Here is a 54,727-nt window from a genome sequence, read left to right as displayed (position 1 = left end):
TCGGCGTCATCGGGATAAGCGTCGCGGCGACCGGCGCAATCTTGGGCTTCTCGCATCTGTAGCGGCGGAGCCGCTCAGCAGCGTCTCCGCGCGGCCCACAGTCCGACCAGGATCTGCGATGCGCCGGCGACGAACAGGCTCCCCGCGATCAGCGCGGCGAGATCGTCGGAATGACCGGTCTGGCTCTTCAGGAACCCGGCGCTGAGGCTTGCGAACGGGATCGCGGCGAGCACCGCCAGCACGGTAATGACCAGCAGGATGCCCACCGCGACCTCGCCAAGGCCGCGGCAGAGGATCCAGCCCCTGCCCTTCGCGCCGACCAGCATGCCGACACCGCCGGCGCTCAGCGCCCGCATCGCGATCGCCGCGAGCAGCAGATGGTCGAGCCGGAACACGCGCGTCGTCGTCGCGAGCAGCAGGATGAAGCCGGCGATCGCGCCGCCGGCCGCCAGCAGCAGCGAGGCGCGCGCCTCGATCGTGCGGAGATTGGCCATTCCCACCGCGGCCTCGATCACCGCCGCCGCAAGATAGGCCCAGCCCGCCCATTTCAGAAAGGAGAACAGGTTGGACGGCGGCATCAGCACCAGCCCCGCGGCGAGCGCGACGGTCGCCAGTCCGGCCGGCAGGCTCCACCGCCAGGCGCGCGGCTCGCGGGCGGCCGCGCCCGCGCCGTCCTGACTCGTCGCGCCTACATCCTCGCTCGCTGACGGCTCCATCTCGCTCCTTTCGCGCTCGAGCATCCTCGCGCCCGTTCCACCGCTACGGTTGCGGCGAAGCCGCGCCCGCCACGGCCGGACCACCGCCGCCCTTTGCGCCGAACTGCGGCCCGGCGCCAGCCTCGTCTCCATGCCATTGCCTCGGCCGCCGGGAGGTGCATGATGCGGGGGACAACCTGGAGCTGCCGTTGTTGCGATGCTGACCGCGCTGCTTACCGCCGCCTTGCAGGCGGCATCGCCGTCCGCGCCGCCGCCCGCGAGCGACGAGAGCATCGTCGTCACCGGAGAGCGGCCGATGACTCGCGGGGACATCCGCCACCATCTCGTCGAGATCGGCCGGACCGAGCAGGGCCAGCTCGCGCGCTTCGCGACGCCGATCTGCCCGGCGGTCGTCGGCATGCCCGGACCTTATGTCGACGTCATCGTCGAGCGTCTGCGCGAAACCGCGTCGGGCGTCGGTCTCAAGGTCGCGGACCGACCGTGCGTCTCCAATGTCACCCTCATCGTCGTACCGGACGGGGCGCAGTTCGTCGACGCTGTCCGCTCCACCCTGATCTTCTCGGGCCTCGATCCCTGGGAGGTACGCCGCGTCAAGCGGGAGCGGCCGGCCAGCGCCTGGAACCGCATCCAGGCCGTCAACGAGCATTTCCAGGCTGCCGGCAGCGGCGGTTCGATCCGCGTCTACGGCACCTCGCTCTTCAAGCAGCCGATCCAGCAGGTGATCCTCGAGGCGTTTGTGCTGATCGACGAGAAGGCGGTGGTCGGTAAGAGCCTGGTCCAGCTGGCCGATTATTTGGCGATGCGGACGCTGGCCGAGACCAAGCCGCCGCGCGAGGGAGGCGACGCCACCATCCTCAGTCTGTTCGATCCGAACGCGGCTGCTCCCCCGTCGCAAGCGACGGCGCTCGATCATGCCTATCTCGGCGGACTCTATGCCTCCGAGGCGCTGCGCACCTCCGGGCAGCAGCGCAGCCGCATCACGACGTTGATCGGCCGAACGCTGAGCCCGAGTGCGGAGACGGACGACCGCGCCGAATGAGCGTCCGCGCGCGCCGCAAACCGACCGGAGCCGCGACCGTTCGTTAACCCTCTTCGGCTAGGCAAAGACATTTGCGCACCGGGCGAGGACGTTCGTGGGCTTTTCGGTCGATCTGCTGCGGGACGAGGGCGGGCGCGCGGAATTCGATCGCGCACTCGCCGCCGCGCTGGGTTGCGGTCGCAGCGACACGGCCGAGGCCCTGCTCGCCCCGCTTCTCGCCTCATTGCGCACCTACATGTCCGATCTGTGCCTGACGTTGCCGCCAGCCGCCGTGTCCATCGCCGGCTGGGAGACGTTCAACGCCCGGGTCGAGCGGCTCGCTTCGGACCGGGCGCTTGCCGCGATCGGGATCGACATCTCGCCCGAAGGAGAGGCGAGCGACGCCGCAGGACGCGCCGAGCAGCGGCTCGCCTGCGTCTATTTCGATGATCGTTGTGGCTACGATTTCGGCGGCGCAGCAGCCGCCGACATCGTCGGCTCGCTATCGGATGGCCGCGCTGCATCCTGGGCGGGCGGCTTCATCGACGCCGATCGCACTCTCTCCACCTGCGGCCTTGCTCCGCTGCTCGAGGCGCTTCGCCGTCACCCGCTCCGCGATTGGGCGCAGCTCGGCGACGAGGAGGATGTCCGCGCCAATCTCTCCACCTGGCTGGCCGATCGCCTCCGCCACCTTCGCGTCCATCAGGCGCTGGAGCGCGCCTTGTCCGGCGATGGTCTCGCGGCCGCCGTTCCGGTCATCGTCGCGACCGACGCCGTCGTGCCGTGCCTCGCCGCCGTCTATGCGCCCGGTCGTATCGTCGGCAGCCGAGAGGCCGAGGCCGAACATCGCGAAAGCGAGCGTTCCGCCCGTCGGACCGAGCAGGAGCGCGAAACCGAGGAACAGGTCGCCCGCTGGCGCGAGCAGCGCGCCGCGATCCGCGGCTGGCGCGGCGATCCCGACCAGCTGCGCACCTTCGTCGACTATGTCGAGCTCACCGAACTCGCCGCGCGTGCCGGCACTCCGCTTGCCGGCACCGAGCCCGGTCACACGCTCGGCGACCAGGCGTTCGAGCGAATGATCGAGGCCTATCGAGGGCACAGGAGCGGCGGCACCGTCGGCATCGCGCCTGGCGGTCCGCAGACCGGCCTGGCGACGGCGTTCGATGTCGCCCCGGCCGACGACGCGGCTTTCCAGGCCTCCGGCATACCGCGGGGCGGCCGCGAAATGCTTCGTCCTCCGCACCGGGTGGGTGCAGGCTTCGGCCGGAAGATCGTCTGACGTGCGCCGCGGCTCGTCGGCCGACCCGCAAATCCGTCAGGCGGGCGTCGCGCGCCACTCGGCTGTGCCGCTCCAGGTCAGCGTCCAGGCGGCGCCGGGCGAGACGTCCTGCACGACGTTCTCCTGAAAGGCGACGAGGCACACGCCGCCGGGATCGCGCACGGAGGGGTAGAGCAGCCCGCGCGAGCCGGCGGCGGCGAGCTCGGCGGCGAGCCTCTGACCCTCGGGGTAGCCGACGGCCGGGTCGGGATCGAGGCAGGCCGGCGCCGGCGTCATGCCCCGGATGTCGTGGAACCGGCCGATGAACGAGGCGTGGAGCGCGCGATACTGCACCTCGTCATGGAAATGGCCGATGAAGCCCAGCTCGCGCGTCTTGTGGAAGGCGACCTCGGCGAGCGAGGTCCGGTCGTGGAAACCCGCATACCAGGCGCCGCGCGCCTCGTCGTTGAAGCGATTTCCGCCTCGCCGCGTGTAGGTGAAGGCTGCCTGGATGTAGGAGCTTCCCCAGCGATCGTAATCGCGCGGCGCTGCCGGCGCGGTCAGCCTGCGGCTGGTCAGCCCCTCCAGGCTCTCGAGCAGCGCCAGCTCTTCCTCGTCGTCGACCAGCGGCCGCAGCACCGGCGGCTTCCAGTAAGCGGTCGGGATCAGGCGGACGGTGCGTTGCTGGGCGATCTCCGCGAGCGGCGGAATCACATACCGCCTCGCGCGGCATCGACGTAGCGCCGCGCCTCGAGGATCGCCGGCAGCCCGCCTTCGGCCATTACCTCTACCGGGGAACGCCCTCCGAACAACGGGCCATTGTTGGCCATCTTCGGCCATTTGTCCGCAAGCGCGTCGCCGAAATAGAGATGGAGCCCCTTGTAGAGGCCGATCAGCGCGCTCGCCCGCAGCCTCTGGTCGCGGCTGAGCGTGCCCGCCCAGGTCCCGTTCTTCATCCGGTGCCAGGTTCGCAGCGACACGCCGGCGAGCTCGGCGGCGCCGCTCCCGCCCAGTCGCCACGCGCTGAAGGCCCGCGCAAGCGCCTTCACCGCCACCGCGTCGGCACGGGCGTCATCCGCCGCGATTGGTGTTGCGGCACGATGATGAAATTCGTCGGCCAGGGATGCCATCCGCACGTCTCCTTGCCATCTGGCATATCATGGAACGCCAGGTGGCACAAACCGCTCCTTTTTGCAGGACCCGCTTGCATCGACTTTCCCGTGTCCTTCGTCTCCCCCCTCTCGGCGTGGCGGCACATGTCCGATTGCTCCGGTCGCGCTTTTCCGCCACCTAGGCCGCAGGCGTCTCCCTGCCACGGCCCGCGGCTTCGAACGTGACAGGGGCGCGCACCGCACGATGCGTCCAGGGGAAGCGAAGCTTGCACGATCTCAAGGCCCATGCGTCCTGGCGCGAGGCGATCTTCCACACCGTCGGTCTCTGGCTGTTCATCCTGCTGATCTTCCTGCCGATGATGCTCGAGCGGCACCGCACGCGCGATCTCGCCAGCGTTGCCCTCGACGGGTCCGCCGTCCTGCTGTCGATGCTCCTCGCGCTCGGCCTGTTCGCGCTCTATCGGCGGACGCTCGGCTGGCCGAACCTGCAGCGCGCCGCGATCCTGCTCGCCGGCGTGGTCGCCGCCGCACTGGCCCAGACCCTGTTCGACTATCTGGTCACCAGCCTCGTCGAACGCAATTTCATGGAGACCTGGCAGGACCTGCCGCAGAACATGCGCCGCCGGTTCGGCGCCGCGTTCAACTATTTCTGCGTCTTCGCGGTGAACGTCGCGCTGTTTCAGTTCGCGTTCGCGCGGCGGTGGAGCGCGGCGCGCGATCGCCAGCTCGCGGAGGCGCGCGAGCGCGCCCAGCAGGCCCAGCTCACCGCCCTGCGCTACCAGCTCAATCCGCATTTCCTGTTCAATACGCTGAATTCGATCTCGGCGCTGATCGTCACCCGGCGGAACGACGATGCCGAGGAGATGACCGAGAAGCTCTCGCGTTTCCTCCGCACGTCCCTCGCCTTCGATCCTTCCGAGCTGGTCCCGGTCGACGAGGAGCTGTCGCTGGTCGAGGAATATCTCGACATCGAGGCGGTTCGCTTCGGCCGCAAGCTGAGCATTGCGCTTTCGTGCGAGCCTGCGGCCGGCGGCCAGCTGATTCCCGGCTTTCTCGTCCAGCCGCTCGTGGAGAATGCGGTGAAGCACGGGGTTGCCCCCGCGCGCGGCCTGGTCACGATCCGCATCGCTGCGCGTCTTGAGGGCGGCATGGTGTGTATCCGCGTCGAGAACGACCGTGTCGACCTGCCCGAAGAGGAGTCGAGTGCAGGCGCGGGCGTCGGGCTCGCCAACGTTCGCCGACGCCTCGAGGCGGTCTACGGCGCCGCCGCCAGCCTGACGACAGATGCCGACGAACGCCTGTTCTCGGCCGAGATCCGCATTCCTGCCTCGAAACGGGACGGGCGCACCGCCGATCCCGCCGGCGACAGCCCGGCGCCGGCGGCGCCCGCGGCGGCGCGGCGGCGTGACAAGCCGAAAAGCGTTGCGGTATAGACTCTGGCAGCGGAGTCACCGTCTCGGTCGGGCTCCGCGGGTTACGTGGAGCGGGGATGCGCGTACTTCTGGTCGATGACGAGCCGTTGGCGCTCGACAGGCTCAAGACATTCTTCGGGGACATCGGCGGGGTCGAGGTCGTCGGCGAGGCCGAGGACGGCGATCAGGCGCTTGCCGCGATTGCCGCGCTGAAGCCGGATCTCGTCGTGCTCGACGTGCAGATGCCCGGCCGCAACGGTCTGCGCACCGCGGCGGCGCTCGACATCACCCCGCGCCCGGAGCTCGTCTTCGTCACCGCCCACGAACATTACGCGCCCGACGCGTTTGAGGTCGAGGCGGCCGATTATCTGCTGAAGCCGGTGCGCTTCGATCGCCTGCGCCAGGCGGTCGAGCGGGCGCGGCGCCGCCGCACCCTGCGCGAGCAGGCGGGTCGGGTCAGCGCGCTCGAGGCCGAGGTCGATTCCCTGCGTGCCGGCGGCGCCTCGTCCGAGCTTGCCTTCTGGATCCTCGAGACCAACGGCCAGCGCCGCGTGCCGATCGAGGATATCGACTGGATCGAGGCCGCGCGCGACTACGTCCTGCTCCATACGGCGGTGCGCAGCCACCTGCTCCGCATCACCATGGCTGCGCTCGAGGAGAAGCTCGCCGGCAGTGCGCTGATCCGCGTCCATCGCTCCGCCTTCGTCCGGCCGGACCGGGTGGCGGAGGTCCGCCGCGCCGGGCGGACGATGCACGTCGTCCTCACCGACAGCACCAACGTCCAGGTCGGCCCGAGCTATGTCGACACCGTCAAGGCGGCGCTCGAGCTCAAATAGGGTGCGGTCGCTGGAGGCGGCCGATGCTTTGCTGTGGTGCGTCCCGCGTCAGCGGGCGAGGACGTCCAGCGCGAGGAACGAGGAGCGGCGGGCCTGGGCGTGATCGCTGCCGCCATCGGCCGCGACGAAACCGATGTTGGCAACCGCGAGAACGACAAGACCGGCGAGGAAACCCTCCGCCAGCCGCGCCAGAGCGCTCGAGATCCTGCCCTTCCACTTCATCGCCGCGCATCCTTCGGCCGCTCGTGCGGCTCTGTCCCGATGGCGCAATGCGCCGGATGCGTAACGAATTCCACGTCCAGTCTCGGCAAATCTCCGGACCGGCGACTCCGCGCGTGCGGCCGTTGACGGAAAAATGCGGAAATGTGCGGGACGCAGCCGCCGCCCCGACTAGTCTTGAGCCCCGCTTGCCGAAGCCGCCTTACCCCCGGCAGGCACGAGCTCGACCAGCAATACGTCGTTGCTCTTCATCGGCAGGCGCAGGTCGAAGCGTCCGCTTGCCGGCACTCTCACCATCGACTGTCGCTCGGGTTTGTCGGCGGCGAGGGCCTGCAGCGTCTCCCGCTGCTGCGGGCTGAGATCGGCGGGCGCGCCCATCTCGATCCAGGCGGTGTGGGCATCGTTCGCGCGAAAGCCGGTGCGGCGGACCCGGAGCCGGTACGGGCCCGGCTGCAGGCCTTTGAACCGCACCTGCGCCGTTCCGGTCGGCTTCGCCGGCAGGACCTTGGTGAAGAACGGCCGGTTGCTGATCGTCTGCTCCGGCAACGTCCAGTCCCAGACCAGCGCCGCGGCGGCGCCGCTGTCCGTCGCCGCCCAGGTCTCGGTATCGGCGGTCGCGACCTCCCGCCCCTTCAGCGCGGCCAGATATTTGTAGGCGAACCAGGCCAGCTTGCGGATCCCCTCGCGGTTCATCAGGCCGAAGCCGCCGTGGAATGGCGTCGGCGGCGGCCCGGCTTCCTCGAACAGGTCGCTGTAAGTCCAGTAGCTCATCCCCTGCGCGAAGGGCTGGGTGCCCTTCAGCCGTGAGAGGATGTAGGCGGCGCTGATGTAGCTGTCGTGGACCGGGTCGCGCGGATTGTAGCTCGCGCTCCACTCGGTGAAGAACAGCGGAAGGTCCGGGAAGCGCGAGGCCGCGATCTGCTCGCGCACACGCCGCACGTCGCCGATCACCGCGTCCGGATTGGTCGAGGGCTTGTTGTCGTCCTGCCCCTTTTCGTCGAGGAAGCCGCCGTCGACGCCGTAGGTGTGCGTGGTGACGAAATCCACTTTGGCGCCGCTCTTCGCGACATGATCGAGGAACTCGGGGACCCACGCCGCGCCCGCCGTCGAGGGTCCTCCGACCCGCAGCGTCGGATCGATCGCCTTGATGGTCCTCGCAGTGACGTCGTACAGCTCGAAATAGGCCTTCTGGTCGCCGCCTTCCCAGAAGCCGGAGAGGTTGGGCTCGTTCCACACCTCGAAATACCAGCTGCGCACCTCGTCCTCGCCATAGCGTTCGCGAAGATGGGAGACGAAGGCGGCGACGAGATTGGCCCAGCCTTCGAGCCCCGGATGGGACGTGTTGCCGTTCCAGTAGAAGATCTTGTTGTCGGAGGTCTTCAGCGCCTCCGGCGTGAAGCCGAGCTCGACGAACGGCTTCACCTTCTTCGCGAGCAGGGCATCGTAGAGCTGGTCGATCTTCGTCCAGTCGTAGGCCGGCTTGCCGTCGACGATGCGCAGCGTGCCCAGCACGTCGTGGAAGATGGCGTGGAAGCGGATGTAGCGGAAGCCGAGCTCGTCGGCCGCGATCGCCAGCTGCGCCTGGCTGTCGGGGCGGATCAGCGTGCCCGGATAGTCGGCGCCGACCGAGAGATCGAAGAAGCGGTTGATCGGATCGCCGGCCTTGGCGACGTCGATCTCGATGATCCGCGGCGGCGCCGTGGGCGGAGCGGCCGCAGCGGGCGTCGTCACGAGCGCCGCGCTCCAGGTCGCGAGCAGAAGCGCCGGCGCGCGCGTACCGGACTGTCGAAAGCTGAACATCGAACCTCCCCTTGGGCGCGCGATTCTGCGGCCCGGCAAGGGTCTAACTGCGGCGTCGAGGTTCGGCTATGCCTTCCCGCGTCCCCGCCCTTCGTCTGGGTTCGCCGATCCGGCCGGAGACCTTGGCTGCCGAGCCTCCTCCTCCAACACGGCCCGGCCGCCGGGGTCGGTCCGCCGAAAGGTCGTACGCAGCCGCAGCCGTCGGCCGCCGTCTTCCGCAAGCGCCAGGGGCGCATCGCTGCGGCGGGCGAGGATGACGATCGCCGCCGCCTCGACGAGGCGCGCGAGCGCGATCAGGATCAGGGGCAGGCTCACTATCACGGCTTCGATCATCTTGGGGCTCACGTCAGGGGTTGTACGTCCCCCGGCGTCGCCGGTCCCGCCGCGCCCCTTCCCCGGGGGCGCGTCTTCTCATTCGATCGCGCAGGTCACTCGCTGAGGTCACCACCCGGCCGGTTGTCGGCCAGGTCGGGCGGACCTTCGCTGGGTCCGCCGGCGTGCGCCGCGAGCTCCAGCTTCCTCTGCTCGAGCGAATATTCCTGCGCGGTCTTGATCTCGGCGAGCTCCGCCTCGAACCGGGCGCGGGCCTGCTCCGCCTCGCGCCGTGCCGCGGCCGCCTCGGCATCGAGCCGATGGCGGGCGGCGGCTTCGTCTCGGGCGATCGACGCGCGCTCCGCCGCTTCGGCTCGCTTGAGCGCCAGCGCCGCCTGCGCTTCTTCCGCCCTCAGCTGCAGCTCCTGGCGGCGCAGCGCCATTTCCGCTTCCAGCCGGACCAGCGCCGGGTCCGGTTTCGGCGGCTTCTGCACCGGCTGGCCGGTCGACGGGTCGATCTGTGGCTGGGCAGGATCGCGGAAGAAGGCGCCGGCATCGCCGAGCCCCATGTCGCCGATCAGGCCGCGCGCGCTCTCGTAGAAGCCCTTGGCGTCGACGATGTCGAGGCCCGCGCGAAGCGCCTCGCTCTGGTAGCCGATCAGCTCGCGGCGATAGGCGAGCCTCTGCTCCTTGCGTCCCGAGCCGAGCCCGACCCGGGCCCGTGCCACCATGTCGTCGGGCCATTCGGCGGGGTTCACCTCGACATAACGTCCGTCGATCGGCACCGCGATCGGACGGCCGTAGCGCTTCAGCAGCCGCGCCTTGCGGGTGAACAGCCGCGCCAGGGCGTTGGCGAAGTTGCGGGCGAGATATTCCTCCATCTGCTGCCCCTGCGCCTGCATCAGCGCGGTGCCGGTCGCGGTCCGGTTCAGCGCTTCGGCGTCGAGGCCCTGGTTCAGGCGGGTGATGCCGGTGCGGCTCTCGCGCTCTCCGTTCATCATCTCGATCATGGTGAAGCCCGCACCGGGATCGAAATGGCCGCTGCGCTCGACCGGCGGCACCGCGCCCCGCCAGCGCACCAGCCGGCCGGGCCGGACGCTGAGCAGGTCCTCGATCGTGTTCTCGCCGATCGAATCCTCGTGGACGTAGGTCGAGGGATTGTTGGCGAGATAGATGCCGTCGAGCGACTGCCGGAGCAGCACGGTACGGATCCGCTCGATGTCCATCACCTTGTCGGCAAGGCTCTGGCCGATCCGGCGGTGCGGCATCGGGACTGGGCACCAATCCTCGAACGGATGGTCGTCCGGATCCTCCAGCGCCTCGATCGCGAAGACTTTGAAATCGGCGCTACGCTGCACGTAGAGCGTCTCGGCAACCCCGTCCCCGTCGGCGTCGAACTTGACGTAATCCTCGTGCCACCAGATCGTGCGCGAGGGGCCGGTGCGGGCATCCGCACCGTTCCACCTGTCCTCGTCGCGCGCGGCGCCGAGCGGCGTATCGAAGGCGTCGTCGCAGACCGCCTCGAGCGCCTCGGCGTCGAAGCCCGCCGCCACGAGATCGCCGACGCTGCGGCGGACGCGCCGCCCTTTCAGCACCGCTTCGTCGATCGTGCGGGCGTCCGGGGAGCAATAGAATTCCTCGTTCGGCACCGCGGCGTCGCGAAAGCGCGGCGGCTGCGGCGCCAGCATCACCACCCGCCAGAGCGGATGGCCGAGCGCGTCGCTCGTGCCCGTCTCCTCCGCCTCGATCGGTGCGATCTCGCCGAGCAGCGGCTCCGGCACGATGCGCTCGATCCGCCGCGGCGGCTGGGGCTCGCCCCAGGTCATCGCCACCGCATTCTTCTCGAGCAGCCCGGCTTTCAGCCAGTCGTGGAGAAGGCGATAGCCGTCCTGTGCGTCCATCAGCAGGTGCATCAGCGTCTCGGTCGCGCGGCGCGCCGCATCGGTGTCCCGATGGACGAACTCGACGACGCGATCCCCCGATACGATCGTCCGGAGGATCGAGATCGTCATATAGTCGCAGGTCTCGGCCGTATCCCGGGCAACGACCTGGCTGCGCCCCTCCTCCTCGTCGCCATAAGGCCGGCCGTTGTAGCGATCGATCGCCGTCTCGCGCTCGTCCTGCAGCGTGTCGTCGCGGCAGCGGTCCGCCTCCTCCCGCAGGAAGGCGATCAGCTCGGGGTCAACCTCGATCATCAGACGATCCCCTTGTTCGAATAGACGATCCGGCGCGCCTGCGTCGGCGCGTCATAGGCGATCGCCATCAGCCCGGCCGCGTCGGCGGCATGACTCGACCAGTCGTGCTCCGGACCGAGGCCGATGCCGCGCGCCTCGTCCTTTTTCTCGTGATACCAGCCGAGCGCGTCGCGGCCGGCCTCGGTGCTTGCCTCGTCAAACCAGATCGCCGGGAAGATTCGCCGCAGCGCCTCGATCCGCGCGGCCGCGGCGCCCTTGCCCTGATTGGGAACGACATGGACGCGGTAGCCGGCATCGCGCAGCGCGCTCTCATAGGAAACGGCGAACACCCGGTCGCGGGTGGCGCCGTCGTGCGGCAGCCAGAATTCTGCGCGCTCCGGGCCGTAGCCGGTCGCGCGGGCCCAGGCGAGGTGCGCCGCGAGCGGCTGACCGACCGCCTCGTAATAATCGCGTACCCTGATCTCGCGCCCGACGAACTGCGCCGGCCAGAGCGCGAAGGCGTCCGCCCGGGCCCCGGTGCCGCCGATGTCGCAGAACAGGCGGATGGTCAGCAGCGGGTCGAACGCGACCTTGCCGATCCGCCCCTCGCTCCGCGCCTCGGCAAGCTGTCGCGCGTAATAGGCGCCCTCTCCCGCGCTCTGGTAGGCACCCTCCCAGATATGATCATATTGCTCGGGATGGATGCGCAGGCAGTCGCGCCGTTCCTGGTCGAGCTCGGGCGTGCGCAATTGATTGTCGCGCCAGTTGGCGCAGACGACCGCCGCACCGCTCGGAATCTCCGGCCCGCGCAGCATCATGTCGACCGGATCGCTCTTGCGGCGCGGGTTCCAGCTCCACCACATCTCCGAGCCGGGGGCCCGCATCGTCGGCCTGAGCAGCCCGATCGATCGCGCGGTCGCCGTCTGGGCTTCCTCCCACCAGGCGCGGCGGAAGCCCTCCAGCGACTTGATCCCTTCCGCCGTTGTGTCCTGCATGCCCTTGAACAGGATGATGCCGTCGCCCGGAGTCTCGATCACTTCACGGAACACCTTGAAGCCGGCGCCTGCGCCAAGGTTGAGGGCGGCCAGCTTCGCCTCGATTAGCGCCTTTGAGGATTGGGCGAGATCCTTCTGGACCTCGCGGATGCAGACGGCCCGCAGCCCCTCGCCGCCGTCCTTGGGCGACTCAAGACAATCTCTGATCAGAAGATTGGCGAAGAAGTGAGACTTGCCGCTTCCGCGTCCGCCATACGCACCCTTGTCGCGTGCCGGGCGGAGCAGCGGAACGAATGGATCAAATACCGGGATCGGAATGCAGTTCTCGGCATTTCGGGCAGACGATCCGATATTCGATGCAGAACTTGGTCGCACTTCCCTCCCCCTTCCCGGCACTCGGCCCCGCGTCGCCGTCCTTGCGGAGCAGCAGTTCGATCGCGCGGATCTGGGTCGCGCTGAGATTGCCCTCGCCGAGCGCATGCGCCTCGAGCTGCTTGAGCAGTTTCGCCAGTCGCGCCTTTCCCATCTTTGCGGTTGCCACTGGAGCCTCTCCTTCCCTGCGTGGATGTCGGGGTGCGTCGGCCGATCCCCAGGTCGTTGCGAGTGGCGGGCCGCTGCGCATAGGATCGAACCGATGGCGACCTTGGTGGAATGGACGATCGAGCTCGCGGGCGAGCTGCTGTTCGACCTCCTGCCGAGATGGCTGCGGCGGCTCCTGCTCGGGCTCTGCCTGGCCCTGCTCGTCGCCTTGATCGTCTGGCTATGGCTCGGCTGATCCGCGCCCGCGCTCCGCGCGGAGAGGCTCACCTCCGCCCGAGCGGTATCTGGAGCGATTTCGGATCCGCCTTCCGCTGACCGAAGCTACTTGTTCGGCAGCGGCGGCGGCTCGCCCATCCCCTTGGGCGGAGTGGCGCGGCTGCGCTTCAGCCACATCCGACCCTCCTTCAGGTCCAGCGTCAGGGCCCAGTCCTTGAGGAACGGCATGCCGAGATTGCCGTCGATGATCAGATCGGGCGTGAAGATCAGCCCTTGCGCCCGGATGCCCGCGCCGATCTCGAACGCCCCCTGCTGAGGGCCGTCCGCGTCGGGATCGAGCCCGAGGCTGGCGGCGTAGGGCTTGGAGACCAGGATCGTCCCGCCGTTGCCACTGTCGATCTCGAGCCGCGCGATCCCGTTCGGCGTCGGCACCTCGACGAAGACGGTCAACGCCACGCCGCCGACTTCCCGCGCGATCCGCACCGGCAGTTCTGTCGCGCCCTGGATCCTTCTGGCGAGGCTCGTCGGCGTCTCGATCGTCAGCTCGCCCGCCGCCGCATCGACGGTGATCGTCTGGCCGGCGAAGACGTCCAGCGCCATCAGCCCGTCGATCGGCGGCGCGTCCTTGGCGATCAGCGGCGCGACGTCGAGCACGGCGGCGACGGGTGCCTTCAGCGCCACACCGCCGACGCCGAACGCGAAGTCGTCGCAGCGCGGTGTCGCCAGCTTGTTGCCGGTCATCTGGTGACCGACGAGCTGTCCCCAGGGACGGCAGCCCACTGCCTTGGCGAAATCGGGCGAGACGGCGGTGATGCCGCCGGCCGTATCGAAGGTGAACAAACCCGGCCGGCCGTTCGCGACGACCCGCAACGCGACGCCCTTGCGATAGGGCTCCAGCCGCATGACCGTCGGACGGTCGGCGACCGTTCCATCGGCCGCGCTGGCCGGGGCCGGTCCGGCGGTCTGCAGCAACGCCACGACAAGCGCCGTCCGCACGAGCTTCCTCAGCATGCCTAACCCCGCTTCAACCCCGCGGGATCGCCTCAAACGATCGCGCTTCAGGGCCCCAGGCTAACAGGATCGCGCTCGCCGTCGAGCCCCTCCGAAGTCGCGCGCGGCGCATACCTGAGGGCGCGCGGCGGTCGGCTGGAGGCTCCATCGGCATTGCATTGCGAAGGCGGTTCTGGAACGGATGCGCAATGTTCGGTCGCACCCTCCTCACCGTCACTTCGCTCGTCCTTTCGGCCTCCGGCCTCGGTGCCCTTTTCGCACCAGCGGAGCTCGCCGGCCTGCTCGTTTCGAGCGCCGCCCCGCCGCTCGCGCTCGTCATCCAGCTGACGGCGAGCGGTCTGCTCGGCTTCGCCATCCTCAACTGGATGTCGCGCCGCAACCGGATCGGCGGCATCTACGGCCGTCCGCTCGGTCTCGCCAATCTGCTGCTGTTCGCCATCGCTGCCCTCAGCCTCGGCAAGGCGATCGCCGCCGGCACCCTCTCGCCGGCCGCGTGGCCGGCCTGCCTTCTGCTCGCCCTGTTCGCCGCCAGTTTCGCCTGGCTGGTCTTCGTCCACGATCCGCTCGGCGGCGAGGTGCGCAACGGCTCGCGCTGAGCCTCGTCACGGATCGCTGTTCACCGCGCATCGGCCGCGGCCAAGTCCGCGCCGGAGCAGCAAGGTCGGATCGAGGCTCCCGACTCGCATGCAGCGGCAGCTTACCTTTTCGGAATAGAACAGATCGAGAACAAAGTCAAGCCCGACATGCGTCCGTGTTGGTAGCACACGCAATGACCGTCTTGTAGCAGACGATCTGTCCGCTTCGGGCTGGAGAGATCGGATGCTTGCTGAGGTGCGCGGCCACGGAAACGAAGCGGCCGGCCTCCTGATCGAGCGCCTCCCCGGCCAGGATATCCGCGAGCAGCGCGTTGCTGGAGTCCGCCGCGCCGTCAGCCCAGCCGGAAGGGCTTGTCATCACGCGCCCGGGCGCCTGCGCATCGCCGCGCACCGGCAATGCGCCGCGATTGACGGCGGTTCGGCGCACCGGCATGCCTCGGCGATGTTCCTTCGCATCCGCCCTTCCCGTCCGGCGGACGGCACTCGGATCGTCGAGATCTGGTGCGCCGCGGTCGACGCAACCCACGATTTTCTGGCGCCGGCCGATCGCGCCGCAATCGAGGACGAGGTGCGCACGCACCTCCCGGGAACTCCGATGTGGCTCGCCGTCGATGCGGCCGACCGACCGCTCGCCTTCATGATCCTGGACGGCGGACATATGGAGGCGCTGTTCGTCGATCCGGCGATGCGCAGCGCCGGAGTCGGCCGCAGGTTGGTGGAGCATGCGCTGACGCTGACGCCCGCGCTCACCACCGACGTCAACGCGCAGAACCCCCAGGCGCTCGGCTTCTATTCCCGGCTCGGCTTCGTTCCGATCGGGCGCTCGGAGACCGATGGCCAGGGGCGGCCCTATCCGCTGATCCACCTCCGGCTCGACCCGCCCACGCGCTGACGGCGCGAGCCAGACGCCGACCGCGTCAGGCCGGTAAATCGCATCGACGAACAGCCGATCGCGCGATGCAACGCTCTCCCGTCGCCTTCGTTGAAATGAGCCGAACGGCGGTGCCGACGGAGCGCCGCCACGCCTTCCGACCAGATCCGAGGCTTCCGAGTTGCACGCGTTCATCATCGAGGACGATTACCTCATCAGCCAGGCCGTTCGGGACATGCTCACCGATCTCGGCTTCACCAGCTTCAGCTTCGCCCGCTCCGAAGACGCGGCGATCGCCGGCGCGCACGGCGAGACGTTCGATCTGATTACCGCCGACGCGCGCCTGCTGCCCGGCGACGGTATCAAGGCGGTCGAGGCGATCTGCCGCCGCCGCAGCGTGCCGGTGATCTTCGTTACCGGCTATCCCGACGACATCAAGGAAGCGCTCGAAACCAAGCTCCCGGGCGCGGCGATCGTCAGCAAGCCGATCGATCACGCCGAATTCGCGACGATGGTCCGCACTCTGCTGGAAGAGCACGGAGCCGCCTGATCCGTCGGCGTCTCAGGACCGATCCGATCGCTGCGGCGGCGCGGGCTCGAGTTCTCGGACTTACGCTAAGTTAAGGGATTGGAGCGTTGGATGGCGCTGCCGCTGAGGCGCCGGGCGGCGCCCGCGGCGCAACGTGGTGCGTTCCGGAGCGTCTCGATGGCCCTGTACAAATATTCCAACTACCTTCAGCAATCGAAGAACGCCTCGTTCGATCTGCCGCTGCAGCCATCCGCTTTCGTGCCGTGCGCCGGCATCTATCGCTGCACCGGCTGCGGCACCGAAGTGGCGCTGGAGGGGATCGGAATGTTTCCCGATCGCAGCCACCATGCCCACAGTCCCGCCCAGGGTCCGATCGCCTGGCAGCTCGTCGTCGCCACCAGCTCGACCGTCCCCGCCCCTTATCTTCACGGAGGCACCTGATCCGGTGCGCGTCACCAACCATTTCTTCAATTGCATCGGAGGCTTACGGGCTCCATGAAGAATGACGGGGCACCGGTCTGACCTTCAATGCGGCCGCCAGGGGGAAGCACGATTCACACGATACCGCTCTATCTCGTCGAAGATGATCCCGCCGTCGCCTTGTCGCTCGGAGCGTTGCTGAGGGTCGACAATCTTCTCACCCACCATTTCGCCTCGGCAGACCTGTTCCTCGCGGCGCTGGAGTCGATCCCGCCCGGCTGCGTGCTGATGGACATCCACATGGCCGGAACCGACGGCATCGCCGCGCTGCAGATGCTCCGCGAGCGCGGCAGACCCTGGCCGGTGATCATCATGACCGGCTGCCCGGACGAGCATACCGAGCAGCTGGCGCGATCGTGCGGCGCGGTCGAGTTCCTCTACAAACCGTTCGGACGCGAGGAGCTCATCCGGGCGATCAACGAGGTGCTGCCGCTGGTGCCGCTCGAGCAGGTGAGCTCGCCGGCCTGATCGCCCGCCACCGGGCACGAGCGGAGCCCAGCGAAGCGGCTCGGCATCAGGACGAGGGTTGCTACGGCGAGCCGGTGCCGGTCTTTCCGGCGGCATCTTCCCCGAATCTTTTTTCTGAGGCTCGGCCGTAGCCGGCGCATCATAGGATCGGACAAAAAAAAGGCCAGCCCGAAGGCTGGCCGAGTTTCATTAGGAGAGGATGCCTGAAAGGCCCGACCCTTGTGCACCGCAGCAATTCCGTTCGCAAGTGCAACGTAAGCGGTTGCAGGTGCAGGAATTGCAACCAAGCTCAGCCGTCAGCGAGTCCGCAGCTGCGGGTCCTTGGACCGCGCTCAGCCGATCCGCTGAAGTTTCGGCGCCGCGTCGGAAACGTCGTCGGGCAGAAGCGCCAGCCTGGGGCTGCGGTCGGCGATATAGGCCTTGAGATCGGTCAGGCTCATCGGCACGCCGAGGAAATAGCCCTGGAGATAGTCGCAGTTGAGCATCTGCAGCAGGCGCGCCTGCCACTCGTTCTCGACTCCTTCGGCGACGACCTTGAGCTCGAGGCTGTGGCCGAGATCGATGACCGAGCGCATGATCTGCACCGCGCGCGAATCCCGTCCGAGATCCTTGAGGAACGACTTGTCGATCTTCACGCAATCGAGATCGAGGTTCTGCAGGTAGCTGAGGCTTGAATAGCCGGTGCCGAAATCGTCGAGCACGACCTCGACGCCGATCTGGCGCAGCTGCCGGATGGTGCTCTTGGCGGCGTCGATGTGCGAGATCAGCACGCCTTCGGTGATCTCGAGGCGCAGCAGGTGCGGCGAAACTCCGGTGGCGAGCAGCTTCTCGCTGACCTTGGTCGCGAAGCCATGATGACGGAACTGGATCGGCGAGACGTTGACCGCGATCGGCACGTCGCCGAGCTCCTCGGCGATGGTCAGCGCCTTGTCGAGCACCCATTCGCCGAGCTGGAGGATCTGCCCGCTGGCTTCGGCGAGCGGAATGAGATCGGCCGGGGAGATCGGGCCGCGCGAGCTGTTCGGCCAGCGCAGCAGCGCCTCGACGCTGGCCAGCGTGCCGGTCTTGGTGTCGATCAGCGGCTGCAGCGCCAGTGTCAGGTGATCCTCGCGCAGCGCATCCTCGAGCTCGCCGCGCATGCTGGTGCGCACCGCGACGATCTCGCTCATCCGGTCGTCGAACAATTTGAAAGACGCGCTCTTGCTCACCTTGGCATCGTACATGGCGATGTCGGCCTGGCGGAGGAGGTCGGAGGCGCAGGTGGTGGCCTCCGACCCGATCACGGCGCCGACCGAGGTGCCGACATGCACGAGGTGGCCGTCGATCAGATAGGGCTCGTAGACCGTTTCGACCATCGCTGCGGCCATGTCCTGGACGGAGCGGGTCGGATCCAGGCGGATGATCGCGGCAAACTCGTCGCCGCCGATGCGAGCAAGCGTGTCCTTCGGCCCGATCACGCCGGTGAGGCGCTGGGCGACCGCGTTGAGCAGCCCGTCGCCGACCTTGTGGCCAAGGCTGTCGTTGACTTCCTTGAAGCGGTCGAGATCGAGGAACAGCACGGCGACACCAGTGTGGCGTCCCGCCTGGACGACCGCCTCCAGCTCCTCGGTGAACGCGATCCGGTTCTTCAATCCGGTGATCGGGTCGGTCAGCGCTCTCGCCCGGGACTCGGCCTCCATCTTCTCGACTGTGACCAGCCGCTCCTCGAGGACGCGGCGGCTCGCCCGCAGCCGATGGATGGCTGCGGCCGCGCAGGCCGTGATCACCAGAAGGAGCAGGTAGGGAAGGAACACGAAAACTCCGAGGCTGACATTGACTCTTATAGGCGGCGCGGGTGCGGTTCACGGCAGCCGGGGCTGCCTTTTTGGTGGCTCAGTCCTTGGGCTTGCCGCGGGAGGCGAACAGCTCGCGCGTCCGCTGCGCGAGCAGCGCCTCGAGATCCTGGTTGACGCTGCCGAGCGCCGCCATCGCCGCCTGGCGCATCAGCTGGGCCGAGACCCGCGCGAGCAGCACCGGCATCTTGATCGGCTTCTGCACATACTCGTTGGCGCCGGCCTCGAGCGCATCGCCGATCGAGCTCTCCTCGTCCCGGGCCGTGCACATGATGATCGGCAGCCGGTGGAGATCGAGATGCTCGCGCATCGCCTTCAGCGTCTCCACACCGGAAAGGCCGGGCATCATCCAGTCGAGGATGACGAGATCGGGCGGGTTGGACGAGACCTCCGCGACGGCCGTCATGCCGTCGGCGCAGAGAACCGTCTCGAAGCCCGCCCGGCGAAGCTGGCGATCGAGGACGACGCGATTGTCCTCGACGTCGTCGACGATCATGATCCGCCGGCCGGCGAGGTGGGACACGTCCATGGAATTGTTCATCGTGCAACGACCATCTTGAGGCTTTCGGCGATCTGGCGCGGAGATGCGTAGCCCTTGGCGTGATAGATGCCTCGGGCGCGCGTGATCGCCTGGTGTTCGGAGACGCTGATCTCTCGTCCGGAGACGATCAGCACGGGAATGTTCTTCAGCCGCACATCGGCTTCGAGCGCCGCGAGCACCTCGAAGCCCGACATTCCGGGGAGTCCGAGATCGAGCACGATCGCGGCGGGCGGGTTGGCGCGAGCGAGCGCGAGGCCTTCCTCGCCGCTCGTCGCCCGGACGGCGCTGAGGCCGATGTTGGACGAGGTGCGCCGGATCAGCTCGCCGGCATCGGCATCGTCCTCGATGATCAGGACCTCGCCTTCGACGTCACGGCAATAGACGTCGAGCACCTCGCGCAGCCGTTCCGGGGGCACCGGCTTCATCAGGGTGTCGGAGGCGCCGGCGCGCAGGCCGCGGCTGCGATCGTCCGAGACGCTGACCACGATCACCGGGATCGAGGCCAGCGCTTCATCCGCCCGAAGCGCCTCGAGCACGTCGTAGCCGCTCGGGCCCGGCATGTAGATGTCGAGCAGGATGATGTCGGGCTTGGCGCTCCGAGCGAGCTCGACGCCGGCCTCGCCGTCGTGCGCAGCGATCACCGCATAGCCGAACCTCGACAGCCAACGACGCAGGATGTCGATCGCGGTGCTCTCGTCGTCGATGACAAGCGCGGTCTTCTGGCCCTCGGTGCGAAGCACCTCGGCGGGCTCGCGGATCGGCAATTCCTCGTCCTCGGCGAGCGCCCTCGGCGGCTCGCGGGGAACCGACAGTGTGAAGACGGAGCCCTCGCCAACGACGCTGCGGACGGAGACGCTGCCGCCGATCATCGTGGCGAGACGGTGGGTGATCACCAGGCCGAGCTTGGGCGAGCCGGACTGGGTGATCGTGACCTCTTCCGGACAATCGTGGAAGAGCTGAGCAGTCTGCTCGGGCGTCATGCCGACGCCGTTGTCAACCACTTCGAAATCGATCAGCTCGATGCCGTCGCGCCGCGCCGCGCGCGCCGACAGCCTGACCTCGCCGTCGCGGGTGAACTTGAGCGCATTGCCGATCAGGTTGAGCAGGCACTGCCGGACCTTGGCAGCGTCGCTGATCATGATCCCGATCGGGTCCTCGACATAAAGCTCGAGGCGGTTGCCGTTGCCGTCTCGCGCGAGGTCGAAGCCGGAGACGGCCGACTGTACCAGCGAGGCGACGTCGATGATCGAGCGCTCGTAGGCGGCGCGTCCGGATTCGATGCGAGAAAGCTCGAGGATATCGTTGATCAACATCAGCAGCCTGCGGCCGGCGACGAGAACGCGGCCGAGATCCTCTTCCTCCTGCTGGCGTCCGTCGGCGATCGCATCCTCCTGGAGCAGCGTCGAATAGCCGATGATCGCATTGAGCGGCGTGCGCAGCTCATGGCTCATGTTGGTGAGGAATTGCGATTTTGCCTGGCTCGCGCTCACCGCTTGGTCGCGGCTGCGACCAAGCTCGGCAATCGCCGCGGCATCGCTCTGCATCTGCTCGAGCAGCTCGGTCGCAGCGCGCTCGGCGGCCGCTTCGATGTCGCCAAGCCGCCGGAGCATCGTCGCTCGGGCCGTCGGGTCGCCGCTCTCGCGGGCCTCGAGTTCGAGCAGCCGGTCGAGCGGAACGGCCATCCGCTGCGCCGGGTGGGCGGCGAGGACCCAAAGCGCCACCGAAAGCAGCGCGGCTCCGGCAAGGACGAGGATCGTGATCTGCACCGCGGACATGTCGGCGGCGGCCATGCCGGCGGCGATGCCGCCGCTCCAGCCGGCTGCGCAGGCGCCGATCAGCGAGGCTCCCAGGAACCTCCGCAGGACGTTGGCACCGCCCAGAGTCTTCGTGCTCACCGCGCCGCTCGGCGCATGATCCACCTTCATCTTCGCGAAATCCCCTCGGTGGACGCGGCGCGTCCCCTGTGGGTACATTCTAGACGGAAAGTCGGACGGCCCGAGGTTTGCGACAGGTTTTTAGGCGCGCATCTCGGCGGTTGCCGCGTCGGCGCCGCGGCGCGGCAGCGCCGGGATCTCGATCTTGAAGCTCGTCCCCACGCCGACCTCGGATTCGACGTCGATCGATCCGCCCATCGCCTGGCAGAAGCGACGGGTAAGGGCGAGGCCGAGACCGGTGCCACCGAAACGGTTGGCAGTATCGGCCTCCGCCTGGCTGAAGCTGCGGAACAGCTTCTTCAGGCCCTCGCGCGAGATGCCGATGCCGGTGTCACGGACCTCGATCATGATCACGTCGCCCCCATCGGTCTGGCGGCGCATCACCGTGAGGGTGATCACGCCCTTCGAGGTGAACTTGGCGGCGTTGCTGAGCAGATTGAGCAGCGACTGGCGAAGCTTGAGCGGGTCCGCGACGATCGTTCCTGGATCCTGGGACATCTGCAGGACCAGACGGTTGCCGTGGACGTTGATCAGCGGCTCGACGGTCGCGACCGCGTCGCCGACGAGATCGTGGAGGTCGATCTCGTGGTTGTCGAGATGCAGGTCGTCGCTCTCGATCCGGGAGAGGTCGAGCACCTCGCTGACCAGCGCGTTGAGATGGCGCCCCGCGGCGTTGATCCGATCGAGATCCGCCACCTTCTCCTCGGAGCCGGGCCGGTCCTCGAGATCGTCGCGGAGCATTTCGCTATAGCCGATCACCGCGTTGAGCGGCGTGCGCAGCTCGTGGTTCATCTTGGCGAGGAAGATCGACTTCTGAGCGCTCGCCTTCTCCGCCTGGCGCATCGCCTCGCGCAGCTCCTCGGTCTGCCGGCGCTGGACGATCGCCGCCTCCTGGAGCGCCGAGCTGTCGCGCATCACGCTCTCGTAATAGAGGGCCAGCAGCGTCACGTAGATCAGCGCCGAAAGGATCGAGAGCAGATTGGCGAGCCACATGCTCTGGAGCGGGACGAGATCGGGGAATTGCCCGGTCAGGAAGTGCGCCGCGGAGAAGACCGCGAGCTGGAACGCGACGCCGGTGAGAACGAAGCGGGCGTGCTCGGCCAGATAGAAGAAGCCGAGCAGCAGCGCGATCAGCAGCCAGGGCAGGAACGGCGAGCTGATCCCGCCGTAGAAGAACGAGCCGAACAGGCTCAGCGTCACCAGCGCCTGCACGGAAAGCATCGCCGGCAGGATCAGCCCGCCGGTGCGCTTCACCAGCGCCGGCATCAACCAGAAGAAGCAGATCAGCGCCTCGATCGTCCAGAACACCCACGTGATCTCGTGCGACGCCTGGTAAAGGAAGACGACCACCGAATGGCCGAGCAGCGGGCCGAGGAGGTGGAGCAGCACGAAGGTTGCGAACATCGGATAACGCGACGGTTCGCTCAGCACCTCTTCGGGGACGAAATGATCGACCAGTCTGCGCACACCACCCAACATCGAATTCCCCCGCTCAATTGCGGGCGAGCTAGGCGGCGGCATCTGAATTAACGGTAAATTCCGCATCCGTTGCACTACGCGGGTGGGCCCTCCGCAGAGGGGAAAAACCTCCGCATGGTAAATATCGGATGGGTCTGCTTTACACCTCGGTAACCGCTCGCACCTAGGTGGTCCCGATCAGGAATGGCGGCGAAATGGCGTCGTCAGGGTGATCGGGGGTAACTGCCATGCGTGCCGCAGAGCGTGTTTCGTCGCGGCTCGACGCGTTTCTCGATTATTTCATCCCGATGGAAATCCGGGTGCGCCCGGATGCGCACCGCCGCGCCCGCATGTTCATGCTGAGCCACGTCTTCGGACCGTTCCTCGGCAACGTCATTCCGGTCTATCTCTATTTCGTCCTCGGGATGGAAGCCGACTACCGGCTGTGGATCTTCGCCGCGTCGATCACCGCCTTCTGGGTCTACGGTCCGCTGCTGAAATGGACGCGGGCCTATGACGTGCTCGCCTTCATCTCGGTCGAGAACCTGCTCTTTTGCATTCTCTGGGCGTGCTACGCTTATGGCGGAGTCTATTCGCCCTTCCTGCCGTGGGTGCTGATCACCCCCACCCTCGCCTTCCTTTATTTCCCGTCCCAGGGGCGCGTCCGCGACGGGCTGCTGCTGCTGATTACGCTCAACGTCGGGCTGTTCGCCGCCCTGGTGCTCACCGGCTATCCGTTCCCGGAAACCGATCTCGAGCAGTTCCAGGTGATCGGCATCATCTCGACGATCAGCGCCTCGGTCTACGTGACGATGATGTCGCTCTATTTCGCGCGGGTGCTCAAGGAGCAGCAGCAGTTCGAGCGGGAGGTCGGGGATCTGCTCGCCACCGCCGAAAATCTGCGCAGCCTCACCGCCGCCGCCCAGCAGGCGAGCCTCGCCAAGGCGAATTTCGTCGCCAGCACCAGTCATGAGCTGCGCACGCCGCTGAACGCGGTGATCGGCTACAGCCAGCTGCTGCTCGACGACGCGATCGACGAAGGCGACGACGAGATCGTCCAGGACCTCGAGAACATCAAGGGTGCCGGCACCCACCTGCTCCGTCTGGTCAACGACATCCTCGATTATTCCAAGATCGACGCCGGCAAGATGGACGTCTACCCGAGCCGTGACGATGTCCGGGAACGCATCGGCGAGATTGCCCGGAGTGTCTCGGCAGACCTGGCGGAGCGGGGCTACACGCTCGAGTGCAAGCTGCCCGAGAGCGGCACGCTGATGGAGATCGATTGGTCCGCACTGAGCAAGGGCCTCTCGCACATCCTCGTCGGCGCGCCCTCCACTGGGGATGGCGGGACGCTCCACCTCGACGTTCACACCGGCGGCTCGGGAACCTGCGTGATCCGGATCATCGACCCGGCCGGAGCTGCCGACGGACGGCCGCTCGAGACCCTGTTCGACATCTTCCACGATGACCGCGACGCGAGCCCCACCAAATATGGCGGCGCCGGCATCGGCCTGGCGCTCGGCCAGAAGTTCCTGTCGCTCGTCGACGGCGAGATCCGCACCAGCCACGGGCCGTCCGGGGAGCGGATCTTCACCATCACCGTGCCGGTCGAGGCGCGCGCCGCGCCGGTCGAAGCGATGGCCGGGTGACGCCATGCCTACGCATTTTTCCCCGCAACATGCTGATCAGCCACTGGATCTGACATGACAAAAGTCCTGATCGTCGAAGACAATGAGATGAACCGCGACATGCTGACCAGACGATTGGTCAAGCGCGGCTACGAGATCGCCTGCGCGATCGATGGCCCCGAAGGGGTGCGGCTCGCGGAGGAAGAGCAGCCCGACATCATCTTGATGGACGTCGCGCTCGGCGAAATGGATGGCTGGGAGGCGTCGACGCGCATTCTGGCAAATCCGCGTACTCGGCACATTCCGATCATCGCCCTTACTGCCCATGCGCTTGAAAGCGATCGCAGAAGGAGCGTGGAAGTGGGCTGCGTAGATTTCGAGACCAAGCCCGTCGCACTTCCGGAACTCATTGCGAAGATCGAGAAAAATGTTGCGCGTTCGCACTGAAGGGAACGCGTTCATCTATAATGCCAAGAGGCCGTTCGGCCCGCTTACTAGGGACTAGTGAAATGAGTGAATCGGGTGACGCGCGCTTTGGCGCGCTCGGTGGAAGCATGCGCGATTTCCGGTACCTGCCGGGATCGAACCTCCTCGAGCGTGTCCACGCTTTCTACGACTGGCAGGAGCTGCGCCGTGACACCGGCCTGTGGCCGCTCGGCCGCTCGACGGAAACCGGCCCGCGCAGCAAGTGCGTCGCCCGCACCGACGAAGGCGAGCTGTTCGAAGGCATCAACTTCGCGTCGCAGGATTATCTCAGCCTCTCCGCCCACCCGGCGATCAGCGAAGTGGCGATCGAGACGATCAAGGAGTTCGGGGTCCATAGCGCCGGCTCGCCCGCGCTGGTCGGCAACACCTCGCTCTCGCTCGCGCTCGAGCGCAAGATCGCCGAATTCCTGCAGATGGAGCAGGTCACGCTCTTCCCGACCGGCTGGGCAGCCGGCTTCGGCGTGGTCAAGGGTCTGGTTCGCTCGTCCGATCACATCGTGATGGACGCGCTCTCGCACGCCTGTCTCCAGGAAGGCGCCCAGGCGGCGACCCGCAACATCCACCTGTTCCGCCACAACAATCTGGATTCGGTGCGCGAAAAGCTCGCCGCAGTCCGGGCGAAGGACAAGGACAACGGCATCCTCCTCATCACCGAGAGCCTGTTCTCGATGGACTCCGACACGCCGGACATCGCCGGCCTGCAGGAGCTCGCGCGTGAATATGGCGCGATCCTGATGGTCGACGTCGCCCACGATCTCGGCGCCCTCGGGCCGGATGGCCGCGGCCACATCGGCATGCAGGACATGATCGGCAAGGTCGATGTGGTGATGGGTAGCTTCTCGAAGACCTTCGCCTCCAACGGTGGCTTCGTCGCGACCAACACCCGCGCGGTGAAGGAATATCTCAAATATTATTCCTCGCCCTGCACCTTCTCCAACGCGCTCTCGCCGTCGCAGGCCGCGATCGTGCTGAAAGCGTTCGAGATCGTCGATTCCGAGGAAGGCGCCACGCTCCGCCAGAGCCTGATGAACAACATCCGCTTCCTGCGCGAGCTGCTCCACGGCACCAGCTTCGAAACCTATGGCGATCCGTCTCCGATCGTCTGCGTCAAGATGGGCAGCGAAGGCCTCGCCCGCCTGGTGGCGCGTCGCCTGCCGGACATCGGCCTGCTCGCCAATCTGGTCGAGTTCCCCGCCGTTCCGAAGGGCCAGGCCAGGTTCCGGATGCAGGTGATGGCGGGCCACACCAGCCGCGACATCATCGACTCCGTCCACCGCCTCGGCGTCGCCCGCGATCAGGCGACCAAGCAGTTCGAGGCGCTGCAGGACGGCAGTGCCGACTTCGACACGATCGACGCCCTGGTCGCCGAGCCGAGGAAGGCTCGCCGCAAGAAGGCGGGTGAGACCGTCGAGGCTCCGTTCACCCATTCCGCCGCCGAGCTCCGCAAGGCCGGCTGACCATCCTAACGGCCCACATGGCCGGTCGAATACGCTCAGAAAGGTTGTTTCGATGAAATTCCGGACTTCCCTCCTCACCGCCGCCCTGCTCGCCGCGACCGCCGCGATGCCCGCGGCTGCGCAGTCCAGCGACGACGCGGACACTTTCGCCCGCGTCGGCATCGCCCGGATCAAGCTGGCCGATGAAGGTACGGTCAAGATCAACGGCATCGTCGATCCGGCGGCCGACTACACCACCCCGGAGCGCTGGGTCGCGAGCGTCGAGCTCGGCACCTTCGTGGCCGAGAAGCTCGCGGTCGAGATCGGCGCGACCACCCCGGGAACGACGGCGAACATCCCGGCCGGCTCGCTGGCCGGCACGCCGAACCTGTTCGACGACACGTTCAGCATCTTCACGCTGACCGGCACCTACCATCCGCTCCGCGGCGGCACCGTCTCGCCTTATGTCGGCGGCGGCCTCGGCTGGCAGCACGTCTGGTCGAAGAAGGAGCGTCTCGCCAGCAACGTCGAGGTCGGCGACGCCGTCGGCCCGGTGATCCAGGGTGGCGTGGACTTCAACGTCAGCGACCGCTTCGGCGTCTACGTGGAGGCGAAGAAGGCCTTCTGGAAGAACGACGCGGCCGGCGATCTCGGCCCTGCCCATATCACGGCCAAGGCCGAGCTCGATCCTTTCATCCTCCAGGCGGGTGCCCTCATCCGCTTCTAGCACCAGCCGGGCGAAACGCCCGCGCTGAACAACGGGAAACCACGATGACTCATCGTTTCTTCTTTTCGGCAAGCCTCGCGGTGCTCTTCGCCGCCGCCGCGCCGGCGCATGCTGCCGATGGCGAGAAGCCCAAATGGTTCGCGCGGGTCGCCGTCACGCAGCTGACGCTGGCCGACGACATGCGTCTCAGCCTCGCAGGCACGCGCGTGCCCGAGGCCGGGGTCGACACCAAGACGCACTACACGCCCACCTTCCACATCGGACGCTTCGTCACCGAGAACGTCGCCCTGTCGTTCACCGGCGGGCTTCCGCCGCGGATCGACATCGACGGAGCCGGCGCCCTCGCTCCGGCTGGCAAGCTGGCGGAAATTACCTACGGACCCGCGACCGCGATGGTGCAATATCACGTCAATCGCGGCGGGTCGTTCAGCCCCTATGCCGGTGTCGGCGCCTGCTACATGCTGGTGCTCGACGTCGACGACGGCGCACTTCAGGACGCCTCGGTCGAAAACGATCTGGCGCCGGCTGTCGAGATCGGCGCCGAGTTCAAGGTCGCCCGGAAAATGGGCATCTTCGTCGAAGCCAAGAAGGCGTTCCTCCATACCGAGGCGCGGGGCACCTTCATGGGCGCGCCGGTCCAGTCGCATATCCGCCTTGATCCCTGGGCGGTGAGCGCGGGCGCGACCTTCCACTTCTAGGTCGGTCCGCACGGAGCCTTGCTCCGATACGCCGAAATCCGCGCCCGCCGGTCCCCGGCGGGCGCATTCGTTCGAGGAAGAACTGCCGACCGCCGGCGCAAGCCTATCGGGAGAAGGCGGGGGAAGCCCGTAACGTCCGGCGGGCAGTCGCCGCGAGGATCGACCGCACCTCGCCCGCTCTTCCTCCACAGGCGGAGCGGCTTCCCGGAACGGCTGGCGCGATCGCCCCCAATTCCGCCGCGAGACGCTCGGTGTCGAACGGCTTCTCCAGCACGCAGCGGAAGCCGGCGCGCTTGGCGTCGATTTCGACGGCGCAAAGATCATAGCCGGTCATCAGGATCGCAGGCCATCGGAGGCCGCAGTCGTGCAGCATCTCCAGCGCCGCCAACCCGTTGGTGCCGGGCAGGGAATAGTCGATGAGCAGGCATCCCGGGGCCAGCTCGTCCGCTTTCTCGAGCAGGCGATCGGCGCTCTCGAAACGGATAGGCTCATAGCCGCACAGCTGCAGCAGAACGGTCAGCGAACGCGCAACCGCGTCATCATCTTCAACGACATATACGCAACACGAGAGAGCCACGACAACGCTCCACCCTAAAACCGGGGGCAACATACTGAGGCATCTGGTTTTTTCCACCTTGTACGGCCGAACGTTTGTTCCGATTCGGAGGAAACCGCCGCAGCCTGCTGCGGAGCGGAATCAAAAGGGCCGAAGCGCATCGTTGGGAATGCGCCCCGGCCCTGGCCGAACGTTCGGTGGAGAGACGAACCGGCCGCTCCCCCCTCTGCCGCCTGGAGGGTCGAGCTGCCATTCAGGAACAATACGTGCCGTGCCGCGCCCCGCCGAGGCCGGCGAATTCCGTCAGTGAGCAGTCGGACGGCGGCCACCGCGGCCCTGTACCACGGTCAGCAGCCCCTCGACCGCGAGCCGCAGGGTCTCGTCGTCGCCGGGGACCGGCAGAGAACCCGTGACGGTCCGGCCGCTCGCGGCAAGGCGCCCGTTGATGAGCCGGTCGAGCCACGAGGGGTTGCGGTCCGGGAACCAATATGTGTCGACGACGAGCGACTGGACCGCTTTGTAGGAAGCGCGGCCTGCGTCGCGCACCGCCTTGTCGAGCCGCTGGAAGATCTCTCCGCCACGATCCTGGCTTTCACCCCACCCGCGGCCGCGCCGATCCTCCGCTTCGTAGTTGGAGACGCCGTTCGGGCTTGGGTAATAGCCCCAATAGCGCGCCGCATAGCCGAGCCCGGCGTCGCGGATGGCCGCCGCATCGGCCCCGAAGCCGTCGAGAAGCCCGACCGCCCAGGCGCGACCTATGGCCGACTCCCGCACCCATTGGCCGCCCTTGCCGCCATGGAAGGATCCGAAGCGCGCCGCCTCGGCGGCGACCCTTTCGTTTCCAAGGTCGCGCACCGGGCGGAGCTTGCCGCATTTGTACCGCGCACCCGGCTTTGCCTTGCGTCCTGGCCTGCCTCTGCTCATCGCCTGCTCCCGAATCTTCTTGCCTGGACTCGCAGGTTGCGATATTCGCAAAGAGGGTTCAAGCACAAAATTGCGAATTTCGCACCAATGTGGACGAGAGATGGCCATGGACGTTGAGCAGCTGAAGAAACTGATGCGGGAGCGCGGCGAGAGCCAGGTCGGTCTTGCCCGCCTGATCGGCATCACTCCCGACAAGCTTTCCAAGACGCTCGGAGGCAAGCGCAACCTGAAGCTCGAGGAGGCGAACATCCTGCGGCGCTATTTCGGCCTCGACAATGCCGCGCCGGGCAAGAAAACCCACATGCTGCCGATCGTCGGCCTGGTTTCGGCCGGAGCCTGGCGCGAAGGATTCGAACACGTGCGGGGCCACATGCCCTCGCCTGACCCGGCGCTCAGCCGCGACTCGTTCGTGGTGATCGTCGAGGGAGATTCGATGGATCGCGTCGTCGGCGAAGGCGAGGCGGTGGTCGTCGATCCCCGCCAGCGCGAGCTTCTGCCCAAACGCTATTATGTCGTTCGCAACGCGTCCGGAGAGACTACCTTCAAGCAATATCTGGACCAGCCCGGCCGTCTCGAACCCTGTTCCCACAACCCCGAGCACAAGACGATCTTCCCTGGACAGGAGGAATTCACCATCGTCGGCCGGGTCATGAAGGCGGTACGCGACCTGTGAAGGCGCAGACGCCACTCCGAAACGGGCTTGACATTTGTTGCGAAATTCGCAATAACGTCGTGCATTCGGTCAAGGATGCACATGCCCTGCAGACATACTCTCGTTCCGCGTAGCGCGGCCTTCCCGTCCGGCTCTCGTCCGGCGCGGTGAGCCGCGATGCAGGATATGGGGCCGAGGATGCGATCACGCCCGGATTGGCGGAAACACGCCGCCGCTACGTCGACGCTTATCGGCGCTCGCTTCCCGTCGCAGCCGGATTATCCGCCGAGTGGCTGGCCGCCGGGCGCGCTCTTGCGCCGCAGCGCGGGCCTCTCACGCGTCAATTCGCCCATGCCCTGGCATCCGCCGCGCTGCTCGACGCCGCGGCCGCGCATCGTTCGAAAGGAGCTTCGATGAAGGACCAGATCGCCGCCGCCCCTTCCCTCGATACCGCCGGCGCGGCGCTGAAGGCGCTCGGCGAGGAGGTCGTGCTGCTCGCCTTTTATCGCGGCGGCGGTGACTTCCCGGAGGATCGCTATAGCGTAAGGCTTTCGCTCGAAGGCGTCGGCAGCGGGATCCAGGAAAGCGCCCCGTCGCCGTCGGCCGCCTTCGCCAAGGCCGTGGCGACGCGCGGGCAGCGGCGCACGTCGCTCGCGGCCGAAGCCGCTCTCAGGGGCGAGGTCGCGCGCCGACTGAAGGGAGGAGCGTGAACGCCCGCCCCTTGCGCGAGAGGCGCGCGGGCTCCGTCAGAGGATGATCGGCGAGATCCGCTGGGCCGCGACCAGATAGGCCTCCAGTCCGGCCGCGGCCTCGTCCGAGAGCTCGATGAAGACCCGGCGACCATCCTGGGGATCGGCGATCCGCACGAAGAGTCGCTGGTCGGTGAGGCTCTTGATCCAGCGGAGCGCCGTAGTGGCCGGAACGGCCGCGGCGATGCACAGGCTGGATACGGCGACCCGCTGGCGATCCAGACGAGCCGCATACAGGTCCAGGAGCATGTCCCAGGCTGGATCGGCGAACAGCTCGCTTCTGAAATAATGATCGCGCAGCCGCCGCGCCCGGATGATCGCCCGCACAAGCGCCGCATCGACGCGCGGCCGCGGCTGCCCGCTCACCTCCTCGGCTTTCTCCTCCTCGGACAGCGAGGCAAGGATATTGGCGATCCGGCCCACCTCGGCGCTGAGTTGTTGAAGCCGCGGCGAGTCCGCATTCTTGACGTCGTGGAAGCGCAAGCTCTGCGGCGGCGATGCGGCATGAAGGCCTTCGAGAAGGTCCAGTCCGGTCGGTTCGACGACCACCCGAATGGCCGGGGATGACGGCAGCGCGCCCGCACTGGCCGCGGCAGCACCGCGCACGGCCACCAGCGCGCGGCAGCCGCGCTGCGCCGCCTCGTCCAGGACCGATGCCAACCGGACGAGATCGTGCCTGTCTTCCACCTCGGCGAAGATCGCGTCGAAGGCCGCCACCCCGGCGACGGTCTGCGCAGCCTCGGCTGGCGCGGCCTCGGCGATGATCCGAAACCCGGCGGCGGCCGCGCTCGTCCGGCCGCGCTCGCGCCCGGCGCCGTCGCGGGCGAGCAGCAGAAGGGACGACACCGCGCCATAGCGCACGGTTTCGAAGCCATACCTGCCCGGTTTCGTCTCCAGCGAACGCATGCCTATCCTCCTCCTCTCGGGGAAGGTTGCCCCCATTCCGGAGAGACGACAGATCCTCACTGCTCCGAAATGGATGCAGAATCCGTCGTTCACCGGCACCCCCCGCACTGCTCTGCTACTCTGTCCCTTGCGTTCGGCTGGGCGCCGGACGCAGGCTTCTCGATCGACAATCATGACCTCTTTCGGGCTCTAGTCTCCGCAGATGGCGATAGCTGTTGCGGAATCGCGCCCGATGCGGAGAAATATCCACAGGGCACCCACAGCCTTGATCCCACACTGTCCCCAACTCCGCCCCCAAGCCGGTCGGTCGTGCCGACTCGCGCCTTGGTCGCACGCCGCTCGATCCCGCACTCGTCGAGGCGCATGTTCCCCTCGCTACGAACAGGGAGGGACAGGATGCGAGGATTCACATTGGCTGCGGCGGCCTTGCTGCTGGGCAGCGCGTCCGGCGGCGCGCAGGCGAAGCCGGCCGACATCGCTCCGGCGGTCGCGGGAAGCGGCCGGCCGGCCGATGCAGTGGCGCTCGATGGAAGCCGAAAGCCGGCCGAAGTGCTGCGCTTCCTCGGCCTCGAGCAGGGAGACCGCGCGCTCGATCTGTTCGCCGGCTCCGGCTATTATACCGAGATCATGGCGCGGGCCGTCGGGCCGAAGGGCCTCGCGCTCGGCTGGGACCCGGCCAATTTCATGAACGACAAGGGCCGCGCTGCATGGGCCGAGCTCAAGGCCCGCGTGCCGAACACGGGCCTGATGGTGACGCCGGCGGACGCCTTCGCGCTGCCTACCGACGCGTTCGACTTCGTGCTCCTCCACATGGTCTATCACGACACCTATTGGCAGAGCGAAAAGTACCGCTTCCCGCGGATCGACCCCGCTGCCTTCCTGCGCACCGTCTACGCCGCGACCAAGCCCGGCGGGACGGTCGGCGTGATCGACCACGTCGCCGCTTCGGGGGGCGAGACGCGCGACGTGGTGGAGAAGCTGCACAGGATCGATCCGGCCCGCGTCCGCGCGGATTTCGAGGCGGCCGGCTTCGTCTTCGACGGGGAAAGCGATGTGCTGCGCATCCCCGCGGACGATCACAGCAAGAACGTGTTCGACCCGGCAATCCGCGGCAAGACCGATCGCTTCGTCTATCGCTTCCGCAAGCCTGCGCGCTGACGCGCCACGGCCTGTCGAGGTCCGGGGAGGGCTTGTCCCCCCTCCCCTCGCCCGCCTACCAGAGGACGATGAGCGAATGGACGATCGGCATCATCGGCGGCTCCGGCCTCTACGAAATGGACGCGCTGGAAGATGCACAGTGGATTTCGGTCTCGACGCCCTGGGGTCCGCCGTCCGATGACCTGCTGATCGGCCGTCTGCACGGCCACAAGTTCGTCTTTTTGCCCCGGCACGGCCGCGGCCACCGGATTCCGCCCGCGGATCTCAACTTCCGCGCCAATATCGATGCGTTGAAGCGGGCAGGCTGCACCGACCTGGTGGCGATCTCGTCGATCGGCTCGCTTCGCGAGGCCCTGCCGCCGGGCCGTTTCGTGCTGGTCGACCAGTTCGTCGACCGGACCGTGTCGCGGATCTCCACCTTCTTCGGCCCGGGCCTCGTCGCGCATGTCTCGATGGCCGAGCCGGTCTGTCCGCGGCTCTCCGCCATGCTCGCCGACGCCGCGGTCGCGGCAGGCGCGGAGGTCTCCCGCGGCGGCACCTATCTCGCGATGGAAGGTCCGCAATTCTCGTCGCGCGCGGAGAGCGAGCTGTATCGCCAGTGGGGCTGCGACGTGATCGGCATGACCGCCATGCCGGAGGCGAAGCTCGCCCGCGAGGCGGAGCTGCCCTACGCCCTCCTCGGGATGGTGACCGATTACGACTGCTGGCGGGTGGGCGAGGCGCCAGTCGAAGTCTCCACGGTGATTGCCCAGCTCGGCGCGAATGCAGGCAAGGCGCGCGCGACGGTCGAGGCGCTCGCCCGGGCGCTGCCGCCGCAGCGGCCGGCGTCGCCGATCGATACCGTTCTCGATGCGGCGCTGATCACCGCCCCCGCGGCGCGCGACGCCGGGATGCTGGCGAAGCTCGATGCGGTCTGCCGCCGCATCACCGGCGCGGCGCGCTGAGCCGCGGCCGCGGGACGGAGGAGGTCAGCCGCGCGTCGCCGCCCGATGATGCTTCCCCGTCGAGGCGTCGACGATCAGGAAGTTCTGCATCATGCCCGTGTCCTCGTGCGGGAGGATGTGACAGTGGACCACCGATTTCCCCAGCCACTCCTTGAAGCGCATCCGCACGACCACCTCGGACCGCTCCTGCACCCAGATCGTATCCTGGATCGTGCCGGGTGGCTGCGGAACTCCGCCGATCGAGATGACCTCGAACGACACCACGTGGATGTGGAAGGGGTGACCTTCGGTGCCGCCGTGGTGCGGTCCCTCGACCACCAGATGCCATTCCTCGACATCGTCGCGATTGACGACGATCGGGACCGCATCCTCCTCATATTGCATGTTGTTGATCAGGAAATCGATTCCGACCCAAGGGTTCGCGACGCCCGGGAACGTGCCGCCGAACTGGATGGTGCGCACCCTTTTGACCTCGGAGGGCTGGATCAGCGGATAATTGCGGCTCGGCAGCGGGAGCGCGGTCGGCAGCGCCATGGTGACCGGTGAGCCGGCGATCTCGATCTCCAGGATCACCTTCTGCGGGCTCTCGAGGAACTGCTGGGTTTGGGCGAGCTGCAGCAGCCGGTAGACTCCGGGTCGCGAGGCGCCCTTGATCAGGAACTCCGCCCGGTTCGCCGGCGCGAGCAGCACCTGCCCCAGCCCATCCGTCCCATATGGGGCGATCTTGCGGGGTGCGCCGAAGTTCACGCCGTCGAGGGCGATCAGATGCATGTCATGCCCTTCGATCACGATCGGCATCAGATTGTCGGAGCTGCCGTTGAGCATTCGAAAGCGGACCACCTCCCCCGGTCGCATCCGGATCCGCTTGGGCGTCAGCTGGGTTGCCGTCGGGCTGGTCGGCGCCGCCTGATTGTGCTCCTCGCGGAAGAAGGGTTCCCCGTTCAGAAGGTAATAGCGCAATGCGTAGTCTCCGGTCGTGAAGCCTCCCTTGAGACTGGTCGGCTCGGCCTTGCCGGTCGCGGGATTGTAGATCGTCACATTGCCGCCGAACGTCTGCCAGATCGCATTCTGCTTGGGCTCATAGGTCCAGAGGTCGGCCTCGCTGTCGCTGGGGAACAGGCCGATGTCCTGGACAACGAGCGAAATGTCGCGCGCGGCCTTGATCGCCGGCACCTCGTCGATCGCGCCGCGAACGATCAGCGCGCCGGCCATGCCGCTCACCGCCTGGACGGCGGTCGAGCCGTGGTGATGCGGGTGGTACCAATAGAGGCCGGGCGGCTGGTCGTCGGGAAGCTTGAACGCATAATCGAACGATTGACCGGGACCGGTCGCGATCATCGGCGCCAGCGGATCGGACGTGCCGAGCGGCTCGAACAGATGCGGCCGTATGTCGAGGCCGTGCAGATGAAGGTTGGTCGTGTCGAGCTGGTGCGGCACGTTGTGATCGCCGTTCCAGGCCGAGGAATCGTACGGCGGAAGATCGTTGTGGAGGCGGATCCGCAGGGTCTCGCCCGGACGGGTGACGATCGGCGGACCTGGCACCTGGCCGTCATAGGCGCGCAACCGGACCCTCTTTCCGTCGAGCCGCTTCTCGATGAAGCCGCAACGGAGATCTCGCCGCTGCTCGCCCGCGGGCGCGCCTGGCTGATCGTCGATCGCCGCGGCTGCGGCGGGGCCCGAGGCCGTACTCGACACGGCGGCGAGAGTCGCGGCCTGCAGCAGCTGCCGCCGCGAAAGCCCTTCGCGCGGCCCCCTCATGGTTCTTCCCATTCTGCACTGTTGTTCGGCGCAGTGACCATAGCGACACCCAAGGGCTTCACGAGTTCGTTGCGTGCCGGATAATAGTGGACCACCGTCGAGCAATCGACAAGCGGTACGCTGGCAGATGTTCCGGCTAATCCGACGGGATATGAGTCCAGAATGGACTGAGACACGTTCCCCCTTTACCGCCACTTAAACCCTGCCCATTTCCTCAATGCTTGCGGATCATACACTTGGAACGAGCGAAAAGGGCCTTGGACTCTATCGACAGGAACCTGTCCTTGGGCTGAACCCTCGGCGCGGGATCGCCATCGTGAGGAGCCGCCGGTTCGTGCGACGCGAATGAACCAACCTGCATCAAGGCGGTGGATCGTTTCGGCCCAAGCCCCGTTGGGCCGACAATCCTTGCCACGTTCCTTCCGGGAAGAATGATCCAGAACGCTTTCGAAAAGGCAGCCGCCTGATGTGCGGCATCGCCGGTGAAGTCCGTTTCCGCTCCGGTATCGCCGATGCCGCCGCGGTCGCCACGATGATGAGAAGCCAGGCACGCCGCGGGCCCGATTCCTGCGGCCAGCTGATGCGCGGCCGCGTCGGCTTCGGCCACCAGCGGCTGAAGATCATCGATCTCTCGCAGCGCTCGGCGCAGCCGATGGTCGATCCCGAGCTCGGGCTCGACCTGGTCTTCAACGGCTGCATCTACAATTACCAGCCGCTGCGCGAGGAGCTGGAGGCGCTCGGCTACCGCTTCTTCTCCGGCGGCGACACGGAGGTGATCCTCAAGGCCTGGCACGCGTGGGGATGGCGCTGCGTCGAGCGCTTCAAGGGCATGTTTGCATTTGCGATCCACGAGCGCGAGAGCGGCCGCGTCGCCCTCGCCAGGGACCGCTTCGGCATCAAGCCGCTCTATTACGCGCAGACCCCGGAACGGCTGCGCTTCGCCTCGACTTTGCCCGGCATCGTCGCCGCCGGCGATCTGGATACCTCGATCGATCGCGAGGCGCTGCATTTCTACATGAGCTGGCACGCCGTCGTGCCCCCGCCCCTCACCATCTTGAAGGGCGTGCGCAAGCTGCCGCCGGCGACCGTCCGCGTCTACGAGGAGGACGGCAGCTTCACCGATCGAGGCTATTGGGCTCCGCCCTTCAGCCAGGAGGGCGAGGACGCGGGGCGGAGCGAAGGCGAATGGCAGGAGCTGCTGCTCGACGCGCTGCGCACCGCCGTGGAGCGGCGGATGGTCGCCGACGTGCCGGTGGGCGTCCTCCTCTCGGGCGGCGTCGACTCCAGCCTGATCGTCGGGCTGCTCGCGGAGATGGGCCAGCACGGCCTCTCCACCTTCTCGATCGGCTTCGAGGCGGCGCATGGCGAGAAAGGCGACGAGTTCGTCTATTCGGACCTGATCGCCCGCCATTACGGCACCGATCACCACAAGTTGTTCGTGCCGTCGGACGATCTGCTGCGCGAGCTTCCCGGCGCGATCGAGGCGATGGCCGAGCCGATGGTCAGCTATGACAATATCGGCTTCTACCTCCTGTCCCGCGAGGTGGCGAAGCACATCAAGGTCGTCCAGTCGGGCCAGGGCGCGGACGAAATCTTCGCCGGTTATCACTGGTACCCGCCGCTGGCCGGCGCCAACGATCCGGTCGCGACCTATGCCTCGGCCTTCTTCGATCGGGATGCGGCGACACTCAACCGCCATCTCGGCGCCGAGTGGCGCAACGGCGGCACCGCGCCGCTCGAGTTCGTCCGCCGCCATTTCGACCAACCGGGCGCCGCGGATCCCGTCGCCAAGGCGCTGCGGCTCGATTCCACCGTCATGCTGGTCGACGATCCGGTGAAGCGCGTCGACAACATGACGATGGCGTGGGGGCTGGAAGCGCGGGTGCCGTTCCTCGATCACGATCTCGCCGAGCTCGCCGCCCGCATTCCTTCCGATCTGAAGCTGGCCGGCGGCGGCAAGGGCATCCTGAAGGAGGTCGCCCGCCGGGTGATCCCGTCCGAGGTGATCGACCGGCCGAAGGGCTATTTCCCGGTGCCGGCGCTGAAATATATCGACGGCCCCTACCTGGAGCTCGTCCGCGATGCGCTGTCGGCCGCGCCGGCGAGGGAACGCGGGCTGTTCTCGCCGGATTATCTCGACATGCTGTTCGACGATCCGACCGGGCACATCACGCCGCTTCGCGGGTCCGAGCTGTGGCAGGTCGGCCTGCTCGAGCTCTGGCTGCAGACGCACGGTGTCGGCTGATGGCCAGCAGGATCGATCATGGCCGGGCGCGCGGCGCGCTCTTCCCGTTCCTCAAGAACCCGCACGGCGCCCAGCCGCGGCTGAACGCGCTCGCCGATTGCGGCTGGGGGCGGATCCTCTTCGCGCACACGTTCGAGGACGTGGATCACCTGTTGTCCGAGATCCGCGCCGAGGGTCCGGAGCAGCGCGACATCGCGATGTACGTGACCGAACCGCATGTCATCCTGGCGGCGGCACCCACCGAATTGTTCCTCGATCCCTCGCACACCTTCCGGCTGAACCTCGCGACCTATCGCACCGCCGATCGCCGTCCGTCGGGCTTTTTCGTGCGGCGGCTCGTCCCCGACACCGACGTCGACGGCGTCAACCGGCTCTATTCGCTGCACCGGATGATCGAGGTGCGGCCCGAATTCTTCGAACAGCATCACGAGGACGGCCGGCTGCTGACCTATTTCGTGGCCGAGGACGCGGAGACGGGCGCGATCATCGGCACGGTGACCGGAATCGACCATGTCTGCGCTTATGACGATCCGGAGAAAGGCTCGTCGCTCTGGACGCTGGCGGTCGATCCGCAGACGCCGCACCCCGGCGTCGGCGAGGCGCTGATCCGCTGGCTGGCGGAGCATTATATCGCCCGAGGCGCCGCCTACATGGATCTCTCCGTGCTCCACGACAACAAGGGCGCCATCGCGCTCTACGAGAAGCTTGGCTTCCACCGCCTGCCAGTGTTCGCCGTGAAGCGGCGCAACACGATCAACGAGCGGCTGTTCGCCGGCCACGATCCGGCCAAGGCGATGAACCCCTACGCCCGGATCATCATCAACGAGGCGCGCCGCCGCGGCATCGGCGTCGACGTCGTCGATGCCGAGGGCGGATTGTTCGAGCTGCGCTCCGGCGGCCGCAAGATCCGCTGCCGGGAGTCGCTGTCGGAGCTGACCACGGCCGTCGCCCTGTCGATCTGCGACGACAAGGCGATGACGCGGCGGATCGTCGAGGCGGCCGGCGTCGCCGTTCCCGACGAGATCGGCGCGGAGGACATGGCGGCCGTGCGGGCGATGCTGGAGAAGCACGGCTCGCTCGTCGTCAAGCCGGCCCGCGGCGAGCAGGGCCGCGGCGTCGCCGTCGATCTCGACACGATCGAGAGCGTCGAGCAGGCGATCGCCATCGCCCGGCAGCACAGCGATCGGGTGCTGGTCGAGAGCTTCCACAAGGGCGAGGATCTTCGCCTGGTCGTGATCGGCTACAAGCTCGTCGCCGCCGCGATCCGGCGGCCCACCGAAGTGGTCGGAAACGGCCGCGACACGGTGCGCCAGCTGATCGAGCGCCAGTCGCGCCGCCGCGCCGCAGCGACTGGCGGGGAATCGAAGATCCCGCTCGACGCCGAGACCGAGCGTTGCGTCGCCAGGGCGGGCTATACGCTGGACGACGTGCCGGCCGAGGGCGCGGGCTTCGCGGTGCGCAAGGCCGCGAACCTCCACACCGGGGGCACGATCCACGACGTCACCGCTCTCGTCCACCCGCGCCTCGTCGAAGCGGCGATCCGCGTCGCCCGCGCGATCGACATCCCCGTCGTCGGAGTCGACTTCATCGTGCCCAATCCCACCCAGCCGGACTATGTCTTCATCGAGGCCAACGAGCGGCCCGGGCTCGCCAACCACGAGCCGCAGCCGACGGCCGAGCGCTTCATCGATCTGCTGTTCCCGCTGAGCATGCCTGCGGCCGCCCGCGATGCGAGGAGGGCCGATGCCGCGGCCTGACGTCGATTGCGACTATCTGAAGGCGCAGCTCGAGCGGCTGCTCGCCGTGCCAAGCCCCACCGGCTATACGGACACGATCGTGCGCCTGGTCTGCGAGGAGCTGGAGCGGCTCGGCATTCCCTATTCCGTGACGCGTCGGGGGGCGATCCTGGCGCTCTATCGCGGCCGCGAGGTCGAAGGCGCCCGCGCGATTGTCGCACACCTCGACACGCTCGGCGCCACCGTGAAGATGATCAAGGACAACGGGCGGCTCGAGCTGGTGCCGATCGGAACCTGGTCCGCTCGCTCGGCGGAGACGACTCGCTGCACGATCCTTTCCGAGCAGGGCAGCTTCCACGGCACCATCCTGCCGCTCAAGGCCTCGGGGCATACGTTCAACGAGGAGATCGACACCCAGCCGGTCGGCTGGCGGCACGTCGAGGTGCGGATCGACGCCGACTGCACCGATCGTCAGAGCGTCGAGGCGCTCGGCATCCAGATCGGCGACTTCGTGTCGATCGACCCCGGCACCGAGTTCATGGACAATGGCTACATCGTCTCGCGCCATCTCGACGACAAGGCGGGCTGCGCGGCGATGCTGGCCGCGCTCAAGGCGATGGTCGACGGCAAGGTCCGCGTCCCCGTCGACATCCACTTCATCTTCACGATCACCGAGGAGGTCGGCTCCGGCGCCTCCGCGGTGCTGCTCGACAACGTCGTCGCCATGGTGTCGATCGACAACGGCACCACGGCGCCCGGCCAGAACAGCGCCGAGTTCGGCGTGACCATCGGCATGGCGGACCAGGTGGGCCCCTTCGACTATCACCTCACCCGCAAGCTCATCCGGCTCTGCGAGGACCACGACATCCGCTACCAGCGCGACGTGTTCCGCTACTATCGATCGGACAGCGCCTCGGCGCTGGAAGGCGGCGCCGACGTGCGCACCGCCCTGATTACCTTCGGCATCGACGCCAGCCACTCCTATGAGCGGATCCACATCCACGCGCTGAAGTCGATCGCCGAGCTGACCGTCCTTTACGCGGCCAGCCCGGTCGAGATCGCGCGCGACGCCGAAGAGCTGACCGGCCTCGAAGGCTTCACCGAGCAGCCCATCGAGCCGGCGCCGCACAGCCACGACGATCCCAGCGCGCACTGATCCTCCCCCACTTGCGGGGAGGATCTACACGAAGCAGGCGGGATCGCCGGCGGCGGTCAGGCGGGGCGCCTCGGTCTCCTCCCGCACCGGCTCCGCCGGCCACTCGTCGTCATCCGTCATCTCGAGCCGGGCGGGATCGTATTGCGCGACGCCGCACAGCCTCTTCCAGTCGAGGATCCGCATCTTCGCGCCATCGGTGGCGATCACCTGCGAGAGCGTCAGCAGGGCGAGGATCCGCTTCACCTTGGACAGTGAGACGTCGAGCGTCCGGGCGAGCTCCTGGCGCGGCAGCGGCAGCTCCGCGTCGCGATCGCTGCCGCGGCGGCCGAGCTGGAAGCCGAGTTCGCAGAGCAGATAGGCAAGGCGCCCCCGCGTGTTGCGCCGCGTCTCATCCGCGCGCTCTGCCGCGGCCGCGGTGGCCAGCGCGGTGCGGACCCGCCATTCCTCGTCGTCGGCGGCTTCGGGACGCACGAACAGGAACGGGAGCGCCGCCACCGAGGCCGGGATTCGGGCCGCGAAGGCGGTCGCGAAGGGCGAAAGCAGGGGCGATGTCACTCAGGGTCTCCCGGACCGCCCTTTGGCACAAGGCGGATTGTTGTTCCCGGAGAACGTTTCACGCCGCGTTGACGTTCCTTGCTATAGCATTAACAAGGATTAAGCATCAGCCAACAAGCTACTGTGATCAAACGAAGATTGACCACCCCGTGCGCTCGACCAGCCGCTCCAGCGCGACCGCTCCGACCAGGGATGTACCCGCCTCGTTGAGCCCCGGAGACCAGACGCAGACCACCCCGGTGCGCGGCACGATGGCGAGGATACCGCCGCTGACCGAGCTCTTGCCGGGCAGGCCGACGCGGAAGGCGAAATCGCCGCTATTGTCGTAGTGACCGCTGGTCAGCATCAGCGCGTTGATCCGGCGGGCGCGGGACGGCGTGCAGACCACGTCCCCCTTGGCCGGATCGGTGCCGTCGAACGCGAGGAACAGCGCTGCCCGGGCGAGCTGCCGGCAGGTCATCGCGATCGAACATTGCCGATAATAGACCGAGAGCACGTCCTCCGGCGCGTTGCGCAAATTGCCGAAGGCCGCGATGAAATGGGCGAGGCTGCGGTTGAACGCGCCGGCGCGGCTCTCCGACATGGCGATCCGCTCATCGATCGCAATGTCCGCCGCATCGCCGCGTTCGCGCAGGAAGGCGAGCAACTCCTCGCAGGTCTCCTCGATTCCGCGCTTGCCGATCAGCTGGTCGCAGACGACCAGCGCTCCCGAGCTGGTCAGCGGATTGCGCGGTTTTCCCTTCTCGATCTCGAGCTGGATGATCGAATTGACCGGAGAACCGGCCGGCTCCCGCCCGACGTGGTTCCATAGCGCCGACTTGACGTGATGCAGCGCCAGGCCAAGGCTGAAGACGTAGGAGATGCTCTGGATCGAGAAGGGCGTGTCGCCGTCGCCGGAGATGTAGGTGGTACCGTCGGCCAGAGCGATCGCGATCCCGAAATCATGCGGGTCGGACTGGGCCAGCGCGGGGATGTAGGATGCGACCTTGCCCGAGCCGCGATATGCGTGAACGTCGCTGCGGACATCGTCGACCAGCGCCTGATAGTCCATTCCGTGCTCCCTGAAGTTTCTCGACTGCGGAACGGCCGGCCCGATCCCCGACGCAGCAAGCCGTTCTCTCCCCGCAACGTTCGGCTCGCGTGCGGGGTCCGTCCATTTCGGCGGAAACCTCCCTCCCGTCGCCGCACGCGCGATGCGCCGTCAGATACGCTCGGGATAATCCGGCTGGATGTCGGTCGGGATGTGCGCCGTCGCGGCGAGAACCGTCCGGGCATGGCCGTCGAGCTGCGCATAACGCTCGAAGAAAGCCTTGGTCCCCGCATAATCGCCGCGCCCCTGGAGATGGACCAGTTCCGCCACCAGATCGCGCAGCCCCGCCTCCAGTTTCGGATAATCGACCCGGAACCGCCTGGCGGCGGCGTCCCAGGCGAAGCCGCCCTTGTCGCGCAGATAGGAATATTGCATCGCCGCGCCGCGGCCGTGCGCCTCATCGGTGCCGAAACGAACCGCGCGGAAGATCCCCGCGACGTAGGTGGCGAGCGCCTGCTCGCGCTCCGCCGCGGGAAGCTCGCCGCGCTGCATCATGTAGAGGATGTTCCAGACGCCCATCACGTCGGCCTTGGCTTCCTCGCTCGCGGAATAGACGTCCTTCAGCTCCGCATTGACGGTGGTCTGGCGCCCGCCGACGCTGATCGTGCCCGGCCCGAGGCTGTGCGACAGCTCGTGGAACAGGGTCTCGTTCTCCATATATTTCCTGGAGACCAGCCGCGCCTGCTCCGGCACCAGCACGAATTCGGCCATCGGCGCGAGGATGCGATCGTATTTCGCGCCCAGCACGTTGGCCAGGATCACCTTCTTCGCCCCCTTCTGCTCACGCACCCTTTCATCGTTCGGCAGGTTGAACGCGATCGTCTGGACGCCCGGCACGTTGTCGCCGCCGCCATGGACCTGGTCGGCGACCAGGATCGGAGAGGTGAACGGTCGGTTGAAGTTCTTGAAGCTTTCCTCGACCGGCAGGTTGCGCTCCATGTCCGGCAGGAGCTGCTTGTACTTGGCGAGCGCGGCGCTCTCCTGCGGATCCTGGACGGTGACGAAAGCCTCGAAGGCGGTCTTCTGGCCGTAGAGCGTGTCCGTATAGACTTCGTACGGCCCGATCACGACCTCGATCGGCGTGCCGCTGACGTCCATCCAGGCGAGCTCCGAAGGATAATAATCGTTGGTGCGGAACGCCTGGGCCCGAAGCGTCAGGAACTTCCTGAGGCTGGCATTGGACGTCCGGCCGGCGGCCCGCTCGAGCAGCCGGGCGGCAGGCTCGAGCCACTCGCGATACTCGACGCTGTAGGGGATGGCGACCAGCCGCTCCCCCTGCCGTCGCACGACCGTATATGGCGAGGTGAGCGCGTCCTTCTGGTCGGGGTGCGCGGCGAGATAGGCGTCGAACGCCTCCTTGCTGAGGTCGCGTGGGTAGAATCCGGCGCCCTCCGGCGGCGGCGCGTCCCCGAAGAACGGGTGGTTTTCGGCGAGCGTGTCCCAGGGGCCGAAGTGAAGATCGAACATGTCGAGCAGCTGCGCGCGGCGGGGATCGTCGCTGCGCTCGATCTCGGCGCGGATCGTCGGGTTCTCGACCGAACGCTGGCGTAGATAGATCGGGTTCATCAGTTCGGCGGCCTGGATCAGGAGGTTCACGACCTCCTTCTCCTCCGCATTGAGGAAGGCGGTGTTCGGCGTCATGGCGACCGGCGCGATCTTGGCGCGCTGCGCAGCGAGATCGTAGGCGTCGCTATGCGAAGCGGCCGAGGCGGAGGCGGCGGGCGGCTGCTCGGCGGCGGTGCAGGCGGCAGTGGCGAGCATCAGGGCGATGAAGGCGCGACGCATCTTACTCTCCTTCTGGCGGAACCGAGGCCGTGAATAGCCCGCCCGCCCCGGGGCGCAAGCCCGCGCGACAAGGGTTGCGCGGCGCGCGGTGACGCCGTGACGTCGAGTCTGGACTCCGCCGCGGCGCAGGCGCAGCCTCGCCCGGCGAGTCGACAGGGAGTGATCGACGATGCCGCTGTACAGGGTGTTGTTCGAGGCTGGCGGCGAACGGCCGAGCGTGGAGGAGAAGGGGTTCTTCAACGACGAGGGCGCGCTGGCTTATGCGCGGCGCCATGCCCGTGGGCGAACCATCGAAGTCTGGCGGGGGGCGGCGCTGGTGCACCGCGATCAACCGGTTCTGGCGGAACCGGGGCTCGCCTGAGCCGCCGCCGCGCGGCGGCGGCAGCGGATATCCGGACGGCTTAGACGAGCGGCACGCCGAGGCTGTCGGCAGAGAGACGTCCGGTGGCGGCGCGCAGCGCGAGAACGAAAAGCGTAAGCATTACAATTTCCTCGGGAAAACAGGGATCGAACGCCCCTCTCGCCGCTTGCCCATCGAAGCGCAAATGCAAGCTTTCGCCGAACAAGTGCATATGTTGCACCGCAGCAAATCTACGTAGGCCTCCTCAATGAACCCGCCTGTCCTGGCGCTCGGCCTTGGCGGCCATGGCGAAGCGCGGCTCGGGGCGGGCGTCTCGATCGAGCAGGAGGCGTGCCGCGCAGGCGCCGACGGCAGGCCCGTGCTTGAAGCCATGACCCGAGCCCGCCCCGACCAGGAGCGTGTCCGGATGGTCCGGATGCCAATCGATCAGCAGATCGCCATTGGCGCTGTTTTCATATTGGCAGACCCGCGACTCGTTCAGCCGCGCGCCCGCGAGGGCCGGGAAGCGGCGGGCGGCATAGTCGCGCGCCTCCGCGAGCGCTTCGGCGGAGGGCAGCCGGTCGACGATGTCCGGATCGATCGGCGGACCGTGGCGGTCGTGCGCGATCTTGACGCCGCGGCCCTCGAGGTCGGGGAAGCCGTAGAAGATATCGCCGTCGTTGAAGTCCGCCCACCCCGGGAAGGCTGCCGGTGAGAAGCTGCGGTCGCCGGCCGGCGGCGCGAGAAAGAAGACCTCCTGGCGGGTGGGAAAGATGCGCCGGCCGAGCAAGGCCGGGAACAGCTTCGCCAGCCACGGCCCGCAGGCGAAGACGAAACGGTCGGCGCTCAGCGTCTCCCCGCCGGCGAGCGCCAGCCGCTCGAGCGGGCCCGCGTGGCCGGTCGGCGGAAGAATTCGGGCCTGGCGGTACGCTCCACCGGCCGCGACGAACTCGCTCACCAGCGTCTGCACCGCCCGGCGGGCCATCAGCGCCCCGAAGGCGGGTTCGAACAGGCCCAGCTCCACCCCATGGAGATCGAACTGCGGGAAGCGGCGACCGATCTCGGCCCGCTCGAACAGGCGCGTGGCGAGGCCGAGACGGCGATGCACCTCGATCGTATTGCGCACATAAGCATCCATCGCGCCGAACAGGAACAGCACGCCCACCGCGTGGAACAGCGGCAGCTCGGCGCGGGCGGAGAGCGCCCGCCATTCGGGCAGGGAATCCCGCGCCATCCGCGAATAGATTTCGTCGGCCCCATAGCTCGCCCTCGTCATCCGGCTCTCTCCCCCGGACGATGCGCGGGCATGCGCCGGTCCCCAGGCATCGACGAGCAGGACCTTCCACCCGGCCCGCTGAAGATGGATGGCCGTCCAGGTACCGAACACGCCCGCCCCGACGATGACGGCCTGAGGGTCGCCGGCAGCGAGGCTGGGCGCGCCGACCACCGCGGCTCCGCCGGCCACGGCGGTTTTCAGTATCGTTCGGCGACTTAATTCCGCCATGAACGCACCATTCCGGACTGATCCGGGCAAGGATTGACCTTGCAAAGGGCCGCGTCAACCTCGATCGACACGAGGAAGACTGTCACCCGTCTACTACAATCGGGATCTTTCTGTCCGCAGATGTCGGCTTTGCTTTGCCACATCGTGCCGAAAGGATCATGTTACGGGACAGCAACAAGGAGGCCTGCGATGACTCGTCTTCCGTATGTGCGCTTCCAAGCTCGTTTTCTCTTCGCCGCGTCCGCGCTCGCGCTGACCCTCGCCGCCGCGCCTGCCCGCGCGCAGACCGAGACCGGCGGCACCTCAGCCGACGAGCAGGAGATCATCGTCACTGCCACCAAGCGCGCGCAGACCCTGCTCGAAGTGCCTTTCTCGATCAACGCGCAGACGGAAGAGGACATCCAGCGCTCGGGCGCCACCACCATTGAGGATCTCTCGCGCAACGTCGCCGGGCTCGCCGTGCAGAACCTCGGGCCCGGCCAGAGCCAGGTCTCGGTCCGCGGCGTATCCGCCGGCCAGATCGTGCGCGACCAGCCCGGCGTGAAGGAGCAGGTCGGCGTCTATCTCGACGAGTCGGTGATCTCGCTCTCGCTGTTCACGCCGGATCTCGACCTGTTCGATCTCAACCGGGTCGAGACGCTGCGCGGACCGCAGGGAACCCTGTTCGGCTCCGGCTCGGTCGGCGGCACGATCCGCTACATCACCAACCAGCCGGACCCGAGCGCCTTCGAGGCTCTGGCCGAGGCGAATGCCAACCTGGTCGACGGCGACAGCCTCGGCGGACACATCAAGGTCGCCGTCAACGGCCCGCTCGCCTCGGGCGTCGCCGCGCGCGCCGTCTTCTACCACACGCGCTACGGCGGCTTCGTCAACGCCCGTCGCGAGGGCGCCGGGGTGGACGAGGACGTCAACACCGGCTTTCGCACCGGCGGCCGTCTCGCTTTGCTGTTCGAGCCTGCCCCCGATATCCGGATCACGCCCCGGCTGGTCTACCAGGTCACTCAGGCGAACGGCTATAATCGCGAGGAGGTCTACAACCTGTTCGCCAATCCGTTCACGACTTCACGGCCCCCGGTGCAGCTTCGCGAGCGCGAGCAGCATCTGCTGCTGTCCGAGAAGTTCCGCGATCAGACCTTCATCGCGGATCTGACCGCGAGCGCCGACCTGGGCGCGGTCACCCTCACCACGGTGACGAGCTATATCGACCGGCACATCCTCGCCAGCCGCGACGCCAGCGCGCTCACCGGCAGCGTCTCGGTCGATCTCGGCTTCCCGACCGCGGCCGTGCTGCTGCCGTCGAACCTGCGGGACAGCACCGATCTCGAGCAGTTCAGCCAGGAAGTGCGCCTCTCGTCCGACGGCGACGGTCCGCTCAACTGGCTGATCGGTGCTTTCTATTCCAACGTCGATCGTTTCTACCACCAGCGGCTCCCGACGCCGGGCTATGACGCGTTCACCGACGCGACCCTCGGCGCGGGGACCTCCGCCGCCGTGGCGAACGGCTTCCCTGCGGACTCGCCGTACAACTCGGACCTTCCCTACGACATCGAGCAGAAAGCCGTGTTCGGAGAGGCGACTTATGATTTCGGGCGGTTCGAGCTCACCGCCGGCGGCCGCTATTACGATTTCAAGGAGCAAAGGCGCTTCACGTCCGGCGGCCTGTTCTCCAACGGGGATGACCGCACCGACGAGACCAGGTCGGACGGCTTCTCGCCGCGCGTGCTGCTCAGCGTCGAGGCGACCGACGACATCCGGATCAACCTCCAGGCCTCCAAGGGCTTCCGCCTCGGAGGGGTCAACGATCCGCTCAACATTCCGCTGTGCACGCCGGAAGACGCCGCGACCTTCGGCAGCTTCCAATCCTATGGCGACGAAACCTTGTGGAACTACGAGGGCGGCATCAAGGGCGCTCTCGGCGGCATCAACTTCAACGCCGCCGCTTTCTACACCGACATCAAGAACCTGCAGGTGACGCTCGACGCGGGCTCCTGCTCGTCGCGGATCGTGTTCAACGTGCCCAAGGCGCATACCATGGGCGTCGAGTTCGAGATGTCGGCCTCGCCGTTCGAAGGCCTCGATCTTTCGATCGCGGGCAGCGTCCTCGAGGCGCAGTTCGACTCGACCGTCACGTCCGGCGGGGGCGTCGTCGGCGGCATCCGCGAGGACAATCGCCTGCCCTCGGTGCCCAAATTCCAGATTGCGGCCAGCGCCACCTACTCGACGCCGATCGACACCTCGGGAACGCGGGCGACCTTCTCCGCCTCGGTGCAGCATGTCGGCAACCGCTACACCCAGCCCAGCGATCAGGAGAACAATCCCCGCACCTTCGTCTCCGGCCTGCCGTTCGGCGGAGCCACCGGCAACGAGGGGACGGTGATCAACCTCCAGCTGCCGAGCTACGAGCTGGTCAACCTCAGCGCCGGACTGGAATGGGGGAGCGGCCTGGAAGTGATCGCCTACGTGAACAATCTGTTCGACGAGAACGCCCTGCTCTCGTTCGACCGGGAACGCGGCGGCCGCGCCCGCCTGGGCTTCAACATCGGCCAGCCCCGAACCTACGGCGTCACCCTGCGCCAGCGTTTCTGAGGCGGCAGGCGGCTCAGGCGCGGCGCGCCTCGGCCCGCGGACGCGACTCTTCGCCCGCCGCGGACGGGACGAGCGCAGGCGAGCGGGGCGCCAGGGCCGCGGGTGTGCCGTAGAGCTGCAGGAAGGCGTCGGCGGCGAGGACGGCTGCCTGCCGCAGCTCGTCGGCATCGGGCTCGGAAATCGCGCCGAGCAGGCGTCGATCGAACAGGTCCAGCTCGACCAGACCCTTCCACTGCATCGCGGCGACCCAGGGATCCGCGCGGCGCAGCACCCCGTCGTCCATCAGCGTCCCGAAGCGGTTCGACAGGCGTTCCCAGGCGCGCTGCAGGATGTTCTCGTAGAATGTCTTGCCGATGCCGCTTTCCTCTGGCTGGTTCGAGACCAGGCGCACGTGGGAGATCGGCCCGGCCGACAGCCGCCGCGCGAGATAACCGCTGCCCAGCAGGATCAATCCGTCGCGGAATGATGGTGCCGCCAGCATCGCGTGCATCAGCGCGTCGGCGCCCTCGGTGATGTCATAGTCGAGGACCGCGAGCAGCAGTTCCTCCTTCGACTTGAAATAGCCGTAGAGCGTCGCCTTCGAACCACCGAGCCGCTGCGAGATTGCCGCCATCGAGGTGCGATCGTAGCCGAGCTCCTGAAACAGCTCGGCCGCGACTGCGACGATCTCCTGCCTCTTGGCCTCTGTCCTCACGCGCATCGACACCGCCTCCACGTTCAAAGCTGTACATGGCTGTACGGTTTACCGTTGACAAGTCTCCGAATCATATTTAAACCGTACTGTACAGTTTAGCTGCGTTCCACGACATCTGGAGAGACCCATGATCCGCTTTCGGGCGGCGCGGCTGAGCCGCGCCCCATTGCTGCTGCCGTTGCTGCTCGCTTCCGCCTGCGCCAGCGTGCCCAATCTCGGGCCAAAGCCCGTGCCCAACGCTCCAGGCGCGTATGAGACGACGCGGTCGCTCGCGCCGTCGGCACGTGAGTGGCCGGGCGAGCGCTGGTGGTCGGACTATCGCGATCCGCAGCTCGTCGCCCTGATCGACGAGGCCCTCGCCGCCTCCCCGGATCTTACCGCCGCCGCGGCGCGGCTGCGCACCGCGCAGGGCTTCGCCCAGCGCGCCGGCGCCGCGCTGCAGCCGACGATCGACGCCGGTGCGAGCGTGGAGATCGTCCGCCAGAGCGAGAACCAGGGTCTTCCCGCACCGCTCGCGCCGCATGGCTGGCAGGATGTCGGCAGTGTCGCCCTCTCCTTCTCGTTCGATCTCGATCTCTGGGGCAAGAACCGCGCCGCCCTCGCCGCCGCCACCTCGGACGCGGAAGCGGCCGGCTACGACTTCGCCGAGGCGCGGCTGGCGCTCGCCACTGCGATCGCCTCGACTTATGCCGATCTCGCCGCGCTCCACGCCCAGCGGGACGCGCTGGAGACGATCCTCGCGCTTCGCACCCAGACGCTCGGTCTCGTCGAGCGGCGGGTTGCGAACGGGCTCGGCACCCGCGCCGATCTCAAGCAGGCGGAGGCGCGGGTCCCGCAGGCGCGCGGCGATCTCGCCGCGACCGACGAGGCGCTGGCGCTGACCCGCAACGCCCTCGCCGCCCTGCTCGGCGCCGGTCCCGATCGCGGCCTCCGGATCGCCCGCCCTCTCGTCGCCGCGCTGCACCCGGAAGGCGTTCCCGCCGATGCGTCGATCGCGCTGATCGGCCGCAGGCCCGACATCGCGGCCGCGCGCGCCCGGGTCGAGGCGGCGGGGAGCCGCATCAAGGAGGCGCGCGCCGCTTTCTATCCGGACATCAATCTCTCGGCGCTCGTCGGCCTGCAGTCGCTCGGCCTCGGCAGCCTGCTGTCGGGCGATTCCTTCACTGCGAGCGCCGGTCCGGCGATCAGCCTGCCGATCTTCCACGGCGGCGCGCTCTCCGGCAACTATCGCGGACGCCGCGGCCAGTATGACGAAGCGGTCGCGCTCTACGATGCGCGGGTCGTGGCGGCGCTGCGCGAGACCGCCGATGCCCTCGCCAGCCAGAAGATGCTGGCCACAAGGCTAACGGAATCCCGCCGGACGGTCGCCGCCTTCGAGGAAGCGAGCGGCCTCGCCCGCCGCCGCTACGAAGGTGGTCTGTCCGCCTATCTGGACGTCCTCTCGGCCGAGGAGGGGCTCGTTCAGGCCCGCATCCAGCTCGCCGATCTCGAGTCCCGCGCCTTCGTCCTCGACGTCGCGCTCGTCCGCGCGCTCGGCGGCGGCTTCACCGCATCCTGACATCCATCACATCCAGGGAGACAAGAAATGGCTGACGTAGATCCGATCGACTTCAAGCATCCGAAGATTCAGGCCGAGGTCCACATCGCGCCCCCGGCACCGAAGCGGCTCAGGAGTAAGCGGGCGAAGCTGCTCGCCGGCCTCGCGCTCGGCGTGAAGCTGGCCTTCGTCGGCTGGTTCATGCTCGCCGACGGCGATCATGTCGCGACCGACAACGCTTATGTGAACGCGGATTCGGCGCAGGTGACGCCGCTCGTCGCCGGGGCCGTCGCCGAGGTGCCGGTGGTCAACACCCAGGCGGTGAAACGCGGCGACGTGCTGCTGCGCCTCGACGATGCCGATGCCCGGCTGGCGGTCGCGCGCGCCGAAGCGGATTTGGTGAAGGCAAGGCATCAGTTCGCCCAGACGCGGGCGACCGGCGGATCGCTGGCCGCCCAGATCGACGCGCGCGACGCGGACATCGGCCAGGCGCAGGCGCAGCTCGCCGTCGCGCAGGCCAATCTGCGCAAGGCCTCGGCCGATTTCGGGCGCCGCCGCGCGCTCGCCGAAAGCGGCGCCATCTCGGGCGAGGAGCTGACGACGGCGCAGAGCGCCTATAGTGCGGCGCAGGGCAATTTCGCTCTCGCCCGGGCCGCCGTCCGCCAGGCGGCGGCGACCCGCGGCGCCGCGCGCCAGAGCTGGGCGGCCAACCAGGCCCTGGTGCAGGGACCGGTCGACACCAACCCCGAAGTGGCGGCGGCGAAAGCGCGGCTCGCGCAGGCGAAGCTCGATCTCGCCCGCACCGTGGTGCGCGCGCCGATCGACGGAGTGGTGACCAACCGGCAGGTCCAGGTTGGCCAGCGCATTGCCGCGGGCGCGGCGACAATGACGATCGTCCCGATCGGCACGGCCTATGTCGATGCCAATTTCAAGGAGGGACAGCTCAGCCGGGTCCGGGTGGGGCAGCCGGTCCGGCTGGTCTCCGACCTCTATGGCTCGGACGTCGTCTATCGCGGCCGCGTCATCGGCTTCTCCGGCGGCACCGGCTCGGCCTTCGCCCTGATCCCGGCCCAGAACGCGACCGGCAACTGGATCAAGGTCGTCCAGCGCCTGCCGGTGCGGATCGCGCTCGATCCGGCCGATCTCAGGAAGAACCCGCTGCGCGTCGGCCTCTCGATGGAAGCCGAGATCGACGTCTCGAAGAGCTGAAGGAGGAGCGACGATGCATCCCGGAGCGAAGGAGCCGGCGCCGCTGCGCGGCGGCACCCTGATGATCGCCTGCTTCGTGCTGGCGTTCACCAATTTCATGGTCGTGCTCGATACGACGATCGCCAACGTGTCGGTCGCGCATATCGCCGGCGGCCTCGGCATCTCGTCGAGCGAGGGCACGTGGGTGATCACCTCTTACGCCGTGGCGGAGGCGATCTGCGTGCCGCTCACCGGCTGGCTCGCCCGGCGCTTCGGCACGGTGCGCGTCTTCGCCGGCGGCATGATCGGCTTCGGGATCTTCTCCTTCCTGTGCGGCACCGCGCCGACCCTGGAGGCGCTGGTCGCCTTCCGGATCGGCCAGGGCCTGTGCGGCGGGCCCCTGATGCCGCTCAGCCAGACCCTGCTGCTGCGCATCGCCCCGAAGGAGAAGCACGCGATGATGATGGGGCTGTGGGCGATGACCACGGTCACCGCCCCGATCCTCGGGCCGATCCTCGGCGGCACGATCAGCGATTCCTGGGGCTGGCACTGGATCTTCTTCATCAACATCCCGATCGCGATCCTGTGCTCGGTCAGCGCGATCATCGTGCTGCGCAAGGCGGAGACCCTGGTCGAGCGCGTGCCGATCGACCGCATGGGCCTGCTGCTTCTCGTCCTCTGGATCGGCGCGCTGCAGCTGATGCTCGATCTCGGCCGCGAGCATGACTGGTTCGGCTCGTCGATGATCGTGACGCTGGGGATCGTCGCCGCGATCGGTTTCGCGGTCTTCCTGATCTGGGAGCTCACCGAGGAGCAGCCGGTGGTCGATCTCAAGGTGTTCCGCCACCGCGGCTTCACCGTCAGCGTCGCCGCTTTGGTCTTCGCCTACGGCACCTTCTTCGCCAGCCTCGTCGTCATCCCGCAATGGCTGCAGTCCGCGCTCGGCTATACGGCCACATGGGCAGGCTATGCGACCGCCTTCAACGGCGTCGCCGCAGTGCTGATGGCGCCGGTCGTCGCCAAGCTCTCCGCCCGCGTCGACCCGCGGCTGCTGGTGTCGTTCGGCATCCTCTGGCTCGGCGCCACCTCGCTGATCCGCACCCTGTGGTGGACCAGCGGCGCCGATTTCTGGACCCTCGCCCTGCCGCAGCTGATCCAGGGGGCCGGCATGCCCTTCTTCTTCATCCCGCTCACCACGCTCGCGCTTGGGGCGGTGGAGGTGGAGGAGACCGCGTCGGCCGCCGGCGTGATGAACTTCCTGCGGACGCTCTCCGGCGCGGTCGCGACGGCGATCGTCACGACCATGTGGTATGACGACGCCCAAGGCGTGCGCAGCGTGCTCGCCGGGACGATGAACGGCGCCGCCGCGGCCATCGAGCGGCTGCAGGGCAACGGCTTCTCGGCCGATCAGGCCCGGCTGGTCGTCAGCCAGCTCGTCGATCAGGAGGCCTATGCGATCGCCACCGGCCAGATGTTCACGCTGGCGGCGCTGGTCTTCGCCGCGGCGGCGACGGTGATCTGGCTCGCGCCCCGGCCGACGCGCGAGGTCGATACCAGCCTCGCGCACTGAGGATGCGGCGGCCCCGCGCCGGAGGGAACGGCGCGGGGCAACACAGGTTAAGTCACCTCACGTCCCGCACGAGGCTCTATGGACCGCCTGTTTACCGCCGTCGCAACGCGGATCGCCACCGCGTCGGGCCAGCCGCTGACCTTCGTTCTTGCCGTTCTGATGATCCTCGGCTGGGCGGTCAGCGGACCGCTCTTCCATTATTCCGCCGTCTGGCAGCTGGTCATCAACACGGCCACCACGATCGTCACCTTCCTGATGGTGTTCCTGATCCAGAACAGCCAGAATCGCGACGCGGCCGCGATGCAGGCGAAGCTCGACGAGATGCTGCGCGCCCTCGACAAGGCGCGCGAGCAATTCATCGGCATCGAGCATCTCACCGACCAGCAGATCGAGAATATCCGCGCCGCGCTCGAGCGCGAGGTCGGGCAGGTGCCGGGCAAGGCGGGCACGGCCGACGACAGCGTCGAGCGTCTGCTGGACCGCTATTGAACGTGGCCGACGCGCCCTTCTTCGGGCTCGAAAGCCAGCACCTCCTGATGGCCGGCCTCGGCGCCGGGATCATCGTTGCGCACTGGCTTCCGCGCTTCTTCTCGGGGCGCGAGCCCGCCGCCTCGGCCTTGCTGATCCTCTGCGGGGCCCTTCTCTTCAGCCTGCTCCCCGACCTGCGCGAGACGCTCGATCCAAGGACGACGCCCCGGCTGTGGGAGCGGCTGAGCGAGCTCACCATCATCGTCGCTTTGTTCGGCACCGGCATTCGGATCGACGATCTGACCAGCTATCGCCGCTGGCAGCCGACGCTGCGGCTGCTCCTGATCGCCATGCCGCTCACCATCCTCGCCGTCGGCTGCCTCGGCTATTGGCTCGCGGGGATGACGCTGGCCGGGGCCCTGCTGCTCGGCGCGGTGCTTTCACCCACTGACCCCGTGCTCGCCGGGGACGTCCAGGTCGGCCCGCCGACCGAGGGCGGGGAGCATCCGGTCCGCTTCACCCTGACCACCGAGGCAGGGCTGAACGACGGCCTTGCCTTCCCCTTCGTCTATCTAGGCCTGATCGTCGGGGCCGAAGGCACCAGCCTCGGCGGTATGGCCGGCGAGTGGATCCTGCGGGATGTGCTCTACCGGGTGATCGCCGGCGTCGCCTGCGGCGCGGCGATCGGCTGGCTGCTCGGCAAGATCCTGTTCGCGATCCCGCGGCGCAACGCGCTCGCCGCCACGTCCGCCGGCGTGCTCGCTCTGGCCGGGGTCTTCGTCTCCTACGGCATCACCGAGCTTGCCGAGGGCTATGGCTTCGTCGCGGCATTCGTGGCCGGCCTCGCCCTGCGCCGCGCCGAGGAGGAGCACGAATTCCATGGCCGGCTGCACGGCTTTACCGAGGCGATCGAGCATGCTCTGACCGCGATCCTGCTCCTGCTCATCGGCGGCGTGCTTCCTTCGCTCTGGGGAGAGCTCGACTGGCGCCATGGGCTGATCGCCTTCGCCCTGGTCTTCGCCATTCGTCCGCTGGCGGGGTGGTGGAGCCTGTGGGGAACCGCCCTTCGCGGACGCGAGCGCTTCGTCGTTGCTTTCTACGGCGTTCGCGGCATTGGCTCGATCTACTATCTCGGCTTCGCGACCGCCCACCTCAACCTGGTCAACGAAGGTCCCTTGTGGGCGGCGATCGCCCTCACCATCCTCCTCTCCACCCTCGTCCATGGGCTCACCGCCGGCGCAACGGTCGAGCGCGTCGAGCGGGCGGCGGAGCAGGGCGCCGGATGACGAAAGGCCGGCGGCATCGCTGCCGCCGGCCTTC

At 67.7% G+C, this 54,727-nt stretch carries 56 protein-coding genes (1 of these 56 cut by a window edge); 30 read left to right on the top strand and 26 right to left on the bottom strand.

The genetic code is table 11. The features are described from left to right. A protein-coding gene (locus E2493_RS06135) for a hypothetical protein (RefSeq protein ID WP_135084799.1) crosses the window boundary here: on the top strand, positions 1 to 62 show its 3' end. 256 nt of this gene lie to the left of the window's left edge; only the last 62 of its 318 coding nucleotides appear in the window; its start codon lies off the left edge, out of view; it ends in the stop codon at positions 60 to 62. 12 nt (positions 63 to 74) lie between these two features. On the opposite strand, the gene E2493_RS06130 is transcribed toward E2493_RS06135, so the two are convergent. Continuing rightward, positions 75 to 740, bottom strand: coding sequence for a fused MFS transporter/spermidine synthase family protein (locus tag E2493_RS06130; protein WP_135084797.1), 666 nt, complete (start codon positions 738 to 740; stop codon positions 75 to 77). 172 nt (positions 741 to 912) lie between these two features. On the opposite strand from E2493_RS06130, the gene E2493_RS06125 reads away from it, so the two are divergent. Together E2493_RS06125 and E2493_RS06120 are read left to right on the top strand one after the other, a co-directional pair. Further along, entirely contained in the window at positions 913 to 1,755 is an 843-nt protein-coding gene (locus tag E2493_RS06125) for a hypothetical protein (RefSeq protein WP_135084795.1), read from the top strand. A 94-nt stretch (positions 1,756 to 1,849) separates the two neighbouring features. Continuing rightward, positions 1,850 to 3,013 (top strand): hypothetical protein, encoded by a 1,164-nt coding sequence (locus tag E2493_RS06120; protein ID WP_135084793.1) that lies wholly within the window; start codon positions 1,850 to 1,852, stop codon positions 3,011 to 3,013. 36 nt (positions 3,014 to 3,049) lie between these two features. Here the strand turns inward: E2493_RS06120 and E2493_RS06115 are convergent, their stop codons facing one another. Both E2493_RS06115 and E2493_RS06110 read right to left on the bottom strand, forming a co-directional pair. Beyond that, on the bottom strand, positions 3,050 to 3,706 hold the full coding sequence (locus tag E2493_RS06115) for an RES family NAD+ phosphorylase (protein WP_135084792.1): 657 nt from the start codon (positions 3,704 to 3,706) through the stop codon (positions 3,050 to 3,052). Further along, on the bottom strand, positions 3,703 to 4,122 hold the full coding sequence (locus tag E2493_RS06110) for an antitoxin Xre-like helix-turn-helix domain-containing protein (protein ID WP_225421174.1): 420 nt from the start codon (positions 4,120 to 4,122) through the stop codon (positions 3,703 to 3,705). Before E2493_RS06110 ends, E2493_RS06115 begins: the two co-directional genes overlap by 4 nt. Positions 4,123 to 4,370: 248 nt before the next feature. On the opposite strand from E2493_RS06110, the gene E2493_RS06105 reads away from it, so the two are divergent. Together E2493_RS06105 and E2493_RS06100 are read left to right on the top strand one after the other, a co-directional pair. Next, positions 4,371 to 5,537, top strand: coding sequence for a sensor histidine kinase (locus E2493_RS06105; RefSeq protein WP_135084790.1), 1,167 nt, complete (start codon positions 4,371 to 4,373; stop codon positions 5,535 to 5,537). Positions 5,538 to 5,593: 56 nt separating this feature from the next. Continuing rightward, on the top strand, positions 5,594 to 6,352 hold the full coding sequence (locus E2493_RS06100; protein WP_135084788.1) for a LytR/AlgR family response regulator transcription factor: 759 nt from the start codon (positions 5,594 to 5,596) through the stop codon (positions 6,350 to 6,352). 48 nt (positions 6,353 to 6,400) lie between these two features. On the opposite strand, the gene E2493_RS21100 is transcribed toward E2493_RS06100, so the two are convergent. The 6 genes from E2493_RS21100 to E2493_RS21715 form a co-directional block, all read right to left on the bottom strand. Then, on the bottom strand, positions 6,401 to 6,574 hold the full coding sequence (locus tag E2493_RS21100; RefSeq protein ID WP_167737409.1) for a hypothetical protein: 174 nt from the start codon (positions 6,572 to 6,574) through the stop codon (positions 6,401 to 6,403). A gap of 168 nt (positions 6,575 to 6,742) precedes the next feature. Next, complete coding sequence (locus tag E2493_RS06095; RefSeq protein ID WP_135084787.1) at positions 6,743 to 8,371, bottom strand: GH39 family glycosyl hydrolase; 1,629 nt, start codon at positions 8,369 to 8,371, stop codon at positions 6,743 to 6,745. 66 nt (positions 8,372 to 8,437) lie between these two features. Continuing rightward, positions 8,438 to 8,704: a hypothetical protein gene (locus E2493_RS06090; RefSeq protein WP_135084786.1), complete on the bottom strand. Its 267-nt coding sequence runs from the start codon at positions 8,702 to 8,704 to the stop codon at positions 8,438 to 8,440. 95 nt (positions 8,705 to 8,799) lie between these two features. Beyond that, on the bottom strand, positions 8,800 to 10,878 hold the full coding sequence (locus E2493_RS06085; protein ID WP_135084785.1) for a portal protein: 2,079 nt from the start codon (positions 10,876 to 10,878) through the stop codon (positions 8,800 to 8,802). Beyond that, positions 10,878 to 12,227 (bottom strand): phage terminase large subunit, encoded by a 1,350-nt coding sequence (locus tag E2493_RS06080; protein WP_225421173.1) that lies wholly within the window; start codon positions 12,225 to 12,227, stop codon positions 10,878 to 10,880. Before E2493_RS06080 ends, E2493_RS06085 begins: the two co-directional genes overlap by 1 nt. Beyond that, positions 12,151 to 12,393, bottom strand: a complete 243-nt coding sequence (locus E2493_RS21715; protein WP_225421172.1) for a hypothetical protein — start codon at positions 12,391 to 12,393, stop codon at positions 12,151 to 12,153. The genes E2493_RS06080 and E2493_RS21715 overlap by 77 nt, the downstream gene beginning before the upstream one ends. A 93-nt stretch (positions 12,394 to 12,486) precedes the next feature. Between E2493_RS21715 and E2493_RS21095 the strand changes: the two genes are divergently transcribed. Beyond that, on the top strand, positions 12,487 to 12,627 hold the full coding sequence (locus tag E2493_RS21095) for a hypothetical protein (RefSeq protein WP_167737408.1): 141 nt from the start codon (positions 12,487 to 12,489) through the stop codon (positions 12,625 to 12,627). 86 nt (positions 12,628 to 12,713) lie between these two features. On the opposite strand, the gene E2493_RS06075 is transcribed toward E2493_RS21095, so the two are convergent. Then, positions 12,714 to 13,619 (bottom strand): hypothetical protein, encoded by a 906-nt coding sequence (locus E2493_RS06075; protein WP_135084781.1) that lies wholly within the window; start codon positions 13,617 to 13,619, stop codon positions 12,714 to 12,716. Positions 13,620 to 13,807: 188 nt separating this feature from the next. Between E2493_RS06075 and E2493_RS06070 the strand changes: the two genes are divergently transcribed. Beyond that, entirely contained in the window at positions 13,808 to 14,215 is a 408-nt protein-coding gene (locus E2493_RS06070; protein ID WP_135084779.1) for a hypothetical protein, read from the top strand. Between the two features lie 136 nt (positions 14,216 to 14,351). On the opposite strand, the gene E2493_RS06065 is transcribed toward E2493_RS06070, so the two are convergent. After that, positions 14,352 to 14,648: a hypothetical protein gene (locus E2493_RS06065; RefSeq protein WP_135084777.1), complete on the bottom strand. Its 297-nt coding sequence runs from the start codon at positions 14,646 to 14,648 to the stop codon at positions 14,352 to 14,354. A gap of 9 nt (positions 14,649 to 14,657) precedes the next feature. Between E2493_RS06065 and E2493_RS06060 the strand changes: the two genes are divergently transcribed. From E2493_RS06060 to E2493_RS06045, 4 genes are all read left to right on the top strand, one after another. Further along, positions 14,658 to 15,107 (top strand): acetyltransferase, encoded by a 450-nt coding sequence (locus E2493_RS06060; RefSeq protein ID WP_135084775.1) that lies wholly within the window; start codon positions 14,658 to 14,660, stop codon positions 15,105 to 15,107. Positions 15,108 to 15,267: 160 nt separating this feature from the next. Beyond that, positions 15,268 to 15,636, top strand: coding sequence for a response regulator (locus E2493_RS06055; protein WP_135084772.1), 369 nt, complete (start codon positions 15,268 to 15,270; stop codon positions 15,634 to 15,636). A gap of 90 nt (positions 15,637 to 15,726) precedes the next feature. Continuing rightward, on the top strand, positions 15,727 to 16,056 hold the full coding sequence (locus tag E2493_RS06050; RefSeq protein WP_135084770.1) for a hypothetical protein: 330 nt from the start codon (positions 15,727 to 15,729) through the stop codon (positions 16,054 to 16,056). Between the two features lie 87 nt (positions 16,057 to 16,143). Continuing rightward, on the top strand, positions 16,144 to 16,563 hold the full coding sequence (locus E2493_RS06045; RefSeq protein WP_135084768.1) for a response regulator transcription factor: 420 nt from the start codon (positions 16,144 to 16,146) through the stop codon (positions 16,561 to 16,563). A gap of 332 nt (positions 16,564 to 16,895) precedes the next feature. Here the strand turns inward: E2493_RS06045 and E2493_RS06040 are convergent, their stop codons facing one another. From E2493_RS06040 to E2493_RS06025, 4 genes are all read right to left on the bottom strand, one after another. Further along, the gene (locus tag E2493_RS06040) at positions 16,896 to 18,356 is read right to left on the bottom strand and encodes a putative bifunctional diguanylate cyclase/phosphodiesterase (protein WP_135084765.1); all 1,461 of its coding nucleotides are present in this window, start codon (positions 18,354 to 18,356) and stop codon (positions 16,896 to 16,898) included. 79 nt (positions 18,357 to 18,435) lie between these two features. Beyond that, positions 18,436 to 18,924, bottom strand: a complete 489-nt coding sequence (locus E2493_RS06035) for a response regulator (RefSeq protein ID WP_167737407.1) — start codon at positions 18,922 to 18,924, stop codon at positions 18,436 to 18,438. A gap of 8 nt (positions 18,925 to 18,932) precedes the next feature. Next, positions 18,933 to 20,861: an ATP-binding response regulator gene (locus tag E2493_RS06030; RefSeq protein WP_167737406.1), complete on the bottom strand. Its 1,929-nt coding sequence runs from the start codon at positions 20,859 to 20,861 to the stop codon at positions 18,933 to 18,935. A 90-nt stretch (positions 20,862 to 20,951) separates the two neighbouring features. Next, a complete protein-coding gene (locus E2493_RS06025; RefSeq protein ID WP_167737405.1) occupies positions 20,952 to 22,349 on the bottom strand; it encodes a sensor histidine kinase in 1,398 nt (465 codons plus the stop codon). Positions 22,350 to 22,576: 227 nt separating this feature from the next. Here E2493_RS06025 and E2493_RS06020 point away from each other — a divergent pair, with 227 nt between their 5' ends. The 5 genes from E2493_RS06020 (at position 22,577) to E2493_RS06000 (ending at position 27,306) form a co-directional block, all read left to right on the top strand. Further along, positions 22,577 to 23,980: a sensor histidine kinase gene (locus tag E2493_RS06020; protein ID WP_135084748.1), complete on the top strand. Its 1,404-nt coding sequence runs from the start codon at positions 22,577 to 22,579 to the stop codon at positions 23,978 to 23,980. 54 nt (positions 23,981 to 24,034) lie between these two features. Continuing rightward, on the top strand, positions 24,035 to 24,406 hold the full coding sequence (locus tag E2493_RS06015) for a response regulator (RefSeq protein ID WP_135084746.1): 372 nt from the start codon (positions 24,035 to 24,037) through the stop codon (positions 24,404 to 24,406). Positions 24,407 to 24,513: 107 nt separating this feature from the next. After that, a complete protein-coding gene (locus E2493_RS06010; protein WP_135084744.1) occupies positions 24,514 to 25,902 on the top strand; it encodes an aminotransferase class I/II-fold pyridoxal phosphate-dependent enzyme in 1,389 nt (462 codons plus the stop codon). A 52-nt stretch (positions 25,903 to 25,954) separates the two neighbouring features. Then, positions 25,955 to 26,608 (top strand): OmpW/AlkL family protein, encoded by a 654-nt coding sequence (locus E2493_RS06005; protein ID WP_135084742.1) that lies wholly within the window; start codon positions 25,955 to 25,957, stop codon positions 26,606 to 26,608. Positions 26,609 to 26,652: 44 nt separating this feature from the next. Further along, positions 26,653 to 27,306 (top strand): OmpW/AlkL family protein, encoded by a 654-nt coding sequence (locus E2493_RS06000; protein ID WP_135084741.1) that lies wholly within the window; start codon positions 26,653 to 26,655, stop codon positions 27,304 to 27,306. A 103-nt stretch (positions 27,307 to 27,409) separates the two neighbouring features. Here E2493_RS06000 and E2493_RS05995 read toward each other — a convergent pair whose 3' ends face one another. Continuing rightward, complete coding sequence (locus E2493_RS05995; RefSeq protein ID WP_135084739.1) at positions 27,410 to 27,940, bottom strand: response regulator transcription factor; 531 nt, start codon at positions 27,938 to 27,940, stop codon at positions 27,410 to 27,412. Between the two features lie 225 nt (positions 27,941 to 28,165). Continuing rightward, a complete protein-coding gene (locus tag E2493_RS05990) occupies positions 28,166 to 28,786 on the bottom strand; it encodes a hypothetical protein (RefSeq protein ID WP_167737403.1) in 621 nt (206 codons plus the stop codon). Between the two features lie 100 nt (positions 28,787 to 28,886). On the opposite strand from E2493_RS05990, the gene E2493_RS21090 reads away from it, so the two are divergent. Beyond that, entirely contained in the window at positions 28,887 to 29,459 is a 573-nt protein-coding gene (locus E2493_RS21090) for a LexA family protein (protein ID WP_167737402.1), read from the top strand. Between the two features lie 392 nt (positions 29,460 to 29,851). Next, positions 29,852 to 30,148: a hypothetical protein gene (locus E2493_RS05980; RefSeq protein WP_135084733.1), complete on the top strand. Its 297-nt coding sequence runs from the start codon at positions 29,852 to 29,854 to the stop codon at positions 30,146 to 30,148. A 36-nt stretch (positions 30,149 to 30,184) separates the two neighbouring features. On the opposite strand, the gene E2493_RS21560 is transcribed toward E2493_RS05980, so the two are convergent. Next, positions 30,185 to 31,093, bottom strand: a complete 909-nt coding sequence (locus E2493_RS21560; protein WP_191992973.1) for a winged helix DNA-binding protein — start codon at positions 31,091 to 31,093, stop codon at positions 30,185 to 30,187. A gap of 396 nt (positions 31,094 to 31,489) precedes the next feature. Between E2493_RS21560 and E2493_RS05970 the strand changes: the two genes are divergently transcribed. Both E2493_RS05970 and mtnP read left to right on the top strand, forming a co-directional pair. Next, positions 31,490 to 32,251 carry a class I SAM-dependent methyltransferase gene (locus E2493_RS05970; protein ID WP_135084731.1) on the top strand — a complete coding sequence of 254 codons (762 nt, stop codon included), beginning with the start codon at positions 31,490 to 31,492 and terminating at the stop codon, positions 32,249 to 32,251. 68 nt (positions 32,252 to 32,319) lie between these two features. Next, entirely contained in the window at positions 32,320 to 33,195 is an 876-nt protein-coding gene (mtnP, locus tag E2493_RS05965) for an S-methyl-5'-thioadenosine phosphorylase (protein ID WP_135084729.1), read from the top strand. A 24-nt stretch (positions 33,196 to 33,219) separates the two neighbouring features. Here mtnP and E2493_RS05960 read toward each other — a convergent pair whose 3' ends face one another. Beyond that, on the bottom strand, positions 33,220 to 34,953 hold the full coding sequence (locus E2493_RS05960) for a multicopper oxidase family protein (protein WP_167737401.1): 1,734 nt from the start codon (positions 34,951 to 34,953) through the stop codon (positions 33,220 to 33,222). Positions 34,954 to 35,167: 214 nt separating this feature from the next. Then, positions 35,168 to 35,560, bottom strand: coding sequence for a hypothetical protein (locus E2493_RS21710; protein WP_225421187.1), 393 nt, complete (start codon positions 35,558 to 35,560; stop codon positions 35,168 to 35,170). Here E2493_RS21710 and E2493_RS05955 point away from each other — a divergent pair. Genes E2493_RS05955 through E2493_RS05945 form a run of 3 tightly spaced genes read left to right on the top strand, consistent with a single transcriptional unit; the run spans position 35,459 to position 40,090 of the window. Beyond that, a complete protein-coding gene (locus E2493_RS05955) occupies positions 35,459 to 37,198 on the top strand; it encodes an N-acetylglutaminylglutamine amidotransferase (protein ID WP_225421183.1) in 1,740 nt (579 codons plus the stop codon). The two genes, E2493_RS21710 and E2493_RS05955, sit on opposite strands and share 102 nt — an antisense overlap. After that, positions 37,198 to 38,955: an N-acetylglutaminylglutamine synthetase gene (gene ngg, locus E2493_RS05950; RefSeq protein WP_135084723.1), complete on the top strand. Its 1,758-nt coding sequence runs from the start codon at positions 37,198 to 37,200 to the stop codon at positions 38,953 to 38,955. Before E2493_RS05955 ends, ngg begins: the two co-directional genes overlap by 1 nt. Then, a complete protein-coding gene (locus E2493_RS05945; RefSeq protein ID WP_135084721.1) occupies positions 38,942 to 40,090 on the top strand; it encodes an osmoprotectant NAGGN system M42 family peptidase in 1,149 nt (382 codons plus the stop codon). The genes ngg and E2493_RS05945 overlap by 14 nt, the downstream gene beginning before the upstream one ends. A 24-nt stretch (positions 40,091 to 40,114) precedes the next feature. Here the strand turns inward: E2493_RS05945 and E2493_RS05940 are convergent, their stop codons facing one another. From E2493_RS05940 to E2493_RS05930, 3 genes are all read right to left on the bottom strand, one after another. Beyond that, entirely contained in the window at positions 40,115 to 40,645 is a 531-nt protein-coding gene (locus tag E2493_RS05940; RefSeq protein ID WP_135084719.1) for a helix-turn-helix domain-containing protein, read from the bottom strand. A 127-nt stretch (positions 40,646 to 40,772) separates the two neighbouring features. Continuing rightward, entirely contained in the window at positions 40,773 to 41,696 is a 924-nt protein-coding gene (locus E2493_RS05935) for a glutaminase (RefSeq protein WP_135084717.1), read from the bottom strand. 150 nt (positions 41,697 to 41,846) lie between these two features. After that, complete coding sequence (locus E2493_RS05930) at positions 41,847 to 43,520, bottom strand: dipeptidyl-peptidase 3 family protein (protein ID WP_135084715.1); 1,674 nt, start codon at positions 43,518 to 43,520, stop codon at positions 41,847 to 41,849. Positions 43,521 to 43,689: 169 nt separating this feature from the next. Here E2493_RS05930 and E2493_RS05925 point away from each other — a divergent pair, with 169 nt between their 5' ends. After that, entirely contained in the window at positions 43,690 to 43,881 is a 192-nt protein-coding gene (locus E2493_RS05925) for a hypothetical protein (protein WP_135084713.1), read from the top strand. A 40-nt stretch (positions 43,882 to 43,921) separates the two neighbouring features. On the opposite strand, the gene E2493_RS21705 is transcribed toward E2493_RS05925, so the two are convergent. Both E2493_RS21705 and E2493_RS05920 read right to left on the bottom strand, forming a co-directional pair. Further along, positions 43,922 to 44,092, bottom strand: coding sequence for a hypothetical protein (locus tag E2493_RS21705; protein ID WP_225421171.1), 171 nt, complete (start codon positions 44,090 to 44,092; stop codon positions 43,922 to 43,924). Positions 44,093 to 44,125: 33 nt separating this feature from the next. Beyond that, positions 44,126 to 45,325 (bottom strand): FAD-dependent oxidoreductase, encoded by a 1,200-nt coding sequence (locus E2493_RS05920; protein WP_167737400.1) that lies wholly within the window; start codon positions 45,323 to 45,325, stop codon positions 44,126 to 44,128. Between the two features lie 228 nt (positions 45,326 to 45,553). Between E2493_RS05920 and E2493_RS05915 the strand changes: the two genes are divergently transcribed. Then, positions 45,554 to 47,950, top strand: coding sequence for a TonB-dependent receptor (locus tag E2493_RS05915; protein ID WP_135084709.1), 2,397 nt, complete (start codon positions 45,554 to 45,556; stop codon positions 47,948 to 47,950). A gap of 13 nt (positions 47,951 to 47,963) precedes the next feature. Here E2493_RS05915 and E2493_RS21085 read toward each other — a convergent pair whose 3' ends face one another. After that, positions 47,964 to 48,650: a TetR/AcrR family transcriptional regulator gene (locus tag E2493_RS21085; protein ID WP_167737399.1), complete on the bottom strand. Its 687-nt coding sequence runs from the start codon at positions 48,648 to 48,650 to the stop codon at positions 47,964 to 47,966. Positions 48,651 to 48,771: 121 nt separating this feature from the next. On the opposite strand from E2493_RS21085, the gene E2493_RS05905 reads away from it, so the two are divergent. The 5 genes from E2493_RS05905 to E2493_RS05885 all read left to right on the top strand — a co-directional run bounded on the left by E2493_RS05905 (position 48,772) and on the right by E2493_RS05885 (position 54,693). Beyond that, positions 48,772 to 50,202 carry an efflux transporter outer membrane subunit gene (locus tag E2493_RS05905; protein ID WP_135084707.1) on the top strand — a complete coding sequence of 477 codons (1,431 nt, stop codon included), beginning with the start codon at positions 48,772 to 48,774 and terminating at the stop codon, positions 50,200 to 50,202. Between the two features lie 27 nt (positions 50,203 to 50,229). Next, complete coding sequence (locus tag E2493_RS05900; protein WP_135084706.1) at positions 50,230 to 51,390, top strand: HlyD family secretion protein; 1,161 nt, start codon at positions 50,230 to 50,232, stop codon at positions 51,388 to 51,390. 13 nt (positions 51,391 to 51,403) lie between these two features. After that, on the top strand, positions 51,404 to 52,939 hold the full coding sequence (locus E2493_RS05895) for a DHA2 family efflux MFS transporter permease subunit (protein ID WP_135084704.1): 1,536 nt from the start codon (positions 51,404 to 51,406) through the stop codon (positions 52,937 to 52,939). 78 nt (positions 52,940 to 53,017) lie between these two features. Then, positions 53,018 to 53,428: a low affinity iron permease family protein gene (locus tag E2493_RS05890; RefSeq protein ID WP_135084702.1), complete on the top strand. Its 411-nt coding sequence runs from the start codon at positions 53,018 to 53,020 to the stop codon at positions 53,426 to 53,428. Positions 53,429 to 53,430: 2 nt separating this feature from the next. Continuing rightward, a complete protein-coding gene (locus E2493_RS05885) occupies positions 53,431 to 54,693 on the top strand; it encodes a cation:proton antiporter (protein WP_225421170.1) in 1,263 nt (420 codons plus the stop codon). Positions 54,694 to 54,727: the final 34 nt, after the last annotated feature.

Origin of the sequence: Sphingomonas parva (ex Maeng et al. 2020), assembly GCF_004564275.1 — a bacterium.
GTDB lineage: Bacteria > Pseudomonadota > Alphaproteobacteria > Sphingomonadales > Sphingomonadaceae > Allosphingosinicella > Allosphingosinicella parva.
The sequence above is the reverse complement of the archived record's forward strand: the minus strand, read 5'-3'. Positions and strand labels throughout refer to the sequence as shown.

Coding starts and splice junctions, on each gene's coding strand:
- E2493_RS06010 (WP_135084744.1), top strand. CDS start 24,514: ATGCGCGATTTCCGGTACCTGCCGGGATCGAACCTCCTCGAGCGTGTC.
- E2493_RS05915 (WP_135084709.1), top strand. CDS start 45,554: ATGACTCGTCTTCCGTATGTGCGCTTCCAAGCTCGTTTTCTCTTCGCC.
- mtnP (WP_135084729.1), top strand. CDS start 32,320: ATGAGCGAATGGACGATCGGCATCATCGGCGGCTCCGGCCTCTACGAA.
- E2493_RS05900 (WP_135084706.1), top strand. CDS start 50,230: ATGGCTGACGTAGATCCGATCGACTTCAAGCATCCGAAGATTCAGGCC.
- E2493_RS05930 (WP_135084715.1), bottom strand. CDS start 43,520: ATGCGTCGCGCCTTCATCGCCCTGATGCTCGCCACTGCCGCCTGCACC.
- E2493_RS05980 (WP_135084733.1), top strand. CDS start 29,852: ATGAAGGACCAGATCGCCGCCGCCCCTTCCCTCGATACCGCCGGCGCG.
- E2493_RS06095 (WP_135084787.1), bottom strand. CDS start 8,371: ATGTTCAGCTTTCGACAGTCCGGTACGCGCGCGCCGGCGCTTCTGCTC.
- E2493_RS05970 (WP_135084731.1), top strand. CDS start 31,490: ATGCGAGGATTCACATTGGCTGCGGCGGCCTTGCTGCTGGGCAGCGCG.
- E2493_RS06060 (WP_135084775.1), top strand. CDS start 14,658: ATGTTCCTTCGCATCCGCCCTTCCCGTCCGGCGGACGGCACTCGGATC.
- E2493_RS06035 (WP_167737407.1), bottom strand. CDS start 18,924: ATGGACGTGTCCCACCTCGCCGGCCGGCGGATCATGATCGTCGACGAC.
- E2493_RS06100 (WP_135084788.1), top strand. CDS start 5,594: ATGCGCGTACTTCTGGTCGATGACGAGCCGTTGGCGCTCGACAGGCTC.
- E2493_RS05990 (WP_167737403.1), bottom strand. CDS start 28,786: ATGAGCAGAGGCAGGCCAGGACGCAAGGCAAAGCCGGGTGCGCGGTAC.
- E2493_RS06015 (WP_135084746.1), top strand. CDS start 24,035: ATGACAAAAGTCCTGATCGTCGAAGACAATGAGATGAACCGCGACATG.
- E2493_RS05945 (WP_135084721.1), top strand. CDS start 38,942: ATGCCGCGGCCTGACGTCGATTGCGACTATCTGAAGGCGCAGCTCGAG.
- E2493_RS06025 (WP_167737405.1), bottom strand. CDS start 22,349: ATGTTGGGTGGTGTGCGCAGACTGGTCGATCATTTCGTCCCCGAAGAG.
- E2493_RS06065 (WP_135084777.1), bottom strand. CDS start 14,648: ATGCCGGTGCGCCGAACCGCCGTCAATCGCGGCGCATTGCCGGTGCGC.
- E2493_RS21095 (WP_167737408.1), top strand. CDS start 12,487: ATGGCGACCTTGGTGGAATGGACGATCGAGCTCGCGGGCGAGCTGCTG.
- E2493_RS05935 (WP_135084717.1), bottom strand. CDS start 41,696: ATGGACTATCAGGCGCTGGTCGACGATGTCCGCAGCGACGTTCACGCA.
- E2493_RS21090 (WP_167737402.1), top strand. CDS start 28,887: ATGGCCATGGACGTTGAGCAGCTGAAGAAACTGATGCGGGAGCGCGGC.
- E2493_RS06045 (WP_135084768.1), top strand. CDS start 16,144: ATGCGGCCGCCAGGGGGAAGCACGATTCACACGATACCGCTCTATCTC.
- E2493_RS21560 (WP_191992973.1), bottom strand. CDS start 31,093: ATGCGTTCGCTGGAGACGAAACCGGGCAGGTATGGCTTCGAAACCGTG.
- ngg (WP_135084723.1), top strand. CDS start 37,198: ATGGCCAGCAGGATCGATCATGGCCGGGCGCGCGGCGCGCTCTTCCCG.
- E2493_RS06000 (WP_135084741.1), top strand. CDS start 26,653: ATGACTCATCGTTTCTTCTTTTCGGCAAGCCTCGCGGTGCTCTTCGCC.
- E2493_RS21705 (WP_225421171.1), bottom strand. CDS start 44,092: ATGCACTTGTTCGGCGAAAGCTTGCATTTGCGCTTCGATGGGCAAGCG.
- E2493_RS05925 (WP_135084713.1), top strand. CDS start 43,690: ATGCCGCTGTACAGGGTGTTGTTCGAGGCTGGCGGCGAACGGCCGAGC.
- E2493_RS06090 (WP_135084786.1), bottom strand. CDS start 8,704: ATGATCGAAGCCGTGATAGTGAGCCTGCCCCTGATCCTGATCGCGCTC.
- E2493_RS06125 (WP_135084795.1), top strand. CDS start 913: ATGCTGACCGCGCTGCTTACCGCCGCCTTGCAGGCGGCATCGCCGTCC.
- E2493_RS06050 (WP_135084770.1), top strand. CDS start 15,727: ATGGCGCTGCCGCTGAGGCGCCGGGCGGCGCCCGCGGCGCAACGTGGT.
- E2493_RS21085 (WP_167737399.1), bottom strand. CDS start 48,650: ATGCGCGTGAGGACAGAGGCCAAGAGGCAGGAGATCGTCGCAGTCGCG.
- E2493_RS06030 (WP_167737406.1), bottom strand. CDS start 20,861: ATGAAGGTGGATCATGCGCCGAGCGGCGCGGTGAGCACGAAGACTCTG.
- E2493_RS05905 (WP_135084707.1), top strand. CDS start 48,772: ATGATCCGCTTTCGGGCGGCGCGGCTGAGCCGCGCCCCATTGCTGCTG.
- E2493_RS06110 (WP_225421174.1), bottom strand. CDS start 4,122: ATGGCATCCCTGGCCGACGAATTTCATCATCGTGCCGCAACACCAATC.
- E2493_RS05895 (WP_135084704.1), top strand. CDS start 51,404: ATGCATCCCGGAGCGAAGGAGCCGGCGCCGCTGCGCGGCGGCACCCTG.
- E2493_RS05890 (WP_135084702.1), top strand. CDS start 53,018: ATGGACCGCCTGTTTACCGCCGTCGCAACGCGGATCGCCACCGCGTCG.
- E2493_RS06075 (WP_135084781.1), bottom strand. CDS start 13,619: ATGCTGAGGAAGCTCGTGCGGACGGCGCTTGTCGTGGCGTTGCTGCAG.
- E2493_RS05960 (WP_167737401.1), bottom strand. CDS start 34,953: ATGAGGGGGCCGCGCGAAGGGCTTTCGCGGCGGCAGCTGCTGCAGGCC.
- E2493_RS06085 (WP_135084785.1), bottom strand. CDS start 10,878: ATGATCGAGGTTGACCCCGAGCTGATCGCCTTCCTGCGGGAGGAGGCG.
- E2493_RS21100 (WP_167737409.1), bottom strand. CDS start 6,574: ATGAAGTGGAAGGGCAGGATCTCGAGCGCTCTGGCGCGGCTGGCGGAG.
- E2493_RS06070 (WP_135084779.1), top strand. CDS start 13,808: ATGTTCGGTCGCACCCTCCTCACCGTCACTTCGCTCGTCCTTTCGGCC.
- E2493_RS06005 (WP_135084742.1), top strand. CDS start 25,955: ATGAAATTCCGGACTTCCCTCCTCACCGCCGCCCTGCTCGCCGCGACC.
- E2493_RS06020 (WP_135084748.1), top strand. CDS start 22,577: ATGCGTGCCGCAGAGCGTGTTTCGTCGCGGCTCGACGCGTTTCTCGAT.
- E2493_RS06130 (WP_135084797.1), bottom strand. CDS start 740: ATGCTCGAGCGCGAAAGGAGCGAGATGGAGCCGTCAGCGAGCGAGGAT.